This window comes from Pseudomonas sp. CFBP2511, from assembly GCF_030209255.1.
GTDB classification, from domain to species: Bacteria; Pseudomonadota; Gammaproteobacteria; order Pseudomonadales; family Pseudomonadaceae; genus Aquipseudomonas; species Aquipseudomonas avellanae.
The window spans coordinates 1-44,612 of record NZ_JARVSI010000033.1; the positions used below are offsets into that span (position 1 = coordinate 1).

A 44,612-nucleotide genomic window follows, 5' to 3' on the forward strand; every position below is an offset into this window, starting at 1 on the left:
CATTTGAACACCCCCATTAGGTCGGATTGGTGTCCAACTTCTTGGGGGCAGTCCAAAATGTGGGAGTGACCGGGGCGGCGATCCGCATTGCTCACGAAGAGGCCGCTGCAGCCGCTTGATGTATCAGTCTCTGGCTCGGGTCAGTGACGTATACAATTCTGGCCGACGATCAACAAAGTAGTCGTTCACCGTTCTGGCCTGCGCCAGCAGTGCTTTGTCCAGCGTCCCCACCAGCAAGCCTTCGTCCTGACCTGCCAGCAGCGGGCGGCTGCCGTCCGGTGCGCAGAGACTGCTAAGCCCGCAGTAACGAATCTCGCCTTCGCTGCCGCAATAGTTGGCGTATACAACGTAACAGTGGTTCTCGAACGCCCGCGCCCGCACGGTCACGTCACAGACAAAGTCGTAAGGCGCCATATTCGCGGTCGGCACCAGGATCAGCTCGGCCCCTGCCAGCGCCAGCCGGCGAGTGTTTTCGGGGAATTCCACGTCGTAGCAAATCAGCATGCCCAATCGCCAGCCGTTCAATTCGACCACCGGGAAATAGTCTGCGCCCGCGGAGAACATCGATCTGTCCAGCTCACTGAACAAATGCGTCTTGCGGTAGTTGCACAGACTGACGCCGTGCTCGTCGATCAGTTGCACAGCGTTGTACACCTGCTGATCGGTATCGCGCTCCGGGTAGCCGTACAGGATCGCAATGCCATTGGCCTTCGCGATCGCAGCGATGCGCGTAGCTGCCGAACCGTCGTGTGCCTGAGCCAGCTCACTGACCGCTTGGGCGCCAATGTTGTAGCCGGTCAGAAACATCTCCGGGCAAATCAGCACATTCGCACCTTGTGCGGCGGCGCTGACGGCCTGTTGCTCCAGACGAGCCAGGTTGCCGCTGATGTCCAGCGGCAGTGGCGGGCATTGATACAGCGCTATGCGCATGACGTTTTCCCTGGTTGTCAGTCAGCCAGCGTGATCGGGCCGATTTCGTGGAATACATCGCCGGGGCCCGGGTTTTCAGCGTGAGTCTTGCCGCCAAAGTGATTCATGATGCCCCATACCGCATTCAGCGACGTCTGCACCGCGCCTTCTACCCAGGCTGGCGTCCAGGACACATCGTCACCGGCGATGAACATGCCGCGCTGTTCGCTGGGCATGTCCTGCTGCATGAAGTGCGCGTACATGCGCTGGTTGTAGCGGTAATGGCCCGGCAGCGCACCCTTGAACGCGCCGAGGAAGTGCGGATCGGCTTCCCACGAAACTGTGATCGGATCGCCGATGATGCGCGCCGCGATGTCCACTTTAGGGTAAATCTTTTTCAGCGCATCGAGCGCCAGCTTCACGCGCTTCTCGATGGGTTGCGGCAGCATCTTCAGTGCATCGCTCATCCACGAGTAGGACAGGCAGATCACCCCCGGCTTGTCGTCGCCGTTATCGAACAGATAAGTGCCACGGGTCAATCGGTCGGTGAGGGTCATGCTCATCAGGTCGCGACCGGTTTGCGGGTCCTTGTCTTTCCAGAACGGCCGGTCGACCATGACGAACGTCTTCGACGACTGCATGTAACGGGTGCGGTCCAGGGCCATCCACATCTTTTGCGAGAACAGCGATTCCTCGCACTCGATCTGGGTGGTCAGCAGCCAGCTTTGGCAGGTGGTCAGCACGGCGGCGTATTGCCGGGTGTCGCCCCAGTTGTCGGTCACGGCAAAGCTTCCATCCTCGGCTCGCGCAATGCGCTTCACGCCGGGGCGAGGCGCGCCACGATGTAACGAAGACAGGCTGGTGCCCTTCGGCCAATGGGCGCAACGCTCGGGCACGTGGCTCCATAACCCGACCGGCACTTGCTGCACGCCGCCGACGATCAGGTGCTGGTGCTCATCGCAGTTGGTCATCACCACGCGGAAGATTTCCAGCATCGAATTGGGGAAGTCCGAATCCCAGCCGCCAGTGCCGAAACCGACCTGGCCAAACACTTCGCGATGATAGAAGGACAGTTTGGCGAACGCCTTGGACGTCGCGACGAAGTCATAGAAGGTGCGGTCGTCCCACAACGGCACCAGCTTGTTCCACAGCTCCTTGAGACGCGGCACATCACGGTCGCGGATGGCTTGCTGGATGTCACCGAACTGCGAGCCGCTTTCCAGTGCGTCGGCCCAGGCATCGGCGACTTCCTGAAACAGGGCGGGCAGGTCCGATAGCATCTGCGCGTAATAAGTGGTGCCTTCCAGGTCGATGACCGTGCTGCCGGAGGCGGCCGTCAGCGGGTTGGGAAACGGCCTGGACTCAAGGCCCAGCTTGTCGACGTAGTGAAAGAACGCCGTCGATGACACCGGGAAGCGCATGCCGCCCAATTCGGCAACGATGCCTTTGGCGCCTTCGAACTCCTGCGAGCGCAGACGGCCGCCCATCTTGGAGGCTTCATACACCACGGGTTTGAGGCCCATCTTCATCAATTCGTAAGCCGCTACCAGCCCGGCAATACCGGCGCCGATAATCGCCACTTCTGCGCCATGATATTCAGCCGGAATGCTGCCCAGACCCTTCGGGTGCTCGATCCAGTCATCGAAGGCAAAGGGGAAATCAGGGCCGAACATGGTGATCGGCTTCTTGCCGTTGGCGGGGTGACGGTTGTTCTTCATGACGGACCTTGATGGGCAACGGCGAAAAACAACAGTCTAGATAAGCGCGAGCACGTTAATAAGACGCAAAGTGTCGTCGAAATGCAGTTTGTTTGTGCTAAATGACGAAGCTTGTGGTTGTTTTGAGTGTTTCGTCGTTATTCGCACTGAGTCAGACCGGCTGCCCACGGTCGATCTTGCTGCTGAGAATGATCGACGTGGTGGTTTTCTCCACGCCGTCCACGCTGCCAATCAGGTCAAGAAGCTGGTCCAGTTGCTCTGGAGAATCAGTGCGCAGCCAGGCGACATAATCGAACTCGCCACTCACCGCACACAATTGCTGAACCTGCGCCATCGCACTCAAGCGCCGTAGCACTTCCTTGCCCGAGCGCGGTTGTACGGTGATGCCGACATAGGCCTGCAAGCCGCCGTTGACCACGCGTTGGGCAAGACGCACGCCATAGCCGGTGATCACTTTGCTGCTTTCCAGCCGTGCAAGTCGCGAGGTGACGGTGGTGCGGGCGATGCCCAGTTGGCGGGCCAGCATGGCGATGCTTTCGCGTGCGTTGATTTGCAGCGCAGCGATCAATTTCTGATCAATTTCATCGAGCACGGGCGGGCGGGTTTCGGACACGGACATTTCCTTCAGAACTTCCAGCGTTTGGCGGTCTTGGCCAGACGTGCCTGCAAGCCGTCGAGGTTCTGCGCCAGTTGCTGAGTCATCAAGTGATAGCCCATCAATTCGGCCGGTATGACTGGCTGCACCGCTGGCGTTTCAGTCGTTTCAGGCGTACGTATCAAGCGCTCGGTCGCGCCGGTTTGCAGCGCGCGAGCCATGCCGATCAACTGCCGACGGATCTGCCGGTAATCGCCGTCCAGCGAGCCTTTCAACGATTCACCCGCCACCTTGTCCAGGTCGGCAGGACGAATGTTGGCGAGAATTTCCAGGGTGCTCAGGCACATGCGGAAATGCCCCTGAATGGCGTCCAGTTCGACCATGGACATCTTGACTTCCTTGGAGACCGACGGCAGCAGCGAGCGCAATTGCAGCATCGTGGCGTTGAGCCTGGCCGTGAGCTTGAGGTGCTCGTCAGCGGTGACCGGCTGGCCTTGCACAATGCGTCCGTACACCTTGGCGCAGTCACGCAGGCCGCTGGCCAGGTTGTAGCGCCACGAAAACACGGCGTACAACGGCAGCGCGAATGAGAAAGCCAGCGCCAGCGCGATACCAATCAGGATATCGACCGTGCGCCACAGCCCGTCGCTGATCGGGTTGTAGCCGTGCCCGGCGACGATAAACAGCGTAATCGCCGAGAGCAGCGCGGTGTAGCCGCCCTTGCCGATGGCGTGATAGGCGAAAAAGCCGCACAGCACCGACATCATTGCGTAGGTCAGCAGTGGCATTTCCAGATAACCCTGCTGCACCACCACAATCAGGCCGAGCCCGGCGCCGATCAGCGTCCCGTAGGCCCGCTCGACTGACTTTTTGCCGATATTGCCGTGATGCTGCAAACCGCCGATCACGATCAGCATGGTCACCGACGCCCATTCGCCATGCGGCAAATTCAGGCCAGTGGTCAGCAGGATGGTTACCAGCAACCCCACCGCAATCCGCGCCGCATGGATCAGCCGCGCATGCCGGTAACGGCGATACGGATCCAGCAAAGGACGCAGAACAGGGCGAAGCCAGGAGGGTATGAAAGCAGAGCGCGAATTCGTCATGCGTTAAGAGACCGCGAGGGTAGGGAAGAGATCCCTGATTGGATGATGGTAGGCCTCAGTAAGCCACATTTGACCGGCGATGGGTGGGGTTTGTTGGTGATCGGTGAGCATGGCCTTGCGCACATGAACGGTAGGAAAAGAGCTCTGAATGCAGTAAGAGCAAGATTTATGTCTTCTTAAGGTGGCTCTATATGAAGCTTTATCGTGGTTAATGCGTGTTTTCATGAGCCATTATCAGCAGCCAAAGGTGTGCATACGTGCTACTTTGTGATCTCTTGATTTCCCGCGCCCTGCTTGCCGGTATTGCTCATGAAAGCTTTTTTCCCCGTTCAATGCACCGACACGCTGATGCGGATCGCCCTGCTGGTGAAGCAGGCCAGGCTGCAGCAGGGCGTTCGCCAGATCGATCTCGCCGAGAGGCTGGGCATCACGCTTCGCACGTTCCGCCGCATTGAAGCCGGCAGCGCAGACGGCGTATCGCTGCGCGACTTCATGTTGGTGGTCTGGGGCCTTGGCGTGTCAGAGCGCTTGTTTCAGGGGCTGCGAGACGACGAGTCGTTCAGCGTCGAACAGCTTGAAGCTGCCGACCGCAAGCGCGTCCGCTTGCCCAGGAACAGGCCGGAGGATTTCTGATGGCTCAGGCTTATATTTACATGGAGTGCCCTGTCAGCGGGCAGACGCTTACGCTGGGCAAGCTGACGATTCAGTCCGGTGTCGGGACTTTTCAGTATTCACCTGATGCGGTGCAGGAAAACATCTGGGTGCCGGATCCTTTCAGGTATCCGCTGTCTGCGCGCTCTTATTCCGTGACGAAAAATGGCGGCGTTCCCGGTTTTATTGACGACGCCATGCCGGACGGCTGGGGTGAGCGGCTGTTGCATCGGGTTGAGAAAGGCCCGCTGGATTCGATCCAGCTTCTGCTCAAGTCCCCCAACGGCGACAGAGCGGGCAACATCATGGCCGGTGCGGCGCGCGTGCCGCAGGACGGGTTGGGCCAGACGCCTCCCAAGGCCCTGCATGCCAGAGGCCTCGATCACTTTATCGATACTTGCGAAGCAATCTATGACAGCCAACTCACTGCTGAGCAACTGGAGATTCTCAAGGTCAGGGATCAGCGATCCTCGGCAGGTGGCGCTCGTCCAAAGCGAACCTACCTGTTCGACAAGAAGTTGATCCTGGCCAAGCCCCGTGACAAATTCGATCACTATGATCTGCCTTCTGTAGAGCATGCCTGCATGACATTCGCAGGGCTCAAAGGGCTTCAGGCGGCCAACACGTCGCTGTATCGCAGCGAAAGAATCAATACGCTTTTGGTCGAGCGCTTTGACCGGTTTTTTGAAGAGCGTAGCGGTCGTTTTCGGCGGCTGCCGATGCTCAGCGGGCTGACCTTGCTGGATGCCGAGTGGAAAGCGCGTAGCCATCCGGATTGGCAATACGCTGCACTCGCTGACGAGCTCTATCGCCGGGGGGCTCCCGATCAGGACAGGCGAGAGCTGTATCGGCGCATGGCCTATAACGTGCTGGTCGGCAATGCCGATGACCATCCTCGTAACCACGCGGTTATCTTTAAAGACGGCACCTGGCGACTGTCGCCCATGTACGACGTGCTGCCGATTCTGGACGAAGGGCCTGCTCAGGTGCTTGCCATGTCGGTGGGTATCGAAGGGCCGCGTCTCAATCGAGGCAATCTGTTGAGCCAGCACAGTCACTTTGCGCTGAACAAGTCGCAAGCTGAAGCCGTGCTGGATGAGGTCGCAAGCTGGGAGGCCGAACTGCACGACTACTACAGCCAGTTCCTTGCTGGCGCGGAACTGGATGCTGCGGTCACTGCGACCAGTGGGGCGCGCCTGAAGCGTTAGCAGCGCCGTTGGTTTTGCGGCTCGCTACAGTGCAGACCAATTGATCTGATAGCGTGTACTTCGACCGCCACCTGGCAAGCGCACCAGGCAGTTGTTGGCGAGCAGGGCGCTTAAATGACGGGTAGCCGTGGCTTTGGAAACTTTCGCCACGGCTTGATACTGCGCAGCGCTCAGCCCCTCTTCAAAACCGTGCTCGCCTCCGTCAAGCAGACGATTGAGCACCTTTACCTGCTCGGCGGAAAAGCCGTCGCGGGTGTGCAGTTGCCAAAACCGTGTTTTGGCCAGCACGCGTTCAATGCGAGCCAAGGCATGCTCAATACTGCTCAGCAATGTGCGCAGAAACCACTCCAGCCATTGGGTTATGTCGGTCGTGCTTTTCTGGCTGGCCTCCAATACGCGGTAATACCCGGTCCGGTCGTCGAGGATGCTGGCCGACATGGCGAACAGACGAATGGCCTGCTGATCGCCCTGAGCCAGTGCCAGGTCAGTCAGTGCTCGTGTCAGACGACCATTGCCGTCATCAAAGGGATGCAGCGTCACAAACCAGAAATGTGCAATACCGGCACGTATGAATGGGTCAAGACGCTGGTCATTCTGGCTGGTGGCAAACCAGTCGATAAAATCGTCCAACTGCCGGGAAAGCACCGGGCGGGGTGGCGCTTCAAAATGCACCTTTGGCCGATCAAGTCTTCTGGAAACAACCTGCATGGGATCGTCGCCACGCAGTTGGCCGACCAGAATGCGCCCGGAGACTGAGTTGTCCTCCGCTGAAAACAGCCAGCGATGCCAGTCATACAGACGCTGCAAGTCAAGCGCCTGGGCGTGTCCTCGGGTGGCGTCCAGCATCAGTTCGGCCAACCCCTCACTGCGAGGGCTCAGCTTGCCTTTATCGGCAATTCCCAGGCGACGGGCCAGTGAAGACCTTACAGAGCCCGCATTCAACTGCTCGCCTTCAATGGCAGACGAGGTGATGATGTTCTGTAGCAGCTTATCCAGAACCTCCTGCATTCCGGTATTGCCAGCCACAGCACCGCTCATACCCAGCAACTGCCCTTGAGCCTTGGCACATGCCCGCAGTAACGGTGCGATGCGTTCTTCGTCCCAGCTGAAAAACGGCCAGTCCGGTTGCTGCCAGATCCAGAGATGTTCGGACATCGGATATGCCTGTGCAGTGAGCCGAATAAAGGATTTATTCGGCTCATGAGATGAGCCGATTGTGCAGGCTATTCGGCTCATCTTCCAGCGTCGCTTCTTTGGGTGGGTAAAATATTCGGGTTTGCATCTGTCGAACACCCGTTTAAGGGAACCCATAGAGCTTGCCTGCCACTTAAGTCGGCACAGTCAGGCCCGTCACGGGTAATCTGATGCTATTGATTGATCGCCAAGTGGACTCTATCCCGCATGAAAAAATGTATTGCTCTGCTCCTTACTCTGGTCGTCTGCGAAGGTGCATTGGCAGGAACGGCACGTGATGAACAGAACATCACGTCTTACATCGACAGTCACGGCACCGAACAGATCGCGTTGCTTGAGAAGCTGGTCAACATCAACAGCGGGACAGACAACGTTGAGGGTGTCGTCAAGGTCGGTAACCTGATCAAGCCGGAGCTGGAGGCGTTGGGTTTCGAGACCACCTGGCACGACCTGCCCTCGGCAATGAACCATGCCGGCAGCCTTGTTGCTGTGCATGACGGCAGCAAGTCTGCAAAACGTATTCTGCTGATAGGCCATCTGGATACGGTCTTTCCTCAAACAAGCCGCTTTCAGACGTTCGCTTACCTGGACGGCGGCAAAAAAGCCAAGGGGCCCGGCGTCATTGATGACAAAGGCGGCGTGGTCACGATGCTTTATGCATTACAGGCGCTCAAGCACAGCGGCGCGCTGGAAAAGATGAACATCTCGGTAGTCTTGATAGGCGATGAAGAGCTGGCGGCCAAACCGACCGAGATTTCCAGAGAGTGGCTGATCGCCGAAGCCAAAAGAAGCGACATTGCGCTGGGCTTCGAATTCGCCTTGTCGCCCAATCAACTGATCACCGAGCGAAGAGGGCTGAGTGAATGGTTTTTGACCAGCACCGGTATCGACAAACATTCAGCGACGATCTTTCAGCCTGAGACCGGTTTTGGTGCGATGTACGAGTCGGCCCGAGTGCTTGACGAGATTCGTCAGAAACTGTCGAACGAGCAGGGCCTGACCATCAATCCGGGACTCATTCTGGGCGGCTCAACGGCTGTGGAAGATAGTGCCAGTGGGCAAGGCACGGCTTCTGGAAGAAAGACAACAGTTGCCCGGATCACGTCGGTGCATGGTGATTTGCGCTTCAGCAGTGAAGACCAGAGAGCCTCTGCGGAAACCCGAATGAAGGACATAGCCAGTCACCCGCTGCCGCAGACCAACAGCGACCTGAAAATAAAAGCCATCATGCCGGTCATGGCGGATCGCGAAAGCAATCGCCAACTACTGGCAGCCTACAGTCAGGTCAGCCAGGATCTCGACGGACCTGCTCTGGAGTCGGCGCCCTCAGCAGAACGAGGCGGCGCAGATATTTCCTATGTGAACAAGTATGTGACTGCGAGCCTGGACGGTCTTGGTGCGTGGGGGGCAGGTGCGCACAGTGAAAATGAAACCATCGAGTTGGGCTCCTTGCCCGTGGTGACGAAACGGGCGGCTATTTTCCTGAGCCGCTATGGTAACCAGTGATTTGTCTTGGACAGGCGCAAGCTCTTTCGGGCTCTTTACAGTGACCAAGGGGGAAACTCCATGAAGTTCGACCTGCGCAGATCGTCGGACTCTGGCTGCCGCCTGACACTGACCACGAACCGCGGGCAAAGGGATCAGGCGCTGGCAATTATCCCGGTAAGCTTGTCGAGCTATTCGGCCATTATTTGCTTGTAGCGCTTTTGATATTCAGCATAAGGAAGACTCTGATCTTTAAGCAGATCGAGCTGTTGCTGCTGGTAGGCTTCTTTTGTCAGGGGGGATGTGCCGGCAACTGAGTTCGAACCTTGGGTGCCTTTCAACCCAGCGGCGCCTTTGGGAAATAACTGGTTGGTCATCTCGGTGATCTTTTTCTCTGCATTGATAAACTTGTCGATCACACGTCCACCGCCCCAGCGCGAATCATATTCAGCCTGGCCCACTTGCTGACCAAATTGATAAACGCGAATGTCGGCATAACTCATGTAAATGGCCACGTCCCAACTCCAGGTTCCGATATAGGTTGTCGTCAGAGGGCAGCTGGACGGGCTGCTGCCCGGCGGAATCTGACGTGTATGAAAGCCTTTCTCGGTCAGCAACCTGACGTAGGTCGTATTGAACCCTTCGCGCAGACCCTTAGCAGGAATCATGCAGATTTCCGGTGCCAGGTCCTGAGAAAGCTGAACGGGAGTCACCGTTTGGTTGATGGTGCAGCCCGATGCCAATACTGCGGATGCCACTATGATGGAGATATAAAGGGTGCGCATGGCGACCTCCTTGTCATTAATAAGGCCGGCAAGGTACCACGGCTTTTACTGATTCATTGTCCCGTCCTGGTTAGAGGGCATCTGTCCGTGTTCCCCAGCCAGGTACTTCGCCATCGCCGCGAAGCGTCGCCGGGTTTCAATTTCAAACAACCTGTTGATCAGCGAATCAAACATCCACCCCAGCCAGCGGGGTCTCAAACGCAGATTGAACGTATACGTCAGTTCTGACGTGTTATCGCCGAGGTCTTTGTGGTGCATAGACGCTGCCCATTCCTGAAAGCAACCTTGAGGTTCTATCAGGACGGCAGCAGCAACGTGGTGTGAGGGCTTGTAGTTCACAAAGCGCGTGCGCATGGCAAAGAGGCGTTTCCAGCCACGCCCTTGGTTGGACGAAATGGCCCCCACGTAAGGATGACTGCTGCCGTCTTCGACCACCGCGCTGGATAACAGGCTGTCCCAGCGTGTGCGAATGTCATGGTTGTGGAATGTCTCAAATGCTTGAGTCGCAGAGCAAGGCATGATCAGCCTGATTCGCCTTACGGGCATGGGGGTATGGCCCTTTTTGATTGCGTTTGTAAAGGAGCGCTGAGCGAGATCCGCCGAAGCCTTCGTTTACCCTTTGGTTGGGAAGGTATTCGCGCCAAATCGCTAAGCTGAAAGCCACATTGGCGTGCCGTCCATCAGAAGACCTACTGGTAAAAGTCGCGCTTCGCCGTAAGCTCGTTTCGTTTATTGCGTTTTTCGTTTATTTCGAATAAAAAGACGGTATGTGCGCTGAGCAGCGACCATGATTACGTAATGTACCGTACTGGAGAAAATTATGAGCAGCGCAAACGCCACTCGCACCGTTCTTCCTGGGGAGAAAGAAATCGCTGCGGCGGTTGAATCAAGTCGGCAATTAGCAGCGTTTCTTACAACGAAATGTGACACCCAGCGCATTGAGCTTGTGGACGAAACGCAACAGCGCGAAGTCGTCGAGCTGCCTATGTTTGCACTCCGTTTGCTCGGCGAAATTCTCAGTGAGCTTGCGCTGGGTAACGCCGTCAAGGTGGTCCCCATTCATGCTGAACTCACTACTCAGGAAGCAGCAGACATGCTCAATGTGTCCCGGCCTCATCTGGTGAAGATGCTGGACCAAGGCATGTTGCCGCACACTAAAACCGGCAGGCACCGCCGAGTCAAATTTGCTGATTTGATGAGCTACAAGCAGCAGCGCGACCAGGCAAGTCGCGAAGCCATGGACGAGTTGGCCGCGCAAGCCCAGGAACTAGGGATGGGATATGAATGAGGCATTCGCCGTTTACAGCTTTCTATGACGCCAACGTCCTATACCCGGCACCGCTTCGTGACTTTCTGATGCACTTGGCATTGACTGGCGTGTACCGCGCACGCTGGTCTTCTCAAATTCATGACGAGTGGAAGCGCAACCTTCTGATCAATCGTCCAGAGCTTACCCGTGAGCAACTGGATCGCACGTCTGCGCTGATGGATAAGGCAGTGCCGGACGGTCTGGTACCCTTTGAGGTATGCTTCGCGCTCATGTTTCAAGACTGCGGTCACTTTCAAGCGGTAGGCACATCAAGACGAAATCTAGCTAGAACCTATCCGCATCAATTACTGACGGTTTAGAGAGACGACTGAAAAGAAGTTGCCATTTGCGTCGGCATACAACACTTTCCAGAGATCGGTTGAAGCTATCGTCTGGACTTGCCTGAAGGGCATGTGAGTCGTGCGTTAAGGTATACGTCCGCTAGGCATGACATGATGAATGGCGAAGACATACTGGCGCTGCAACGAGTCTTGGGCCACACTGCTTTGCTATGACACGAGAGTTTGCTGATTTTAGTCTGAGTGAATAGGCATAACTAAAGCTTTTTAACTATGCTGTCTTCAAAAAAGAAAAATTTTAAGGAATTGAAATGCTCATAACAAAGCTGACTTTAAAGAACTGGCGAAATTTTAAGAAGTTAGAGGTTCCTTTTAATACTCGCACTTACATTATAGGTGCGAACGCAACAGGAAAGTCAAACCTGCTTGACGTGTTTAGGTTCTTGCGTGATATCTGTAAACCGGCAGGTGGTGGGCTACAAAAAGCAATCGAGGATAGAGGCGGAATCAAGAAGCTTCGGTGTCTACAGGCTCGAACTGATATCGAAGTTAGAATTGATGTTGAAATTTCTGAAGAGGTTGGGGAGGAACCAGTCTGGACATACTCGTTAGGGTTTAAACCTGAAGGGAAGGGGGCGCAACGTATATTGGTTACTAGAGAAGTGGCGACGTTCAAAGGAAAGAATGTGATCAACCGTCCTACTGCTGCCGATAAGAAAGATGTTGCTCGCTTGACGCAAACGGCCCTTGAGCAAATAAATGCGAACGTTAAATTTAGGGGGGTCGCTGATTTCATGCAAGAAGCAACATATTTGCACCTAGTTCCCCAGCTATTAAAGCACGCAGAAATAAGTGGGAGAACTCTAGAAGGAGACCCCTTTGGTCAAGGGTTAATGCAAAGGATTGCAAAAACGCCACAGAAAACCCGTGAAGCCAAGCTTAGGCGAATTCAAGTTGCATTGGCGAAAGCTGTTCCGCAATTTAGTGAGCTAAAGTTTGAACTTGATAAAGTTACTGGGCAGCCTCATCTCATGGCTTCGTATCAGCATTGGCGCAACCATGGCGCTTGGCAGAGGGAGGATCAATTTTCAGATGGTACGTTGAGGTTGATTGGTTTGTTGTGGATGCTGCAGGAGAGTACAACGTTATTGCTTTTAGAAGAGCCCGAGCTGTCACTAAATGATGCTATTGTTTCTCATATACCATTAATGATTGATCGTATATTAAGGCAGCAGAAGGCCGCTGGTAGGCAGGTTATCATAACAACGCACAGTGAAGCGCTTTTAAAGAACCCGTTGGACAGTAATGCTATCGTACTACTGGAAACCAGTCCGGACGGCACTACCGCTCGTATGGCTTCTGAAGAGGAAAAAATGATGATGGACGCAGGTTTGTCTCCTGCCGATGTAATGCTACCTAAAGCTAGGCCTGCAGAGATTGACCAGCTAGGATTATTTTCATAATGGTTGATTTTTTTGTTATGGGAGAAGACCAGCTCTGTTGTGAATTAGCAATCGCGATCGTTCGTCAGGTTTGTCCTGGATCGAGTATAGCCAATCAGATATGTGCGGGAGGGTTTGGCCCTTTCAAGGATAAAATAACGGCCTTAAACAGTATCGCTACAAGAATGCCAGTGCTAATGCTTGCCGATGGTGATCAGGACAACTGTGTTGTTAAACAGCGAAATTCGTGGATGCCTGCGCGCGCGCACGAAAATTTAATTCTACGGCTGGCGGTTAGGGAAGCTGAAAGCTGGGTTCTAGCTGATCATGAGGGGTTTAGCCAATTTGCAGAGTTGAGTGCTGCGGCTTTGCCGCCATTACCAGATGAAATCAGGGATCCGAAAGAAGCACTGATTGGGCTCATCGGAAGAAGTAAGCGAAGAATTCTTCGCGATGAAATGCTCCCTAATAAACAAGCGCGAGCGAAAACTGGGTTGGGCTACAACCTTCACTTGACAGGTTTTGTCAAGGAGCAGTGGTGCGCTCAAAGAGCCTCGGAGCGGTCACCCAGCCTTGCAAGATCGATTCTTCGGGTCGAGAGATTTTTGTGATGCGTCACTTTTGGTGAACTTTGCATCGTAGAGAAGAGAAGCAGATAGCCTAAACTCAAACAAAAAACCAAAAAAGCCGCGCAATGCGCGGCTTTCAAAGGTGGTGGGCCCACACGGACTCGAACCGTGGACCAAAGGATTATGAGTCCTCTGCTCTAACCAACTGAGCTATGGGCCCTCAGTAGGCCGCGGATTATAACGGCGGTTTCGCGGCTGTGCTATCCGAAACGTCCGAAAGATTCGTAAGAAGGAATCTCTCGCTGAATTCGTCGGGCTGGAGGGGCAGGCTGATGATGTAGCCCTGGATCTGCTCGCAGCCTTCTTCGCTGAGAAATTGCTGCTGTTCGCGGGTCTCGACGCCTTCGGCGATCACGGTCAGTTGCATGCTGCGGCCCAGTGCGATGATGGCGCGGACGATGGCGGCGTCGTGGGTGTCTTCGGGCAGGCCGCGTATGAAGGACTGGTCGATCTTGAGGATGTCCAGTGGCAGGCGCTTGAGGTAGCTCAGCGAGGAATAACCGGTGCCGAAGTCGTCGATCGCCAGTTGCACGCCGAGTTGTTTCAGCTTGTGCAGCACGGCCAGCGCATCCTGTGTCTGGCTCATGATGAAGTTTTCGGTGATTTCCAGTTGCAGGCAATCCGGCACCAGGCCGTTGTCGGTGAGCAACTGTTCAATGCGCTCGACCAGATTGGGCTGGCGCAGTTGGGCGCCGGCCAGGTTGACCGACATTGGCCCGAATGGTGTGCAGGTTTTCCGCCATGCGCCCATTTGGCGGCAGGCCTGTTCCAGCACCCAGTCGCCAATCTGCAGGATCATGCCGTTTTCTTCTGCCAGGGTGATGAAGTGTTCAGGTGGCACTTCGCCGAACGTCGGGTGGCTCCAGCGTATCAGTGCTTCTGCGCCGACCAGCGTGTGGGTCAGAAGGCTGATTTTGGGCTGGTAAGCCAGGCTCAGCTGATTGCGGTCCAGTGCTCTTCTCAGCTCCTGCTCAAGCGCAATGCGCTCACTGGCCTGTTCGGTCAGGTCGCGGGTGTAGCTTTCGACCCGATTGCGGCCCTGAGCCTTGGAGCGGTACATGGCGGCGTCGGCATTTTTGACCAGCGTCGCCACGTCGGTGCCGTCGGTGGGGAATACGCAGCTTCCGATGCTGGGGCTGATGTACAACTCGTGCTCGCCGGCTTCAAACGGCGTACTGAAGCAGGCCAGCAGCTTGTTGGCGATAGCCTTGGCGTCGCTGGGCTGCAGCAGGCCGGGCAGCAGAACGATGAACTCGTCACCGCCGAGTCGCGCCACAGTGTCGATGTCGCGCAGGGTTTCCTTGAGGCGGTGGGCAATACCCTTGAGCAGCAAATCGCCGACCGGATGGCCCAGGCTGTCGTTGATGTGCTTGAAGCGATCCAGGTCAAGAAACAGCACCGCGCCAAGGCTGCCGGACTCTTCGCTGTGCAGCAATGCGGACTGCAAGCGACTCTCGAACAGGGTGCGATTGGGCAGGCCGGTCAGCGGGTCGTGGTGAGCCTGGTAGTCGAGGCGCGCCTGGGCATGTTTGAGGCTGGAGATGTCTGCGAACACCGCGACAAAGTGCGTCAGAAGGTTCTCTTTGTTGCGTACGGCGCTGACGGTCAGCCAGCTCGGATAAAGCTCGCCGTTCTTGCGTCGGTTGCTGATCTCGCCTTGCCAGTGGCCTTCGGCTGTCAGCTGATGCCACATCGAGGCGTAGAATGCGCTGTCATGCTGGCCGGAGGCGAGCAGACGAGGTGTCTGGCCGATGGCCTCGCTCTCGCTGTAGCCGGTAATTTCAGTGAACGCGCGGTTTACGGCGCTTATTCGCTGGTCGGTATCGGTGATAAGCACGCCCTCGGCGGTGCTCTCGAAGACGGTGGCGGCCAGGTGCAGTTTTTCCTGCATCAACTGGCTTTCGGTTATGTCCCGCGAAATCGTCAGCAGGCACGCGTCGCCCGAGATGAGAAGCGGGTGCGAAGACAGTTCGCATACCCGGATACTGCCATTGACATTGCGAAGTCGAGCCCGAAAACCATGCACAACGCCGTGCTGCTTCAACTGCTCGATAAGCCTGGAGCGCTCGCTTAAATCAGCCCATATGCCCAGGTCGAACGTGGAATGTTCAAGGCAGTGCCGTTCGCTGTAACCCGTAATCCGGCAGAACCCTTCGTTGACCTCCAGAAGCATGCCGTCCTGCTGGCGAGTAATGGCGAGCCCGTCAGGCGCGGCATGAAAGGCTTTGGCGAACTTCTCCTCGGAAAGCTGCAGTTGCTGCTGGGCCTGTTTGAGTGCGGTGATGTCACGCACGACCACCAGCACTGCCGGTGTTGAGCCTTGATCGAAAGGTTGCGCAGACATCAGCCCTGAAAAGGTTCGCCCGTTCTTGCGGCGGAAGGGGATCTCGAGATTATGGATGTTGCCTGTTTGTAACTGTTGCAGCACTTTTGGGCCAATGCCCGGCACTGCCCATAGGTCAAGCTCAGTAGGTGTTTTACCAATGACTTCTTCGATGGAAAGCCCTGTGTGCTCAACAAATGCCTGATTGGCATCCATGATGTGCCCATCGATAAGGCTGGCGATGATCATGGCGTCCGGACATTGAGCGAAGACCGAAGCGAATCTGCCTTCTGACAGTCGCAACGCTTCCCGGTCGCTGATATCGATCATTAATCCAGCCATAAGTGGCTCAAGTCCGTGTTTGACCGCTGCTGATGATATGACCTTGGTAACACATGCCGAGCCAAGGTTTGACCCGAGAGCGTGTGTCCGGGGTGATACATAGGTGTAGGTCAATTAGCGGGGGGCCGCAACCAGACCAATGTCTGAAAGTTTGTAACTTGATCTGATTCACGTTTTCGGTGCAGGTCTCGGTTTTGCCGGGCCGAAAACGCAAAACCCCCGGCAGGCCGGGGGTTTTGTTGACTCGCTGGTGCGATTACTCGTCGAGGAACGAGCGCAAGTGCTCGCTTCTTGTCGGGTGACGCAGCTTGCGCAGTGCCTTGGCTTCGATCTGACGAATCCGCTCGCGGGTTACGTCAAACTGTTTACCGACTTCTTCAAGCGTGTGGTCGGTATTCATGTCGATGCCGAAACGCATGCGCAGAACCTTGGCTTCACGGGCGGTAAGGCCCGACAGCACTTCGCGTGTCGCTTCTTTCAGGCTTTCAACAGTGGCGACATCGATTGGCGACTGCATGGTCGAGTCTTCGATGAAGTCACCCAGGTGCGAATCTTCGTCGTCACCGATCGGGGTTTCCATGGAGATCGGCTCTTTGGCGATCTTCAATACCTTGCGGATTTTATCCTCAGGCATTTCCATGCGTTCGCCCAGCTCTTCCGGGGTCGGTTCGCGACCCATTTCCTGCAGCATCTGCCGGGAAATACGGTTGAGCTTGTTGATCGTCTCGATCATGTGCACCGGAATACGAATGGTGCGGGCCTGGTCGGCAATCGAGCGAGTGATCGCCTGACGGATCCACCAGGTCGCATACGTCGAGAACTTGTAGCCACGACGGTATTCGAACTTGTCCACAGCCTTCATCAAGCCGATGTTGCCTTCCTGGATCAGATCGAGGAATTGCAAGCCACGGTTGGTGTACTTCTTGGCGATGGAGATCACCAGACGCAAGTTGGCTTCAACCATCTCTTTCTTCGCGCGGCGGGCCTTGGCCTCACCGATCGACATGCGACGGTTGATGTCTTTGATCTCGGCGATTTTCAGGCCGGTTTCTTCTTCCAGCGCAGACAGCTTCTGCTGGCAACGCTGGATGTCAGGCTGCAGGCGACCAATGGCTTCAGCGTATTTGCCTTTACCTTTGGCGAGCCCATCGGTCCAGCTTTCGTCAACTTCGTGGCCGGGGAACTGGCGCAGGAAGTCGGCGCGCGGCATACGTGCATCACGTACGCACAACTGCATGATGGCGCGTTCCTGAGCACGAAGACGCTCGAGGGCACCACGGACACGCTCTACCAGACCTTCAAACTGTTTTGGAACCAGTTTGATCGGCATGAACAATTCGGCAAGGGCAACCAGTTCGGCGATGGCGTGCTTGTCGTCGCGACCGAACTTCTTCAGCGCCTTGCGGGTGATTTCCATTTGATCGGAAACCGCGCCGAAACGCTGCTGGGCGATGACCGGATCCGGACCGCTTTCGACTTCGTCTTCTTCGTCGCTCGAGTCTGCCGACTCTTCCTCATCATCGTCAGCGCCTTCGGCCTTGACGGCTTTGGGGTCGACGGGCGGAGGGACTTCGGCAGGCGGCGCGATGCCGTCGTCCGGGTCGATATAACCGCTGAGAACGTCGGAGAGACGACCGCCTTCGCTGGTGACACGTGTGTATTCGGAGAGAATATGGTCAACCGTGCCTGGGAAGTGCGCAATTGCGCCCATCACTTCACGGATGCCTTCTTCGATACGTTTGGCGATTTCGATTTCGCCTTCACGGGTCAGAAGTTCAACGGTGCCCATTTCACGCATGTACATACGAACGGGATCGGTGGTACGCCCGATATCGGTCTCGACCGCTGCCAACGCTGCAGCCGCTTCTTCTGCGGCTGCCTCGTCGGTATCGGCGTCGGCCAGCATCAAGGCGTCCGCATCCGGAGCACTCTCGTGTACCGGGATCCCCATGTCGTTGATCATGCGGATGATGTCTTCCACCTGCTCGGGATCTGAAATATCCTCGGGCAGGTGGTCGTTGACCTCTGCGTAAGTCAGATACTTCTGCTCACGACCCAGGGTGATCAACTCTTTGATACGAGACTGCTGTTGCGCTTTTCCGGACATAACACCCTATCCACTGAAGGTCTTGGCGGGCAAAAAACAAGCCGAGGATTATACCCGAGCTATGACCTCACGCGCCAGTTGAGGTCGGGTTTTGTGCGGGAACATTGCGATTTAGCAGTTCCCTTAGCTGAATTTTCTCTTCTGCGCTCAGCTCGGTCTGCCGAGCCTTGCTGATCAGATGGTCCAGGCTGCGCTCGCGTTGGCGGGCGGATAAGCTAGTTATAGTGTCGAAAAACTGTTGTTCAAGGTTGTCGGTCTCAATCAGCCATTCCTTTTCTGCCAGTGCACGCAGCAAGCGGCCCTGTTCAGTTCCGTGCCATCGCGCTATCAACTGTAACGACCGCAGGCTGGGATTCTTTTGCCGGGCTTCGATAAGGGCGACCAGCAGTTGTGCGTTTGATTGGTCTTCTGCAGCGAAATGGCTGGCATTTTCGACCTTTTCGGCCAGTTCCGGGTGGTGCAGCAAGGTTCTCAATGCGGCCTGCATTGGCGGCTCGACGGCGGTCGGTACACGCGGCGTGCGGGGTTCGAACTCCTGACGCTTGCCTTTCTTGCCCCAGGACTTGTTGTTGTCCCATTTTTTCTGATTCGGACCGCCGGCTTTCTTTGGCGTCCATTCCTGCTGCGCCTCGTACCCGCCTTGTGGCTGGTAATCGGCGAAGTCGGGCATGGCGTCGTAATCGACATACGGGTCGTAGCTCGGCGGCGCGTCTGCGGGTGCGCTCTGCACCAGTTGGCTGACGGCCTCGCCGGTGAGCCCGGTAATTTCACTGAGGCGCTGACGCATCAGAATCCGCAGGTTCGCGCCGGGCACTTTGTCGATCAGTGGCGCGGCGAGGGTGGCCATGTGCGCTTTGCCTTCCAGCGAGCGCGGGTCGGATTCTTTGGTCAGTTGCTCGAAAAAATAATCGGCCAGCGGCTGGGCGTGCTGATTGATGCGCGCCTTGAAGGCGTCGGTGCCTTCCGAGCGCACCAGCGTGTCCGGGTCTTCGCCTTCGGGCAGAAACAGGAAGCGGGCCCGCCTTCCGTCCTGCAGGTTTGGCAGCGCGGCCTCCAGCGCTCGCCATGCGGCGTTGCGTCCGGCCTGATCGCCGTCGAAGCAGAACAACACGTTCGGCACGACCCTGAACAAACGTTTCAAGTGTTCTTCGCTGGTGGCCGTGCCCAGCGTGGCCACGGCATTGCGCAAGCCTTGCTGGGCCAGAGCGATGACGTCCATGTAACCTTCAACGACGATGATTTCATCGAGGTTGCGATTGAATTTGCGTGCTTCAAACAGCCCGTACAGCTCCTGACCCTTGTGGAATACCGGCGTTTCCGGCGAGTTCAGGTACTTGGGCTTGTCGTCGCCCAATACGCGACCGCCGAAGGCGATGATGCGCCCGCGCGAGTCACGGATCGGAAACATCACCCGGTCACGGAAGCGGTCGTAGCGCTTGCCGGTTTCAGCGTTTTCGATCAGCAGGCCGGCATCGATCATGACCTTTTGCTGTAACGAGTCGCTGCTCAGGTGCTTGTACAGGTTGTCCCAGCCGGGTGGTGCAAAGCCCAGGCCGAAGTCCCGGGCGATTTCACCTGACAGGCCACGGCCCTTGAGGTAATCCACTGCGGCTTTGCGCGACGGATGGCTTTTCAGTGCCTGGCGGTAAAACTCGGAGGCAGCGTTAAGAAGCGGGTAAAGCGGTGAGTCGGTCGGCTGACGGGGTTTCTGACCCTTGACGCCTTGCTCGCGTGGCACTTCCATGCCGGCGGCTTTGGCAAGGTCCTCGACGGCCTGGGGGAAATCCAGGTTGTCGTGGTCCATGATGAAACCCAGTGCGTTGCCACCTGCGCCGCAGCCAAAGCAGTAATAGAACTGTTTGTCCGGGCTGACGCTGAAAGAGGGTGTCTTTTCTTTGTGGAACGGGCAGCACGCGCTGTAGTTCTTGCCGGCTTTTTTGAGCTGCACGCGCGAGCTGACGACATCGACAATGTCGGTGCGGTTCAGAAGGTCGTCGATAAAGCTCTGGGGGATCAGCCCGGCCATGGCGTTCTCATCATCAAGCGTGTCGCGAAAATATCGAGTGACTCTACGAGCGTTCCGTCAGCCTGTCAGCCGTCTTTTGGTATGACGACAGCAATAAGCGGGCACGTCTTTGCATCCGAAGGTCGGTGCTGAAAGCTGAAAAAAGCGGGTGCATGACTTTTGCGAATCGATCATCAGGCTGTGGGCGTTGACGACATTCATTCGGATAGGGCGAGAGACGCTGCCTTGGCTGAGCTTCTTGCGAAGTCATCAAGGCATACTCGTCTTGTCATCAGCCAATTGCTGCCCGAGTGGGCATGGCTGACGCTACCTGTAAACAGGCTGGACGTGCTTGACTGGTTGTCTGAGTCGCATCTGCGGCCTGGACAGGTCAATCAATCTAGCTAACGCAAAACAGCAAAGCTGTAACTGCCGACAGCCCGGCTGTGTGGCCGGGCAAGGCAGAAGCTTGCGACGAAGGTCTGTAAATTAATACAGACGAACGGCGCGGCGCTGTTCGCGCTGGACTTTCTTGGCGTGGCGTTTGACAGCAGCTGCTGCCTTGCGCTTACGCTCCGAAGTCGGCTTCTCGTAAAATTCGCGGCTACGAACTTCAGCCAGAACACCGGCTTTTTCGCAGGAGCGCTTGAAACGACGCAGAGCTACGTCGAAGGGTTCGTTCTCTTTAACTTTGACGGCTGGCATCCAGAGCTACCTTCATTCATTACCGGGGTCAACGCTCTGTACAAACACTGCACAAAGTACGTCGGTTTTTAAGGGTTGCGGATGTTAACCCCTCATTGAGAGGAATGCAAAGCCTCTGATCGAAAACCGCTGGTCGGCACCTCGGTCGACGACTATTATGCGCGCCTTCAAATCTGCCCCCTACAAGGCGCAACCCCATGCTAGTACTGGGATTAGAAACCTCCTGCGACGAAACCGGCGTCGCGTTGTACGACAGCGAACGCGGTTTGCTGGCGGACGCTTTATTCAGTCAGATCGACCTGCACCGCGCTTATGGCGGTGTGGTGCCGGAGCTGGCTTCGCGTGATCACGTCAAGCGCATGCTGCCCCTGATCCGCCAGACACTGGCCGAGGCCGACTGCGTTGCGACCGACATCGACGCCATCGCCTACACCGCAGGGCCGGGCCTTGTGGGCGCGTTGCTGGTCGGCGCGTCGTGCGCGCAGGCACTGGCGTTTGCCTGGGATATTCCGGCGCTGGGTGTTCACCACATGGAAGGCCATCTGCTGGCCCCGATGCTGGAAGAAAACCCGCCACAGTTTCCGTTCGTCGCTTTGTTGGTGTCCGGTGGGCACACGCAGCTGGTTCGCGTCGATGGCATCGGTCAGTACGAGCTGCTGGGCGAGACGCTGGATGATGCCGCAGGCGAGGCGTTCGACAAGACCGCCAAGATGATGGGCATGCAGTATCCGGGCGGCCCGGAGATCTCGAAAGCGGCCTTGCAGGGCGTGCCGGGACGTTTTGTCTTCCCTCGGCCGATGACCGATCGCCCCGGGTTGGCGTTCAGTTTCAGCGGCTTGAAAACCTCGGCGCTCAACACGTGGCAGCAGTGCCAGAGTGCCGGGGACGACAGTGAGCAAACCCGCTGCGACATCGCTCTGGCCTTCCAGCAGGCGGTAGTGGAGACTTTGACCATCAAGTGCAAGCGCGCGCTCAAGCAGACCGGGCTCAAGAGTCTGGTCATCGCAGGCGGCGTCAGCGCCAACAAGGCGTTGCGGGTGTCGCTGGAAAGCATGCTCGGTGAGTTGCGCGGGCACGTTTACTACGCGCGGCCGGAATTCTGTACTGACAACGGCGCGATGATCGCCTTTGCCGGCTGCCAGCGTCTGCAGGCCGGGCAGAAAGAAGATTTGAGCATCAGCGTGCAGGCGCGCTGGCCCATGGAGCAGTTGTCGGGGCTCTAGTGGTCGGGGTGGTGTGGGCTGTGCTGCGGTTGAGCGGATTTCAGGTTGTGTATCAGAAATGTCGTTCGCGCCCGGCCAGCAGGTCGCGTAGATTGCCGCGATGGCGCCAGACGATGAGCAGGGTTAGCACGCTCATCGGCAACAAGGCGTGCGGTTCCTGCCAGGCCAGTAATGGCAGCGTCAGCGGGGTGGCGATCAGGGCGGCGAGCGAGCTGGTACGGGTCAGGTAGAGGGTCAGCAGCCAGGCCGCTATCGCCAGGGCCGCTGCGGGCGGGTAAAGCCCGAGCAGCACGCCGGCGGCGGTCGCGACACCTTTGCCGCCACGGAAGCGAAAGTACAGCGGAAACAGATGGCCCAGCACTGCGCAGACGCCGATCCAGCCTTGCTGTGATGGATCAAGGCCCCAGGCGCCGGCGAGCACTACCGGAATCAGGCCTTTGCAGAGGTCGCCGAGCAGGGTCAGGACGGCCAGTTTCTTTCCGGCCAGACGCAACATGTTGGTCGCACCGGCATTGCCCGAACCACTGGCGCGCGGGTCCGGGCTGCCGCTCAGGCGACTGAGCAGGATGGCGAAGGACAGCGAGCCGAGCAGGTAGGCGAAAGTCGCCAGTAACCAAAACATGCTAACCATTCCGGGCGAGGATGCCCTGATTCTAACGGCGCATCGCGCCCTTGTCGTGCAGTGGAGAGTAGCGCTTGGACAGAGTTTTCATCGAGGGCCTTGAGGTCGATACGGTTATCGGCGCCTATGACTGGGAGCGTGGCATTCGCCAGTGCCTGCGTCTGGACCTCAGTTTTGCTTGGGACAATCGACCTGCCGCGGCGGGTGATGACCTGAGCAAGGCGCTTGACTATGCCAGCGTTTCCACACGTATTCAGGCGTTTGCCGAGCAGGCGCAGTTTCAGTTGGTGGAGACGTTTGCCGAACGCCTCGCCGAAGTGCTGATGAGCGAATTCAATATTCCCTGGCTGCATCTGAAGCTGACCAAGCCGGGTGCTGTGGCCGCCGCCGCCGGTGTCGGCGTGGAGATCGAGCGCGGATGTCGCTGACGCGGATTTTCCTCGGCCTGGGGAGCAACATCGAGCGCGAACGGCACCTGCATGCGGGGCTTGATGCGCTGGATGGCTTTCTCTCCGACATAAGCTGTTCGCCGGTTTTCGAGAGCCATGCCGTAGGTATCAAGAGCGGGCCGTTCTTTAACCTGGTGGTCTCGGCGCTGACCGACCTGCCGCTGACAGAGCTGGATCGCCGCCTGAAATTCATCGAGGCGGACAATGGCCGCTACGCGCCTGATCGAGTCGGCCTGCCGCTGGACATTGATGTGCTGCTGTATGGCGAACAGGTCGGCAACTTTGATGGGCTGATTTTGCCTAGGGCGGAAATTCTCAAAAATGCCTTCGTTTTGCGGCCATTGGCGCTGATCGCCCCTGAACGTCTGCATCCGGGGGTGGGCATATCGTTCAGTAAATTGTGGGCGGATGCGCAGATTGATCAGCAGCTTTGGCCTGTGGCTTTTGAATGGCGGGGGGTGGGGCTGACACCTGAGGATTTGCTGCGCAGCTGAGATCATCCTCGCCTTTCAGCTTGAGCGCAGAGCTTCCAGGGCTGCGCTACCACGCTGTAGCGCTCGTTATGCGTAAGTCATAGAGCGCCTGGAATAGTGAGATTCCCGGCATCTGCCCGGAGGGCGTGGGAACCGGGCGACGCTTCGCTTGTTCGCGAAGACAGTGTTTCAGTCGGTGCATTTTCGGCGGTTATATCGACCCTTTCGCGAACAAGTTCGCTCCCACGGCCTGCGGCCAGAATCAAAAGCATAATTGGTGCGCGAGCCTGTCAGGCGACGTGCCCCGCCTTGTAGGTTTTCAGTGCCTTCAAGCGCTCGTTCTTCAGCGCGTCACCCAGTTCCTTGCCCTTCAGGCCCTTTTCCAGCAGCGGTTGCACTGACACGGTTCGGGCGGCGTGTGCCGCGCCGCGCAGGTAGTCGGCCTGTGGATAACTGCGTTGCTCGAAGCCATGGCGGCCGCGTGCGTCCATCTCGCAGGCTGCAATAAACTCCTCGAAGCGTTGCGGTCGGCGGTAGACGTCGAAACTGTGCAGCAGCTCCAGCAAGGTCGATGGTTTCAGTTCCAGTGCCCGGTGGCCATGCGTGTGGTATTGGCCCACCAGTAGTGCCAGTTCCTGGCAGTCTCTTGGCACCCGAAAACGCTCGTTGACCGCTTTTATCAGGCGCAGGCCGGTGTGTTCGTGGGCGATGTGCCTGGGCCATTCGGATTCTGGCGTCAGCCCCTTGCCCAGATCATGCAGCAGGCAGGCCCAGCGCACGGTCAGCGGGTGTTTGTGGATGGCAGACTGCTCAAGCACGCTGAGCACATGCACGCCGGTGTCGATTTCCGGGTGGTGTGCAGCCGGCTGCGGCACGCCAAACAGCGCTTCGACCTCGGGCATCAGCTCACTCAGCGCGCCACAGTCATGCAGCACCTGAATGAATATCTGAGGCTGGTCTTCCATCAGAGCACGAGAGATTTCCTTCCAGCTTCGCTCGGCCGTCAGCGCCTTGAGTTCGCCGGATTCGCTGAGCTGGCGCATCAGCTCGAGGGTTTCGGGCGCGACGGTGAAGCCATGGCCGGCATAGCGCGCGGCGAACCGGGCCACACGCAAGACCCTGAGCGGATCTTCGGCGAACGCGGGAGAAACGTGACGCAATACTCGCGCTTCAAGATCCTGCTGGCCATTGTAAGGGTCGGTCAGATTGCCGTCCTTGTCTTCGGCCATGGCATTGATCGTCAGGTCGCGGCGAATCAGGTCCTGCTCCAGTGTGACGTCAGGGCTTGCATGAAACACAAAGCCGCCGTAGCCCACGCCACTCTTGCGTTCTGTGCGCGCCAGCGCGTATTCCTCGTTGGTCAGCGGGTGCAGGAACACCGGGAAGTCTGTGCCGACCGGGCGATAGCCCTTGACCAGCATGTCCTCGGTACTTGCACCGACCACCACCCAATCGATATCAGTGACAGGTTGACCCAGCAGGCGGTCGCGTACAGCGCCACCAACTTTATAAATCTGCATAAAAAACCTCCGTAAGCGCGACAGGATAAACCTTGCGTTGCGCTTACGGAGGCTAAAACTGCATGAACATACTTTCAGGTCTGCCTGCCTCTAGCGCTTAGAGGTGGACGACCGCCATATCAAGCCGGGGATATTCCCCATCGGCATGCTCGCCTTTAGGGGGGACGTGATGGGTCTTGATCAACTGGTCGCCCTGCAGGGTTTCCAGATGAATATCAAAACCCCACAGCCGATGCAGGTGCTTGAGCACCTCGTCTGTCGAATCGCCCAGCGGTTTGCGGTTGTGCTGTTGATGGCGCAGGGTCAGCGAGCGATCTCCGCGGCGGTCAATGCTGTAGATCTGTACGTTGGGTTCCCGATTGCCGAGGTTGTACTGCGCAGCCAGAATTTCCCGAATGGTCCGGTAGCCGTTCTCATCATGGATGGCGGGCACCAGCAGGTCTTCTTTCTGATCGTCGTCCATGATGCTGAACAGTTTGAGATCACGAATGACCTTGGGCGACAGGTACTGGAGGATGAAGCTCTCGTCCTTGAAGCTGCTCATCGCAAACTTGACCGCAGTCAGCCAGTCGGTCCCGGCGATTTCCGGAAACCACTGCCGGTCCTCATCAGTGGGGTGTTCGCACATCCGCCGGATGTCCTGATACATCGCAAAGCCAAGCGTGTAGGGGTTGATGCCGCTGTAATACGGGCTGTCGAAGCCAGGCTGATAGATAACGCTGGTGTGCGACTGCAGAAACTCCATCATGAAGCCGTCGGTGACCAGGCCTTCATCGTACAGGTCGTTCATCAGCGTGTAGTGCCAGAACGTCGCCCAGCCTTCGTTCATCACCTGAGTCTGGCGCTGTGGGTAAAAGTACTGGGCGATCTTGCGTACGATTCGCACCACTTCGCGCTGCCAGGGTTCCAGAAGTGGCGCGTGTTTTTCGATGAAATAGAGGATGTTTTCCTGCGGTTCGGCGGGGAAGCGCGCGTTGTCTTCCTTGCTGCTTTTATCGGCGTTCTTCGGAATCGTGCGCCAAAGATCGTTGATCTGCCGCTGCAGGTGTTCTTCACGATCTTTCTGCCTGCGCCGCTCTTCTTCGGCAGAGATCGGATACGGACGCTTGTAGCGGTCCACGCCGTAGTTCATCAGCGCATGGCAGGAGTCGAGCAAGTCTTCCACGGCATCAATGCCGTGGCGTTCCTCGCACTGCATGATGTACTGCTTGGCGAACACCAGGTAATCGATGATCGAGCTGGCGTCGGTCCAGGTGCGGAACAGGTAGTTGCCCTTGAAGAAGCTGTTGTGCCCATAGCACGCATGGGCGACAACCAGGGCCTGCATGCAGATGGTGTTTTCTTCCATCAGGTAGGCGATGCAAGGGTCCGAGTTGATGACGATCTCGTAGGCCAGACCCATCTGGCCCCGGGAGTAGGATTTTTCGGTGCTGAGGAAGTGCTTGCCGTAGGACCAGTGGTGGTAGCCCAGCGGCATGCCCACCGAGGCATAGGCATCCATCATCTGCTCGGCGGTGATCACTTCGATCTGGTTGGGATACGTATCCAGAGCGTACCGTTCGGCAATTCTGCCGATTTCACGGTCGTAGGCCCGGATCAGTTCAAATGTCCACTCTGAACCCGTGGAGAGGGGTTGGCGCTTCTGCTCTCTGGCGGTCATGACACTAACCTTCGCTGGAAGAGTTCGCGGAATACCGGATAGATATCACCGGCCGAGACCAGCTGCTGCTGGGCGAACGTGTCGGCGAAGTCATCACCGATGCGCTCGTATTCGTACCACAGGGCCTGATGTTCACGCGGCGTGATTTCCACGTACGTGTAGTACTGCACGAAAGGCATGATTTGTTTGGTGAGGATTTCCCGGCAGATAGGCGAGTCGTCATTCCAGTTGTCGCCGTCCGAGGCCTGGGCCGCGTAGATGTTCCAGTCGCTGCTGGGGTAACGCGCAGCCATGATTTCCTGCATCAGTTTCAACGCGCTGGAAACGATGGTGCCGCCGGTTTCCCGTGAATAAAAGAACTCTTCTTCGTCCACTTCGCGGGCACTGGTGTGGTGGCGAATGAACACAACGTCGATCTTGTCGTAGTTACGTTTCAGGAACAGGTACAACAGGATGAAGAAGCGCTTGGCAATGTCCTTGGTTGCTTGGGTCATGGAGCCGGAAACGTCCATCAGACAGAACATCACGGCCTTGGAGCTGGGGTTGGGTTGTTTGACCAGCAGGTTGTACTTGAGGTCGAACGTATCGAGGTAGGGCACCCGACGAATACGTGCTTTGAGTCGGTCGATCTCGACTTCCAGCGCCTGAATGTCACCAAAGTTGTCCGGCTCTTCGCGCTTTATGCGCTCAAGCTCGCTGGTCGCTTCCCTGAGTTTCGCGCGGCTGCTGCCCGACAGGGCAATGCGCCGCGCATGGGCGGAGCGCAAGGTACGGATAATATTGATGCGCGATGGATTGCCTTCGTTACTGATGCCGGCGCGCACGGTTTTGAAGGTGTCCGTACCGGTCAGATTGCGTTTGACCAGATTCGGCAGCTCGAGGTCTTCGAACATGAACTCAAGAAACTCTTCCTGAGTGATCTGAAACGAGAACTCGTCCATGCCCTCGCCGGAATTGCCCGCCTTGCCAGGCCCTTTACCGCCCGCACCGCCTTGAGGACGGGCGATGTGCTCGCCTGTGGTGAATTCCTTGTTGCCAGGATGAACAACGGTCTGCTTGCCGCCGCGACCGTGGTGCAGGACCGGTTCGTCGATGTCGCGTCCGGGAATACTGATCTGTTCGCCGTGCTCCATATCGGTAATGGAGCGTCGGCTGACGGCTTCCTCCACTGCCTTCTTGATGTGGTCACGGTAACGCCGCAGAAACCGCTGCCGGTTTACCGTGCTCTTGTTCTTGCCGTTGAGACGTCGGTCGATCACATAGCTCATAGGCTCCTCCGGGGAGCTTCAAGTTGTAAGCCTCAAGCTGCAAGCGAGGAAACGATCAATCCCGAGCCCGGACCTTGATTGCTTTTCGCCTGCAGCTGATAGCTTGAAGCTTGCAGCTGCTTTACTGCGATTTCCGCACGCGCAGATACCATTCGGAAAGCAGACGTACCTGCTTGTCCGTGTAGCCCCTCTCGACCATTCGTGTGACGAAGTCGTTGTGTTTCTGTTGATCCTCCTTGCTGGCCTTGGCGTTGAAGCTGATGACCGGCAGCAGGTCCTCGGTGTTGGAGAACATTTTCTTCTCGATCACCACCCGCAGCTTCTCGTAGCTGAGCCAGGTCGGGTTCTTGCCATTGTTGTTGGCGCGGGCGCGCAGCACGAAGTTGACGATTTCGTTGCGGAAATCTTTCGGGTTGCTGATGCCGGCCGGTTTTTCGATCTTCTCCAGTTCCTCGTTCAAGGCGACGCGATTGAGAATCTCGCCGGTTTCAGGGTCGCGGTATTCCTGGTCCTGAATCCAGAAGTCTGCATACAGCACGTAACGGTCGAAGATGTTCTGGCCGTATTCGCTGTAGGACTCCAGGTACGCGGTCTGGATTTCCTTGCCAATGAACTCGATGTAGCGAGGTGCCAGGTATTCCTTGATGAAGCGCAGATAGCGTTCGCGCGTTTCGGCAGGGAATTGCTCCTGTTCGATCTGCTGTTCCAGCACATAGAGCAAGTGCACCGGGTTGGCAGCGATTTCGTGCGGGTCGAAGTTGAAAACCTTGGACAGAATCTTGAACGCAAAGCGGGTGGACAGACCGTTCATGCCTTCGTCGACGCCTGCGCTGTCGCGGTATTCCTGAATCGACTTGGCCTTTGGATCGGTATCCTTCAGGTTCTCGCCGTCGTACACGCGCATCTTGGAATAGATGTTGGAGTTGTCCGGCTCTTTGAGGCGCGACAGCGTGGTGAACTGCGCGAGCATTTTCAGGGTGTCGGGGGCGCAATGCGCCTTGGCCAGCGAGCTGTTGAACAACAGCTTGTCGTAAATTTTGATCTCGTCACTGACGCGCAGGCAGTAAGGCACCTTGACGATGTAGATACGGTCGATGAAGGCTTCGTTGTTCTTGTTGTTGCGGAAGCTGTGCCATTCCGATTCGTTGGAGTGGGCGAGCAGAATACCGGTGAACGGAATCGCGCCCAGCCCCTCGGTACTGTTGTAGTTACCTTCCTGCGTGGCGGTCAGTAGCGGGTGAAGAACCTTGATCGGCGCCTTGAACATCTCGACAAATTCCATCAGGCCCTGGTTGGCCCGGCACAGTGCGCCAGAGTAGCTGTAGGCATCGGCGTCGTTCTGTGGGAATTCTTCCAGCTTGCGGATATCGACCTTGCCGACCAGCGCGGAAATATCCTGGTTGTTCTCATCACCTGGCTCGGTCTTGGCCACGGCAATCTGGTTGAGCACTGAGGGGTAAAGCTTAACGACCTTGAACTGGCTGATGTCGCCCCCGAACTCAGCCAGACGCTTGGTTGCCCAGGGCGACATGATGGTGCTCAGGTAGCGCCGCGGGATCCCGAAGTCTTCTTCCAGAATCGCACCGTCTTCACTGGCGTTGAACAGGCCCAGGGGCGACTCGAAAACGGGTGAGCCCTTGATGGCGTAGAACGGTACTTTTTCGATCAGTTGTTTGAGTTTTTCCGCCAGAGACGATTTACCGCCACCTACCGGGCCGAGCAGATAAAGGATTTGTTTTTTCTCTTCCAGGCCTTGGGCGGCATGGCGGAAATACGAAACGATCTGGTCGATGCATTCTTCCATCCCGTGGAAATCAGCAAAGGCTGGATAGCGGCGTATGACCTTGTTGGAGAAAATTCGCGACAACCGTGAATTGGCGGAAGTGTCCACCAGCTCGGGTTCACCAATGGCCAGCAGCAGACGTTCTGCGGCAGAGGCGTAGGCGCTGCGATCCTGTTTGCAGAGCTCAAGATACTCCTGTAGCGAAAGCTCTTCCTGGCGTGTGCTTTCAAAGCGGTCTTTGAAGTGGCTGAATATACTCATGACGTCACCTCGCTCGATACGTAGAGCCGGCGGCGGATCTCAGTCGATGCTGGCAACAACCGATTGCCCGGCTGCTGTTTACCCCCCAGAACACCTTAAAAGTAACTACCGATGACCCACGCGCCGGTGTACCGGCTCTCCCCTGAATACGGATGGCCTGGTCTTAGGATAGTTCGGATTCGGAAAGATAAAGAAGGGTTGCGCGAGAAGAGGGGCCGACCGTTCGTCAGATCGCGCGCGAGCCCGCGTAGAACGCGGGATCAGCGGTCATAAAAATATTTTCTATCAGCCTTGCACGGTTTCTTCCGGAAAAGTGCTGCGCCACCGTTCAAAACCACCGTCCACGCTGTAGACGTCCGAGAAACCCTGGCCCACCAGGTAAGCGGCAGCGCTCTGGCTGGAGTTGCCGTGGTAACAAACCACTACCAGCGGCTTGTCCAGGTCGGCGTTGGCGATGAAGTCGGCAATCGAGTGATTGTCCAGGTGCTGAGAGTCAGGAATGTGATTGCTCTGAAACGCCTGGGCATCACGAACATCGACCAGCACGGCACCCTGAGCGCGCAATGCCTGAGCCTGTTCAGGCGGAATACGTTTGAATTCGGTCATTGCTTGGGCTCCTGAGCCGGGGTTTGCTGAATATGGGCGTTACCGGGCTGCGCACTGGCGATGATCCCGGTGGCGGCATTGCCGACAGCATCGCAATTGCACTGATGACGTTCAAGCGTATCGACGTTTAACAGCGTCATGGCGCCGCCCCAGACGCACCCGCTGTCCAGCGCAAAGACCCCCGGCTCGTCGCAACGGCCTTCAAGTGCCGCCCAGTGGCCGAAGATGATTTTCACATCGCGCGCCTTGCGATTCTGGTGGCTGAACCAAGGGGCGTAACCGGGTATTGCGGTGCCGACGCCTTCCTTGCTCTTGAGGTCTAGTTTGCCATCGCTGGTGCAGAAGCGCATACGCGTGAAATAGTTGGTGATGACCCGCAGTCGTGTGACGCCTTGCAGGTCGTTGTTCCATTTGGCAGGCTCATTGCCATACATACCGTCGAGGAAGGCGCCATACAGTTGGTCGTCCTGAAGTGCGTGTTCGACTTCAGCAGCCTGTTTCAGGGCTTTCTTCACTGACCACTGTGGCGCGATGCCCGCATGAACCATGGCGATGTTGCGCTCGGCATCGTAATGCATGAGCTTTTGCTGGCGCACCCAGCGCAACAACTCGTCACGATCGGGCGCTTCAAGAATTTCGCGCAGCGTGTCGCCTTTCTTGAGGAGTTCGTTCTTGCGCGCGACGGCCAGCAGGTGCAGGTCATGGTTGCCGAGCACGCACACCAGAGACTCGCGGATGCTGTACAAGTAACGAAGTGTTTGCAGCGACTGCGGACCACGGTTGACCAGATCGCCTACCAGCCAGAGTCGATCCTGAACCGGGTCGAAGCGGACGTGTTCAAGCAGGCATTGCAGAGGTTCGAGGCAACCTTGCAGGTCGCCGACGGCGTACACCGCCATCAGTGCAGTGAGCCCGGAACGGCGAGACGGAAGGGTTCTATCACCGCATCGAAGCGTTTGCCGTCTTCAGCCAGCATCTGGTAGCTGCCCTGCATATTGCCCACCTGAGTGGTCATTACCGTACCGCTGCTGTAAGTATGGCTTTGCCCGACCTTGATCAACGGTTGTTGACCCACCACCCCTTCGCCACGCACTTCTTCGACATGACCGTCGCCATCGGTGATGATCCAGTGCCGTGACAGCAGCTTGGCAGGCAACTCGCCGTTATTGTGCACGGTGATGGTGTAGGCGAAAGCGAAGCGGTTCTGCTCGGGTTGCGATTGTTCTGCGAGGAAGCGCGTGACGACGCTGACGTCGACCTTGTAACGAGAATCGGACATGCAGTAGGCCTTGGAATCCGTAGCAAAAAAAGGGCGTGTGCGGCAGGTAGATCAGTCTAGGACAAGTAAACGGAAAAAGACGACTGATCGCGCCGTTTACTTGCCCAGGGGGCTCACTCGGTCACAACTTTTTCGCTGAGCGTGTCTGCCAGACGAACGAATGCGGCCAGATCGAGCTGCTCGGGACGCAGGCTGCCGTCTACCCCGGACGCTGTGATTTCGTCGCTGCTTAGCAGCAGCTTGAGCGTATTGCGCAGGGTCTTGCGGCGCTGATTGAACGCTTCACGTACCACTCGCTCAAGCACGCGATGGTCCTTGGCAGGGTGCGGCAGCGTTTCGTAAGGCACAAGTCGCACGATGGCCGAGTCCACTTTCGGTGGCGGATTGAACGCTCCCGGTCCGACGTTGAACAGGTGTTCCACGCGGCAGTGGTACTGAACCATGATTGACAGACGGCCCCAGTCGCCACCACCAGGCCCTGCGGCCATGCGCTCGACGACTTCTTTCTGCAGCATGAAGTGCATGTCGCGAATCAGGCTGGCGTTCTGCAGCAGATGGAAAATCAGTGGAGTAGAGATGTTATACGGCAGGTTGCCGACGACACGCAGGCTGCGGGGCTCGGCACCCAGGGTGTTGAAGTCGAATTTCAGTGCATCACCCTGATGCAGGTTGAAGTTCGGCTGGCTGGCGAACTGGCTGTTGAGGATCGGAATAAGGTCCTTGTCCAGCTCCACTACGTCCAGCTGCGCGCCGCTGTTGAGCAGCCCTTCGGTCAATGCGCCCTGGCCCGGTCCGATTTCCAGCAGGCGGTCTTCAGGCTTGGCCCGGATGGCGCGCAGGATCTTGTCGATAACGCCTGCATCGTGCAGGAAGTTCTGCCCGAAACGCTTGCGCGCCCGGTGTTGGAATTGCTCGGTCATGAATGGGTCTCGGCCATCTGGTAGGCGGTTTGCAGTGCGACGCGCAGGCTGCCGGTGTCAATGTTCGCGCTGCCGGCCAGATCCAGCGCCGTGCCGTGATCGACAGAGGTGCGGATGATCGGCAGGCCGAGCGTCACATTGACTGCTGCGCCGAAACCTTTGTATTTCAGCACGGGCAAGCCCTGATCGTGGTACATCGCCAGCACTGCGTCGCAGTGCTCCAGATATTTGGGGGTAAACAGAGTGTCCGCAGGCAGCGGGCCGCGTAAATCCAGCCCTTCGCTGCGCAGACGCTCCAGAGTCGGTTCGATGATGTCGATTTCCTCTCGGCCCAGATGCCCGCTTTCGCCGGCATGAGGGTTCAGGCCGCAGACCAGAATGCGTGGGTGCGCAATGCCGAACTTGTTCACAAGGTCGGCGTGCAGAATGCGTGTCACGCGCTCCAGTCGATCCGCCGTGATGGCGTCGGCCACTTCGCGCAACGGCAGGTGAGTGGTCACCAGCGCCACGCGCAGGTCGCCAGTGGCCAGCATCATCACCACCTGTTCGGTGTGAGTCAGCTCGGCGAGGAATTCGGTGTGCCCGGAAAAGGCGATGCCGCCGTCATTGATGACACCCTTGTGCACCGGCGCGGTAATCATGCCGCTGAACAGCCCGTCCAGGCAGCCTTGCCCGGCGCGCGTCAGGGTCTGTAGAACGAAGGCGGCATTGGCCTTGTTCAGCACGCCGGTTTCTACCGGAGCAGCCAGGGGGGTGTGCCAGACGTACAGGCTGCCGGCAGGCGCGGGCTGATCGGGAAGAGTCTCGGGCGTGACGTCAAGCAGACTGACCGCCACACCCAGTTGCGCGGCCCGCTGGGTAAGCAGGTCGCGGCTGGTGATGGCGATCAGGGGGTAGGGCTGAGGCTGCGTGGCGAGCAGCAGGCAAAGGTCAGGACCAATGCCGGCCGGCTCGCCGGGTGTCAGTGCGAAACGCTTTGGTTTCACTGTGCAGCCTGGGTCGCGCCAGGGAGTTTGATTTCAACGTAGGCTTCGTCACGGATCTGACGCAGCCAGGTTTGCAGTTCTTCGTCGTACTTGCGGTTACGCAGTACGCTCAACGCCTGCTGGTCGCGGGCCTGACCGGTTGCGTCGGTGGCACGACGGCCAAGGACTTCCAGAACATGCCAGCCGTAGGCGGTCTTGAACGGTTTGGACAGTTCACCCTGCGGTGTGCTGCTCATGACGTCGCGGAACTCCGGGACCAGCGAATTGGGATCTACCCAGTTCAGATCGCCACCGTTAAGCGCAGAACCAGGATCTTCCGAGAAGCTTTTGGCCAGCGTGGCGAAGTCTTCGCCATTCTCGATACGCTCGTAGATTTTCTGCGCCAGAAGTTTGGTGGCTTCTTCGCTGCGGATTTCACTTGGTTTGATCAGGATATGACGCACATGCACTTCATCACGCATCTGTGCCTGGCCCTGACCGCCACGTTTTTCCAGCAGCTTGAGGATAATGAAACCACCGGGGGTGCGCGCCGGAGGCGTCACGTCACCAATTGGCATCGAGCTGAGCATGTCACCGAATGGCGGCGGCAGTTGAGCCGCTTTACGCCAGCCCATGTCGCCACCTTCCAGTGCGTTTTCGCTGGAAGACGTGGTGGCGGCGATCTTGGCGAAGTCCGCACCTTTCTTCAGCTGGTCATAAATGCTCTTGGCCTTGACGGCTGCGGCCTGAATTGCATCCGAAGAAGCGCTGTCAGGCGTGGCGATCAGGATGTTGGCCAGGTGAAACTCTTCAGACAACTGAGCCTTGCCCTGATCGGAGGCGAGGAAGTTCTTCACTTCCTGCTCGGACACCTGGATACGTTCGGCCACCCGGCGCTGACGCACCCGGCTGATGATCATTTCCCGGCGAACCTGCTCGCGAGCGTCTTCATAAGACAAGCCGTCATGAGCCAGCGCGGCGCGGAACTGCTCCACGCTCATGTTGTTACGCTGGGCAATGGTGCCGATCGCCTGGTTCAGCTCGTCATCGGAAACACGAATGCCGGACCGTTCGCCCATCTGCAGCTGCAGGTTTTCCAGAATCAGACGATCCAGAACCTGCGGTTGCAGATCGGCTGCAGGAGGCACGCCAGAGCCACGTTTGGCGATGGTTTGCTGAACTTCACGAACACGCTGGTCCATCTGGCTTTTCATGATCACGTCGTTGTCGACGATGGCCACGACACTGTCCAGAGGTTGAACCGCTGCATGCACTGCGCCGCTCAGGAGTAACGCGCCCAGCATCAGCGGGCGCAGACAATCAGAAAGCTTGGTCTTCACGTTCACGATAACCTTGGATGCCTTTGTCGAGGAAGCTGACTACTTTGGCGCCAGTAACACCGCCAAGCCCCTTCAACACGATTTGTAGGAATATGCCGCGGTCGCCTTTCTCGTTCTGAGGCGCTGCCTGGCTGAATTCGTCGTAGTCGATCCAGTAACGGTTGACCAGGCGCATTTTCCAGCAGCAGTTGTCGTACTCGAACCCGCCGAAAGCTTCGATGGTGCGTTCACGGTTGTAGTCATACTGCCAGCGGCTGATCAGGCTCCACTGCGGCACGATTGGCCAGATGACCGAGAAATCGTGCTGCTGAATCTTGTAGTAGTCCTTCACGTAGTTGGGATCGCCCGGACGACCGTAGTCACCACCACCCACAATCCAGCGACCTGTACTTTCGTCGTAACGAATCTGGTCATTGCGATAGCGATAGCCGAAGTTGACGATCTTGTTGGGTTCGGCTTCAGGCTGATAATGGAACATTGCGCTGCCCGAACGGGTGCTCTTGCTGTCCGGATCCCAGTTGAAATCGGAGTTGAAGCGCCAGTCGCGGTTGAAGCGGTACTCGTATTCCAGTGCGTACGGCGAAACGTTTGCCTTGGCATCGTCGCGATCTGCGAATGAAACGCCCGGCAGCTGTACTTTACGGTCGGAGAAGTATATGGCCTGACCTATGGCGAAGCGTTGGCGTTCAAAGCCGTTGTCTTCGATCCAGCGGTTGGTGATGCCCAGCGACAGCTTGTTCTCGTCACCGATACGGTCAGAGCCGGTGAAACGGTTGTCGCGGAACAGCGACGAGTAGCTGAACGTGCTCTCGCTGGTATCGAATGCCGGAATGTCCGTCTGATCTTTCTCTGGCACATAGAGATAGAACAGGCGAGGTTCTAGCGTCTGGCGATAATCCTTGCCGAACCAGTTGGTGTTGCGGTCGAAGTACAGACCGCTGTCCACGCTGAAAATCGGCACGCTGCGGTTTACGCTGCTGTCGAATGTCCCGCCCGAAGCCGCCAGTTGACTTTTGCCTGTACCGTCCAGGCTCAGGTCGTACTGGGTATAGACATACTTGACCTTGGGTGTCAGGAAGCCATAGGACCAGTTCATCGGCAGGCTGACGGACGGTGCAAGGTTCAGACGATCGCCGTTGGCACGGTCCAGCCCGCTGATGTTGTTGTCCAGGCGACTTTCAAAGTTGCCGTTTTCATCAACAAATGTGCCGGTGCGCAAATCACGATCAAAGCGAACAGCTTCGGTCTGATAATCGAACTTCAAGCCTTCCGGGTTGTACGGCAAGGTGCCATTCAAGGTCAGCTGTGGCAGACGGTTGTAAGGCGTAACGTTCGCAACAGTCGCCAGCTTGTAAGCCTGAGCGTTGAACACTGCCGAGTAGCTGTCGCCGCGGTAGGTCAAAGAGCCCTGCTGGTTGAGGAAGTCAGTTCTTTTGACGCCGATCTGATCGGTTTCCAGGTCCTGGAAGTAATACGGATCGCTGATGTCGGTGTAATCAACCTGGGTCAGCCAGCGTGTATCCAGGCCGCCCTTGTGGTGCCAGTTGATCATCCAGCGGGTCTTGTCGTAATCGGACTGCAGCTTGCGGTCGTCATTCTCGTCGTTCAGGTACGCGCCGCCGAACTGACCTTCGCTGCCTTTGGTCAGATAGCGGAACTCGCCTTCCATCAGCAAGCCACGATCAGCCATGTAGCGCGGGTACAACGTGGCGTCGTAGTTCGGCGCCAGGTTGAAGTAGTACGGGGTGACGAGCGTGAAACCGTTATCGCCGCCTGCCGCAATGGTCGGCGGCAGGAAGCCGGACTGGCGACGGTCGTCGATCGGGAAGTAGATATACGGCGTGTAAAGGACCGGAATGTCCTTGACCCGCAGGGTAACGTTGGTCGCTGTGCCGAAACCGGTGGCCGGGTTCAGCGTGATGTTGTTGCCTTTGAGCGTCCAGGCGTTGCTGTTCGGTTCGCACGTGGTGTACGTGCCGTCCTTGAGCCGGATGATCGCGTTTTCTGCACGTTTGGCGTACAGGGCGTTACCGCGAATGTTCGACTTGTGCAGGACGTACTCGGCGTTGTCGACACGGGCTTCACCGGTGTCGAGTTGCAGTTCGGCCTTGTCACCGACGATCAGCGCACCGTTGTCGCGCAGACGGACATCGCCGTTCAGCTCGCCACGGTTCTCGGCCTGATGCAGTGCGGCCTCCTGGGCCTGCACCTGCATGCTGCCTTGGCGCAGTACCACATCGCCAGCCAGCGTCGCGACCTGCGCTTCCTGCTCGTAACGCGAAGCCTTGGCTCCCACGAACATTGGCGCGTCTTTCATCGGCGTCTTGTCGTCCATGCCAGGACGAATCGGCTCGACGTAAGCACCCGAGCAATACGGGCCAGTCTCGGCCAGTTGCGCTGCGGTGAGCTTTTCGCGAGGAACCCAATCGAGGTGGCTGTAGTCAGCACTACGCGACTTCAAGCCTTTGCCCTTGGCTTCGGTAACCAGTTGCGGACCCGCAACCTGCTCACCCGAAGAGGTGCTTTCGGACGTCACCGTACCGTTGGAACTGACCGACGCTGTGCTGTGCACGGGGCGTGGAGGCAGCTCTACAGCAGCGGCAGTGGATTTCGGCGCACAGTTCCAGGCACCCGAAGCAGAGACTGAGCAGTCATACTGTTCCGCGGCGACCACGAACTGAGTGGCCAGAGGTTGCATCGCCAGCAGACTGCCGGTTACGAGCAACGGAAATTTTTTACGAAACGCGGGGGATTTCAATGCCATCTTATTAGTCCGGGCTTCCTGCGCGCCATCTGCCCGCGGGGGGGCCGCACGCCTCTCGATGGGCTGAAAAAGATTCCGGATAATAAAGCATGACCCGCTTGACGGCTAGCGCCGTCGGAGACCCTTGTAATGTCAGATCAAGATATACGCCTGCAATCGCTGAAAGTTTGGCTCGATGAGCAGTTGCCAGCGCTGTTTGCGGCGCAAAATTGGGGCGCTGTGCCCCCGGCCACGTTGACTGCGGCCAGCAGTGACGCAAGTTTTCGTCGTTATTTTCGCTGGGAGGGTGGGGCCCGAACTTTTATTGTCATGGACGCCCCTCCACCGCAGGAAAACTGCAAACCGTTTGTGGATATCGCTCATTTATTGGAAAAGTCGGGCATTAATGTTCCAAAAATTTATGCCGAAGACCTGACGCAAGGCTTTTTGCTGCTCAACGATCTGGGCCGTCAGACCTATCTGGATGTGATTGACGCAGACAACGCCGATGGGTTGTTTGCCGAAGCGATCGAGGCGCTGCTGGCTTTCCAGCAATTGCCGATGGACGCGCCGCTGCCCAGCTATGACGAAGCCTTGCTGCGCCGTGAGCTGGAGCTGTTCCCTGAGTGGTACGTGAAGCGCCATCTGGGTGTCGAGATGGACGAGGCGCAACTGGCCGACTGGCAGCAGGTCAGCCAGTTGCTGATCAACAGCGCCCTGGCACAACCCAAAGTGCTGGTGCACCGCGACTACATGCCCCGCAACCTGATGATCAGCGAACCCAACCCCGGCGTTCTGGATTTTCAGGACGCTGTGTACGGGCCGGTCACCTACGACGTGACGTGCCTGTTCAAGGACGCATTTTTGAGCTGGCCGCAAGAGCGCGTCAGCGACTGGCTCAGGACTTACTGGGATCAGGCGCGTACGCTGGGTATCCCGGTGCAGGAAGATTTTTCAGCTTTCGAGCGCGCCAGTGACCTGATGGGCGTACAGCGTCATCTGAAGGTGATCGGGATTTTCGCGCGGATCTGTCATCGCGACGGCAAGCCCCGCTATCTGGCAGATGTCCCGCGCTTTTTTGCCTACATAGAAGCGGTGTTGTCGAAGCGCCCGGAGCTGGCCCAATTCGGTCAATTGCTGACCAGTTTGCAGCAGCCGGCAGAAACAGCTGTCTGAGGGGCTGGCCGTTGTGAAAAGCGGACGCTTTTAAAGACTGCCAGGTTGAATGAGAGATTGATTGTTTGAAGAGGACTGCATGAAAGCGATGATTCTCGCCGCCGGCAAAGGCGAGCGAATGCGCCCGTTGACCCTGCATACACCCAAGCCGCTGGTGCGTGCGGGCGGCATTCCGTTGATCGAGTACCACCTGAACGCCTTACGTGCAGCAGGGTTTCACCAATTGGTGATCAACCATGCGTGGCTGGGCCAGCAGATCGAGGATTACCTGGGGGACGGTCAGCGTTTCGACCTGAGCATCCGCTATTCCGCCGAAGGTCAGCCGCTGGAAACCGGCGGCGGTATCCAGCGGGCGTTGCCACTGCTGGGCACCGAGCCTTTTGTGGTGGTCAACGGTGACGTCTGGACCGATTACGATTTCGGCGCATTGCGCATGCCGCTTGCCGGCCTGGCGCATCTGGTGCTGATCGACAACCCCGCACACCACCCCACCGGCGATTTTTCGCTGGTCGACGGCCAGGTGCGCGATGACGATTCGGCTGGCCTGCGCCTGACCTACAGCGGCATCGCCATCCTGCATCCGCAACTGTTTGCCGACTGCGAGCCTGGTGCCTTCAAGCTTGCGCCGTTGTTGCGCGAGGCCATGCATCAAGGGCTGGTAACGGGTGAGCACTTCAAAGGGCGCTGGGTCGATGTCGGCACCCATGAACGCCTGGCAGAAGTCGAGCAGTCGCTTGCGGAGACGCGCTGAATGCTCTGGCCCGGCACACTGATTGGCGCTGGCGTAGGTTATGCGATCGCCAGTATTCCGGGCGCCATGCTCGGGGCGCTACTGGGGCAGGCGCTGGATCGGCGGCTCAAGCTGCAGAGCTGGGCGCACCTGCGCGAACGTCTCGGCGGGCGGGCAGCGATACCTGAGGACGAGCTGTTGTTCGTGCTGCTGGGTCGTCTGGCCAAGAGTGACGGGCGGGTTGTGGCCAGTCATATCCAGCAGGCACGTGCCGAGATGCGCCGCATCAATCTGAAAGAAGCCGACCAGTTGCGCGCTATCAATGCGTTCAAGCGTGGCCGTGATGGCGCCGACGGCCTGCGTAGTTACCTGCGTGGCTTGCAGGGGCAGTCGGACATTGCCGAGGATATGTTACGTGCCTGCTGGCGCATGGCCTGGGCGGATGGCAAGGCTTCGCGGGTCAAGCGCGAACTGATCGGGGTGTGGGGCATGTGGCTGGGCTGGTCGCAACAGCAGGTTGAAGCGCTGGCGGCCGATCATGACCCCATGAAGCGTGCGCCCCTCAGCAGCGGCGATGACTACAAGGGGGCGATGGCCTTGCTGGGGATAAAACCGGACACCGACCCGTTAAGCATCAAGCGCGCTTATCGGCGGCTGCTCAGTCGGCATCACCCGGACAAGATTGCAGGCTCGGGTGCCAACGCGCAGCAAGTGCGGGTGGCGACCGAGAAAACCAGCGAGTTGCACAATGCCTATCGGGTGGTGAAGGCGCGCCGCGGCTTTGCATGACTGACTGCGCGCCGGCCCACATGCCGGCGCTTATTTTTCCTCTTTAGCCTCTACCCAGCCACGAATGCGGCGAAACATCTGTTCCTGTTCAGTTTCTTCATTGCCTACGATGTTGATCAGCCCGACCTGCGTGAAACCTGGCCCTTTGGCGCGCTTGCTGGCCTGCAAACGTGCTTTGGCTGCCTGGTCCTCCGGGTTCTTGTAAATGAAGTCGGCAGTCTTGATTTTCAGGCCGGGCACCATCGCCAGCAGTGACGGCGCCGCATCGACGGGCTCACGGGCAGCGACCATGACCAGTTTCTGCACGGCAGGCGAGGGGCGTTCATTGAGGAACCTGGCCGCCCAATACGCGCCGCTGCTATGGCCGAGCAACACAATGTTGCGCGCCTTGTTCTGTTGCGCAAAGCTGATCGCACTTTCAATTCGCGCAAAAATCAGCTCGGCCTGGGCCTTGTTGCGCTCTTCGTCGGCGGCTGCCTTTGCGGTTGCAACTGCCGCCAGAGCCTCAGCTTCAGCAGCAGGGTCTGGCGCTTTTGCGGCGGCGTCCTTTGGCGTTTCTTCACGTTTGGCTGCGTTCGCATCGCCCGCAGCGGCATCGGGTTCGCGGGGCAGCAGTGTGTTGTCCTGCGCATCCGGCAGGGTGATGCTCAGGCTGGACCAGCCGACATCAGGAAACTTGCGGCGCAGCGGGCCAACGGTGTCTGGCCAGTCCGGAGACTCGGCGTCGCCCGGCAGGATGATGACCGCGCCTTGCGGCGCGTCAGTGTTTGCCGGCTTCCAGAGCGCGAGAAAACTTTCGTCTCCGGCCTGCAGTTGCTGCTGATCCTCGCGAGGCAACTGACGTTCCAGCGCTATGGCGTCTTCCTGTGAGCGGCTGAGCAGCGGTGCCCGTTCGACAGGTGCCTGGGCAGCGGCATCCTTGGCCGGCGCCGGGTCGGCTGCCAGCGCGGGCAGGGCGCTAGGGAGCATCAATGACAGAAACAGTGCGGGAAACGTTGCGCGAAAGGTGTAGGACATCGGATATTCCAAGCCGGAAACTGTACCGGCAGCCTAATGGGTTGATCGGTTTTTGTCAGTCCTGAGCCTGAATGGCACATGGCTGCCATGCAAACACACGAGAGCGACACAGTGATCATTCGTCTTCTGCGCACCGGTTTTATCGGCTGCATGGCTTTGCTCTTGATGGTTCACATGGCGAATACACAGGCCGATGAGCCGCAATCGCCCGCGCTTGCGCAACTGAGCCCGGCACAGCGTGGCTGGCTCGATCAGCATGGGCCGTTGCGGGTTGGTCTGGTGCTGCGTGCGCCTTACGCCCAGTTCGATCAGCGTTTGCAGCAACTGTCCGGCGCTAACGTCGACCTTATGAACGCGCTGGCGGCAACGCTGCCTGTCGAGTTGCTGTGGCGAAACTTTGTCGATCAGGCCTCACTGGAAAAAGCTCTGAGCAACGGAGAAATCGACGTCGCCCCCGGCTTGATGCAGACCCCGGCGGGTTTGCGTCTGTGGTTGTTTTCCGATCCGTATCTGCGCGTATCGCAACTGTTGATCGGTGAACGTGACGGCAGCACCGCCGTGGACCTGGAAAAACTCGACAGCCTTTCCAGGGTCGCGGTGCGTATGCCAAGCGCTACTGCCGATTACCTGCGCAGCAATTTTCCGCACCTGAACCTGCAAGGGGTGCCGCTGGAGCGTCAGGCGCTGCAATTGCTGCTCAGCCAGCAGGCACGCTATGCCGTGGTGGATGAAGCACAACTCAGTCGCTTGCTGCGTGAGCCGGAGTTTGCCGGGCTGGCGGTGGTCGGCGATACCGGCCTGCCACAACTGTTGCGTGTGGCGTCACGCCGCGACGCGCCAGAGCTGGCGGCGATCGTCAGCGAAGCCTTGCGGGCGGTTCCTGCCAAGGAGCTGGAGCAACTGCATGCGCGCTGGATGCCGCTGACCCCGTCGCACTTCAGTGAATCGACGAAGCTCTGGAAAAACCTGTGCATTTTACTGTTGGTGATGCTGCTGGCCTGTTTCGCCATCGTGATCTGGCAGCGCCGTCAGCAGCAGGCGCTGGAGCAGGAACTGCTGGCCGGGCGTGAACATCTGGCCCGTCGCGTTGCAAGCGAAGAGGCGCTGCGACTGGCACAATTCTCCATTGATCAGAGCACCGTCGGTATTCTCTGGGTCAATTGGGACAGTCGCGTGCGCTATGCCAACCGGGCGGCTGAGTCCATGCTGGGCTATGCGCCGGGGCAAGTGGTCGAGCGTCCGCTGATCGACTTCGAGCCCGACCTGCACATGGACCGCTGGCTTAATCTGTGGAAGAACGCACGCTCCAGTGAGGACAGTGCGCAGGTGTTCGAAACCCACTGCCTGCGCGCCGATGGCAGTCTTCTGCCTGCCGATGTCTCGCTGAGCTTCCTGCGTTTTCGTGACGCGGAATACCTGGTGGTGTTTCTCAGTGATGTCAGCGAACGACGCCGCGCTCACGATCAGTTGCGTGAACTGTCGGCGCACCTGGAAAGCGTGCGTGAAGAAGAGAAGGCGCGTATTGCCAGGGAAGTTCATGACGAGCTGGGTCAGATGCTGACCGTCTTGAAGCTGGAAACATCCATGTGCGAGCTGGCGTATGCCGATCTTGACCCAGGCTTGAGCGAACGTCTGGACAGCATGAAGCGCCTTATTTCTCAATTGTTTCAACTGGTGCGAGACGTCGCCACTGCATTGCGGCCACCGATTCTCGACGCTGGCATCGCTTCCGCTATCGAGTGGCAGGCGCGCCGTTTCGAGGCGCGTACGCAGATTCCTTGTCTGGTGCAGGTGCCGGACAACCTCCCGGCGCTTAGTGATGCCAGGGCCACGGGCATGTTCCGGATTCTTCAGGAGGCGCTGACCAACGTCATGCGCCACGCTCAGGCGCACACGGTGGAGATCAGCCTGACGCTGCAAGACGGCATGATGTGCATGACCGTCGCCGATGACGGCCAGGGTTTTGTCGTCGAGTCGGGCAGGGCGGTTTCATTCGGTCTGGTCGGGATGCGCGAGCGGGTGTTGATGCTGGGCGGCAGACTGGAACTGGACAGCGAGGCCGGTGAAGGCACAACCTTGCGCGCCTACATTCCGTTGGACCCCACCGCACAGGAGCGAAGCCAGTGATTCGTGTTTTGGTAGCCGAAGACCACACCATCGTGCGTGAAGGGATCAAGCAGTTGATTGGTCTGGCCAGAGACCTGCAAGTGGTCGGTGAGGCCAGCAACGGCGAGCAGTTGCTCGAGACCCTGCGCCATGTGGCCTGCGAAGTGGTGTTGCTGGATATTTCCATGCCCGGCGTGAATGGCCTTGAGGCGATTCCGCGGATTCGCGCACTGACCCATCCGCCTGCGATTCTGGTGTTGTCGATGCACAACGAGGCGCAGATGGCTGCACGCGCCTTGAAAGTCGGTGCAGCCGGCTACGCGACCAAGGACAGCGACCCGGCGCTGCTGCTGACGGCGATTCGTCGGGTTGCGGCGGGCGGGCGTTACATCGACCCGGACCTGGCCGACCGCATGGTCTTTGAAGTAGGTCTCACCGATAGCCGGCCGTTGCACTCATTGCTGTCTGAGCGCGAGTTCTCGGTGTTCGAGCGCCTGGCGCAGGGCGCCAACGTCAATGATATTGCCCAGCAACTGGCCCTGAGCAGCAAGACCATCAGCACCCACAAAGCGCGGCTGATGCAGAAAATGAAACTCAACTCACTGGCCGATCTCGTCAAATACGCGATGGAGCACAAACTGCTCTGAGTCTGAAAACGACACACTGCTCACCACTATCGTGCGGCGCTTCGCGTCGGCATGCTGTTCTGGACGCTCCGCGTCTTCTTTGTGTGACGCAGAGCGTCACGCACTGCATTCCCACGCTGGAGCGTGCGGAACGATAACCTCAACCACGACCACTATCGTGCGGCGCTCCGCGTCGGCATGCTGTTCTGGACGCTGCGCGTCTTCTTTTGTGACGCAGAGCGTC

General features: G+C 57.9%; 39 protein-coding genes, 1 tRNA gene and 1 pseudogene. 16 read left to right on the forward strand and 25 right to left on the reverse strand.

From position 1 onward, the window contains the following. Positions 1–123 precede the first annotated feature (123 nt). The 4 genes from QRN38_RS25700 to QRN38_RS25715 form a co-directional block, all read right to left on the reverse strand. On the reverse strand, positions 124–930 hold the full coding sequence (locus QRN38_RS25700; protein ID WP_005763805.1) for a carbon-nitrogen hydrolase family protein: 807 nt from the start codon (positions 928–930) through the stop codon (positions 124–126). Between the two features lie 17 nt (positions 931–947). Continuing rightward, positions 948–2,627, reverse strand: a complete 1,680-nt coding sequence (locus tag QRN38_RS25705; RefSeq protein WP_057415700.1) for a flavin monoamine oxidase family protein — start codon at positions 2,625–2,627, stop codon at positions 948–950. A gap of 151 nt (positions 2,628–2,778) precedes the next feature. Continuing rightward, positions 2,779–3,240, reverse strand: coding sequence for an Lrp/AsnC family transcriptional regulator (locus QRN38_RS25710; protein WP_010208153.1), 462 nt, complete (start codon positions 3,238–3,240; stop codon positions 2,779–2,781). An 11-nt stretch (positions 3,241–3,251) separates the two neighbouring features. Then, a complete protein-coding gene (locus QRN38_RS25715) occupies positions 3,252–4,328 on the reverse strand; it encodes an FUSC family protein (RefSeq protein ID WP_007244478.1) in 1,077 nt (358 codons plus the stop codon). Here QRN38_RS25715 and QRN38_RS28090 point away from each other — a divergent pair. The 3 genes from QRN38_RS28090 (at position 4,242) to QRN38_RS25725 (ending at position 6,187) form a co-directional block, all read left to right on the forward strand. Next, a complete protein-coding gene (locus QRN38_RS28090) occupies positions 4,242–4,508 on the forward strand; it encodes a hypothetical protein (RefSeq protein WP_074842959.1) in 267 nt (88 codons plus the stop codon). The genes QRN38_RS25715 and QRN38_RS28090 overlap by 87 nt on opposite strands. A 129-nt stretch (positions 4,509–4,637) precedes the next feature. Continuing rightward, the gene (locus QRN38_RS25720) at positions 4,638–4,961 is read left to right on the forward strand and encodes a helix-turn-helix domain-containing protein (protein ID WP_005737537.1); all 324 of its coding nucleotides are present in this window, start codon (positions 4,638–4,640) and stop codon (positions 4,959–4,961) included. Then, complete coding sequence (locus tag QRN38_RS25725) at positions 4,961–6,187, forward strand: type II toxin-antitoxin system HipA family toxin (RefSeq protein ID WP_057418009.1); 1,227 nt, start codon at positions 4,961–4,963, stop codon at positions 6,185–6,187. Before QRN38_RS25720 ends, QRN38_RS25725 begins: the two co-directional genes overlap by 1 nt. A gap of 24 nt (positions 6,188–6,211) precedes the next feature. On the opposite strand, the gene QRN38_RS25730 is transcribed toward QRN38_RS25725, so the two are convergent. Further along, entirely contained in the window at positions 6,212–7,342 is a 1,131-nt protein-coding gene (locus QRN38_RS25730; protein WP_057418008.1) for a Fic family protein, read from the reverse strand. Between the two features lie 246 nt (positions 7,343–7,588). Between QRN38_RS25730 and QRN38_RS25735 the strand changes: the two genes are divergently transcribed. Then, complete coding sequence (locus QRN38_RS25735) at positions 7,589–8,887, forward strand: M20 family metallopeptidase (protein WP_054089797.1); 1,299 nt, start codon at positions 7,589–7,591, stop codon at positions 8,885–8,887. Between the two features lie 170 nt (positions 8,888–9,057). Here QRN38_RS25735 and QRN38_RS25740 read toward each other — a convergent pair whose 3' ends face one another. Together QRN38_RS25740 and QRN38_RS25745 are read right to left on the reverse strand one after the other, a co-directional pair. After that, positions 9,058–9,651, reverse strand: a complete 594-nt coding sequence (locus tag QRN38_RS25740; protein WP_057418007.1) for an Sbal_3080 family lipoprotein — start codon at positions 9,649–9,651, stop codon at positions 9,058–9,060. A 45-nt stretch (positions 9,652–9,696) separates the two neighbouring features. Beyond that, the gene (locus QRN38_RS25745; protein ID WP_010208159.1) at positions 9,697–10,197 is read right to left on the reverse strand and encodes a hypothetical protein; all 501 of its coding nucleotides are present in this window, start codon (positions 10,195–10,197) and stop codon (positions 9,697–9,699) included. A gap of 274 nt (positions 10,198–10,471) precedes the next feature. Here QRN38_RS25745 and QRN38_RS25750 point away from each other — a divergent pair, with 274 nt between their 5' ends. From QRN38_RS25750 to QRN38_RS25765, 4 genes and pseudogenes are all read left to right on the forward strand, one after another. Further along, entirely contained in the window at positions 10,472–10,939 is a 468-nt protein-coding gene (locus QRN38_RS25750) for a helix-turn-helix domain-containing protein (RefSeq protein ID WP_005763820.1), read from the forward strand. After that, a pseudogene (locus tag QRN38_RS25755) lies at positions 10,936–11,166 on the forward strand (PIN domain-containing protein); the annotation flags it as partial. The gene QRN38_RS25750 and the pseudogene QRN38_RS25755, both read left to right, overlap by 4 nt. Positions 11,167–11,570: 404 nt before the next feature. Continuing rightward, positions 11,571–12,722 (forward strand): AAA family ATPase, encoded by a 1,152-nt coding sequence (locus tag QRN38_RS25760; RefSeq protein ID WP_024667186.1) that lies wholly within the window; start codon positions 11,571–11,573, stop codon positions 12,720–12,722. After that, on the forward strand, positions 12,722–13,312 hold the full coding sequence (locus tag QRN38_RS25765) for a hypothetical protein (RefSeq protein ID WP_057418006.1): 591 nt from the start codon (positions 12,722–12,724) through the stop codon (positions 13,310–13,312). The genes QRN38_RS25760 and QRN38_RS25765 overlap by 1 nt, the downstream gene beginning before the upstream one ends. Before the next feature lie 101 nt (positions 13,313–13,413). Here QRN38_RS25765 and QRN38_RS25770 read toward each other — a convergent pair. From QRN38_RS25770 to rpsU, 5 genes are all read right to left on the reverse strand, one after another. Further along, a tRNA-Ile gene (locus tag QRN38_RS25770) sits at positions 13,414–13,490 on the reverse strand. 15 nt (positions 13,491–13,505) lie between these two features. After that, positions 13,506–15,983, reverse strand: coding sequence for a sensor domain-containing protein (locus QRN38_RS25775; protein WP_057418005.1), 2,478 nt, complete (start codon positions 15,981–15,983; stop codon positions 13,506–13,508). Between the two features lie 268 nt (positions 15,984–16,251). Beyond that, a complete protein-coding gene (gene rpoD, locus QRN38_RS25780; RefSeq protein ID WP_005614111.1) occupies positions 16,252–18,102 on the reverse strand; it encodes an RNA polymerase sigma factor RpoD in 1,851 nt (616 codons plus the stop codon). Positions 18,103–18,169: 67 nt separating this feature from the next. Next, complete coding sequence (dnaG, locus tag QRN38_RS25785) at positions 18,170–20,128, reverse strand: DNA primase (RefSeq protein WP_007244455.1); 1,959 nt, start codon at positions 20,126–20,128, stop codon at positions 18,170–18,172. A 468-nt stretch (positions 20,129–20,596) separates the two neighbouring features. Next, on the reverse strand, positions 20,597–20,812 hold the full coding sequence (gene rpsU / locus QRN38_RS25790) for a 30S ribosomal protein S21 (RefSeq protein WP_002551877.1): 216 nt from the start codon (positions 20,810–20,812) through the stop codon (positions 20,597–20,599). A 197-nt stretch (positions 20,813–21,009) separates the two neighbouring features. Here rpsU and tsaD point away from each other — a divergent pair, with 197 nt between their 5' ends. After that, positions 21,010–22,035 carry a tRNA (adenosine(37)-N6)-threonylcarbamoyltransferase complex transferase subunit TsaD gene (gene tsaD, locus QRN38_RS25795; RefSeq protein ID WP_005614128.1) on the forward strand — a complete coding sequence of 342 codons (1,026 nt, stop codon included), beginning with the start codon at positions 21,010–21,012 and terminating at the stop codon, positions 22,033–22,035. A 52-nt stretch (positions 22,036–22,087) separates the two neighbouring features. On the opposite strand, the gene plsY is transcribed toward tsaD, so the two are convergent. Next, the gene (gene plsY / locus QRN38_RS25800; RefSeq protein ID WP_005614129.1) at positions 22,088–22,657 is read right to left on the reverse strand and encodes a glycerol-3-phosphate 1-O-acyltransferase PlsY; all 570 of its coding nucleotides are present in this window, start codon (positions 22,655–22,657) and stop codon (positions 22,088–22,090) included. A gap of 74 nt (positions 22,658–22,731) precedes the next feature. Between plsY and folB the strand changes: the two genes are divergently transcribed. Further along, on the forward strand, positions 22,732–23,085 hold the full coding sequence (gene folB, locus QRN38_RS25805; RefSeq protein WP_003377271.1) for a dihydroneopterin aldolase: 354 nt from the start codon (positions 22,732–22,734) through the stop codon (positions 23,083–23,085). Further along, on the forward strand, positions 23,076–23,600 hold the full coding sequence (folK, locus tag QRN38_RS25810; protein ID WP_007244452.1) for a 2-amino-4-hydroxy-6-hydroxymethyldihydropteridine diphosphokinase: 525 nt from the start codon (positions 23,076–23,078) through the stop codon (positions 23,598–23,600). Before folB ends, folK begins: the two co-directional genes overlap by 10 nt. Before the next feature lie 269 nt (positions 23,601–23,869). Here folK and QRN38_RS25815 read toward each other — a convergent pair whose 3' ends face one another. The 11 genes from QRN38_RS25815 to QRN38_RS25865 all read right to left on the reverse strand — a co-directional run bounded on the left by QRN38_RS25815 (position 23,870) and on the right by QRN38_RS25865 (position 37,945). Further along, positions 23,870–25,099 (reverse strand): multifunctional CCA addition/repair protein, encoded by a 1,230-nt coding sequence (locus tag QRN38_RS25815; protein ID WP_024667182.1) that lies wholly within the window; start codon positions 25,097–25,099, stop codon positions 23,870–23,872. A 97-nt stretch (positions 25,100–25,196) separates the two neighbouring features. Then, the gene (locus tag QRN38_RS25820; RefSeq protein ID WP_007244450.1) at positions 25,197–26,759 is read right to left on the reverse strand and encodes a SpoVR family protein; all 1,563 of its coding nucleotides are present in this window, start codon (positions 26,757–26,759) and stop codon (positions 25,197–25,199) included. Beyond that, a complete protein-coding gene (locus tag QRN38_RS25825) occupies positions 26,756–28,027 on the reverse strand; it encodes a YeaH/YhbH family protein (protein WP_007244449.1) in 1,272 nt (423 codons plus the stop codon). The genes QRN38_RS25820 and QRN38_RS25825 overlap by 4 nt, the downstream gene beginning before the upstream one ends. A 121-nt stretch (positions 28,028–28,148) precedes the next feature. Further along, a complete protein-coding gene (locus QRN38_RS25830) occupies positions 28,149–30,071 on the reverse strand; it encodes a PrkA family serine protein kinase (RefSeq protein ID WP_005614133.1) in 1,923 nt (640 codons plus the stop codon). Positions 30,072–30,356: 285 nt separating this feature from the next. Then, entirely contained in the window at positions 30,357–30,677 is a 321-nt protein-coding gene (gene glpE, locus QRN38_RS25835) for a thiosulfate sulfurtransferase GlpE (protein WP_057418004.1), read from the reverse strand. Then, the gene (locus QRN38_RS25840) at positions 30,674–31,576 is read right to left on the reverse strand and encodes a symmetrical bis(5'-nucleosyl)-tetraphosphatase (RefSeq protein WP_057418003.1); all 903 of its coding nucleotides are present in this window, start codon (positions 31,574–31,576) and stop codon (positions 30,674–30,676) included. The genes glpE and QRN38_RS25840 overlap by 4 nt, the downstream gene beginning before the upstream one ends. Further along, positions 31,576–31,956, reverse strand: a complete 381-nt coding sequence (apaG, locus tag QRN38_RS25845) for a Co2+/Mg2+ efflux facilitator ApaG/CorD (protein ID WP_005768068.1) — start codon at positions 31,954–31,956, stop codon at positions 31,576–31,578. Before apaG ends, QRN38_RS25840 begins: the two co-directional genes overlap by 1 nt. A gap of 113 nt (positions 31,957–32,069) precedes the next feature. Further along, on the reverse strand, positions 32,070–32,876 hold the full coding sequence (gene rsmA, locus QRN38_RS25850; protein WP_010217365.1) for a 16S rRNA (adenine(1518)-N(6)/adenine(1519)-N(6))-dimethyltransferase RsmA: 807 nt from the start codon (positions 32,874–32,876) through the stop codon (positions 32,070–32,072). Then, positions 32,873–33,862, reverse strand: a complete 990-nt coding sequence (gene pdxA, locus QRN38_RS25855) for a 4-hydroxythreonine-4-phosphate dehydrogenase PdxA (RefSeq protein WP_011103187.1) — start codon at positions 33,860–33,862, stop codon at positions 32,873–32,875. The genes rsmA and pdxA overlap by 4 nt, the downstream gene beginning before the upstream one ends. Beyond that, positions 33,859–35,181, reverse strand: a complete 1,323-nt coding sequence (locus QRN38_RS25860) for a peptidylprolyl isomerase (RefSeq protein ID WP_010217367.1) — start codon at positions 35,179–35,181, stop codon at positions 33,859–33,861. Before QRN38_RS25860 ends, pdxA begins: the two co-directional genes overlap by 4 nt. Next, positions 35,162–37,945 (reverse strand): LPS-assembly protein LptD, encoded by a 2,784-nt coding sequence (locus QRN38_RS25865; RefSeq protein WP_057418002.1) that lies wholly within the window; start codon positions 37,943–37,945, stop codon positions 35,162–35,164. Before QRN38_RS25865 ends, QRN38_RS25860 begins: the two co-directional genes overlap by 20 nt. 129 nt (positions 37,946–38,074) lie before the next feature. On the opposite strand from QRN38_RS25865, the gene QRN38_RS25870 reads away from it, so the two are divergent. The 3 genes from QRN38_RS25870 to QRN38_RS25880 all read left to right on the forward strand — a co-directional run bounded on the left by QRN38_RS25870 (position 38,075) and on the right by QRN38_RS25880 (position 40,619). Beyond that, positions 38,075–39,100 (forward strand): aminoglycoside phosphotransferase family protein, encoded by a 1,026-nt coding sequence (locus QRN38_RS25870; RefSeq protein ID WP_285362785.1) that lies wholly within the window; start codon positions 38,075–38,077, stop codon positions 39,098–39,100. A gap of 79 nt (positions 39,101–39,179) precedes the next feature. Next, positions 39,180–39,851 (forward strand): N-acetylmuramate alpha-1-phosphate uridylyltransferase MurU, encoded by a 672-nt coding sequence (gene murU, locus QRN38_RS25875; protein ID WP_007244441.1) that lies wholly within the window; start codon positions 39,180–39,182, stop codon positions 39,849–39,851. Beyond that, positions 39,852–40,619 carry a TerB family tellurite resistance protein gene (locus QRN38_RS25880; RefSeq protein ID WP_054089814.1) on the forward strand — a complete coding sequence of 256 codons (768 nt, stop codon included), beginning with the start codon at positions 39,852–39,854 and terminating at the stop codon, positions 40,617–40,619. 30 nt (positions 40,620–40,649) lie between these two features. On the opposite strand, the gene QRN38_RS25885 is transcribed toward QRN38_RS25880, so the two are convergent. Further along, positions 40,650–41,636: an alpha/beta hydrolase family protein gene (locus tag QRN38_RS25885; RefSeq protein ID WP_057418000.1), complete on the reverse strand. Its 987-nt coding sequence runs from the start codon at positions 41,634–41,636 to the stop codon at positions 40,650–40,652. 78 nt (positions 41,637–41,714) lie between these two features. Here QRN38_RS25885 and QRN38_RS25890 point away from each other — a divergent pair, with 78 nt between their 5' ends. Continuing rightward, positions 41,715–43,763, forward strand: coding sequence for a sensor histidine kinase (locus QRN38_RS25890; protein ID WP_010209112.1), 2,049 nt, complete (start codon positions 41,715–41,717; stop codon positions 43,761–43,763). Beyond that, positions 43,760–44,389 carry a response regulator gene (locus QRN38_RS25895; RefSeq protein ID WP_005768051.1) on the forward strand — a complete coding sequence of 210 codons (630 nt, stop codon included), beginning with the start codon at positions 43,760–43,762 and terminating at the stop codon, positions 44,387–44,389. The genes QRN38_RS25890 and QRN38_RS25895 overlap by 4 nt, the downstream gene beginning before the upstream one ends. Positions 44,390–44,612: the final 223 nt, after the last annotated feature.

Excerpts from the sequence above, each read along its gene's own strand:
- QRN38_RS25700 (WP_005763805.1), bottom strand. The coding sequence starts at position 930 with ATGCGCATAGCGCTGTATCAATGCCCGCCACTGCCGCTGGACATCAGC.
- QRN38_RS25705 (WP_057415700.1), bottom strand. The coding sequence starts at position 2,627 with ATGAAGAACAACCGTCACCCCGCCAACGGCAAGAAGCCGATCACCATG.
- QRN38_RS28090 (WP_074842959.1), top strand. The coding sequence starts at position 4,242 with ATGCCGGTAACGGCGATACGGATCCAGCAAAGGACGCAGAACAGGGCG.
- QRN38_RS25715 (WP_007244478.1), bottom strand. The coding sequence starts at position 4,328 with ATGACGAATTCGCGCTCTGCTTTCATACCCTCCTGGCTTCGCCCTGTT.
- QRN38_RS25720 (WP_005737537.1), top strand. The coding sequence starts at position 4,638 with ATGAAAGCTTTTTTCCCCGTTCAATGCACCGACACGCTGATGCGGATC.
- QRN38_RS25725 (WP_057418009.1), top strand. The coding sequence starts at position 4,961 with ATGGCTCAGGCTTATATTTACATGGAGTGCCCTGTCAGCGGGCAGACG.
- QRN38_RS25730 (WP_057418008.1), bottom strand. The coding sequence starts at position 7,342 with ATGTCCGAACATCTCTGGATCTGGCAGCAACCGGACTGGCCGTTTTTC.
- QRN38_RS25735 (WP_054089797.1), top strand. The coding sequence starts at position 7,589 with ATGAAAAAATGTATTGCTCTGCTCCTTACTCTGGTCGTCTGCGAAGGT.
- QRN38_RS25740 (WP_057418007.1), bottom strand. The coding sequence starts at position 9,651 with ATGCGCACCCTTTATATCTCCATCATAGTGGCATCCGCAGTATTGGCA.
- QRN38_RS25745 (WP_010208159.1), bottom strand. The coding sequence starts at position 10,197 with ATGCCCGTAAGGCGAATCAGGCTGATCATGCCTTGCTCTGCGACTCAA.
- QRN38_RS25750 (WP_005763820.1), top strand. The coding sequence starts at position 10,472 with ATGAGCAGCGCAAACGCCACTCGCACCGTTCTTCCTGGGGAGAAAGAA.
- QRN38_RS25760 (WP_024667186.1), top strand. The coding sequence starts at position 11,571 with ATGCTCATAACAAAGCTGACTTTAAAGAACTGGCGAAATTTTAAGAAG.
- QRN38_RS25765 (WP_057418006.1), top strand. The coding sequence starts at position 12,722 with ATGGTTGATTTTTTTGTTATGGGAGAAGACCAGCTCTGTTGTGAATTA.
- QRN38_RS25775 (WP_057418005.1), bottom strand. The coding sequence starts at position 15,983 with ATGATCGATATCAGCGACCGGGAAGCGTTGCGACTGTCAGAAGGCAGA.
- rpoD (WP_005614111.1), bottom strand. The coding sequence starts at position 18,102 with ATGTCCGGAAAAGCGCAACAGCAGTCTCGTATCAAAGAGTTGATCACC.
- dnaG (WP_007244455.1), bottom strand. The coding sequence starts at position 20,128 with ATGGCCGGGCTGATCCCCCAGAGCTTTATCGACGACCTTCTGAACCGC.
- rpsU (WP_002551877.1), bottom strand. The coding sequence starts at position 20,812 with ATGCCAGCCGTCAAAGTTAAAGAGAACGAACCCTTCGACGTAGCTCTG.
- tsaD (WP_005614128.1), top strand. The coding sequence starts at position 21,010 with ATGCTAGTACTGGGATTAGAAACCTCCTGCGACGAAACCGGCGTCGCG.
- plsY (WP_005614129.1), bottom strand. The coding sequence starts at position 22,657 with ATGTTTTGGTTACTGGCGACTTTCGCCTACCTGCTCGGCTCGCTGTCC.
- folK (WP_007244452.1), top strand. The coding sequence starts at position 23,076 with ATGTCGCTGACGCGGATTTTCCTCGGCCTGGGGAGCAACATCGAGCGC.
- QRN38_RS25815 (WP_024667182.1), bottom strand. The coding sequence starts at position 25,099 with ATGCAGATTTATAAAGTTGGTGGCGCTGTACGCGACCGCCTGCTGGGT.
- QRN38_RS25820 (WP_007244450.1), bottom strand. The coding sequence starts at position 26,759 with ATGACCGCCAGAGAGCAGAAGCGCCAACCCCTCTCCACGGGTTCAGAG.
- QRN38_RS25825 (WP_007244449.1), bottom strand. The coding sequence starts at position 28,027 with ATGAGCTATGTGATCGACCGACGTCTCAACGGCAAGAACAAGAGCACG.
- QRN38_RS25830 (WP_005614133.1), bottom strand. The coding sequence starts at position 30,071 with ATGAGTATATTCAGCCACTTCAAAGACCGCTTTGAAAGCACACGCCAG.
- glpE (WP_057418004.1), bottom strand. The coding sequence starts at position 30,677 with ATGACCGAATTCAAACGTATTCCGCCTGAACAGGCTCAGGCATTGCGC.
- QRN38_RS25840 (WP_057418003.1), bottom strand. The coding sequence starts at position 31,576 with ATGGCGGTGTACGCCGTCGGCGACCTGCAAGGTTGCCTCGAACCTCTG.
- apaG (WP_005768068.1), bottom strand. The coding sequence starts at position 31,956 with ATGTCCGATTCTCGTTACAAGGTCGACGTCAGCGTCGTCACGCGCTTC.
- rsmA (WP_010217365.1), bottom strand. The coding sequence starts at position 32,876 with ATGACCGAGCAATTCCAACACCGGGCGCGCAAGCGTTTCGGGCAGAAC.
- QRN38_RS25865 (WP_057418002.1), bottom strand. The coding sequence starts at position 37,945 with ATGGCATTGAAATCCCCCGCGTTTCGTAAAAAATTTCCGTTGCTCGTA.
- QRN38_RS25870 (WP_285362785.1), top strand. The coding sequence starts at position 38,075 with ATGTCAGATCAAGATATACGCCTGCAATCGCTGAAAGTTTGGCTCGAT.
- murU (WP_007244441.1), top strand. The coding sequence starts at position 39,180 with ATGAAAGCGATGATTCTCGCCGCCGGCAAAGGCGAGCGAATGCGCCCG.
- QRN38_RS25880 (WP_054089814.1), top strand. The coding sequence starts at position 39,852 with ATGCTCTGGCCCGGCACACTGATTGGCGCTGGCGTAGGTTATGCGATC.
- QRN38_RS25885 (WP_057418000.1), bottom strand. The coding sequence starts at position 41,636 with ATGTCCTACACCTTTCGCGCAACGTTTCCCGCACTGTTTCTGTCATTG.
- QRN38_RS25890 (WP_010209112.1), top strand. The coding sequence starts at position 41,715 with ATGGCTGCCATGCAAACACACGAGAGCGACACAGTGATCATTCGTCTT.